This window comes from Luteimonas sp. 3794 (assembly GCF_031456825.1).
GTDB lineage: Bacteria > Pseudomonadota > Gammaproteobacteria > Xanthomonadales > Xanthomonadaceae > Luteimonas.
Genome location: NZ_JAVDVJ010000011.1, coordinates 56,969 through 109,852 on the forward strand (window position 1 = coordinate 56,969; position 52,884 = coordinate 109,852).

44 protein-coding genes, 2 tRNA genes and 2 pseudogenes (1 of these 48 running past the window's edge) are annotated in these 52,884 nt (G+C 68.2%); 32 read left to right on the forward strand and 16 right to left on the reverse strand.

Annotation, left to right across the window (positions count from 1 at the left end):
* The 3 genes and pseudogenes from uvrA to J2X52_RS13850 all read left to right on the forward strand — a co-directional run.
* Nucleotides 1-507: pseudogene (gene uvrA, locus J2X52_RS13840) on the forward strand (excinuclease ABC subunit UvrA); its annotated part reaches 2,373 nt to the left of the window's first position; the annotation flags it as partial.
* A gap of 191 nt (nucleotides 508-698) precedes the next feature.
* Nucleotides 699-1,109: a thioesterase family protein gene (locus J2X52_RS13845; RefSeq protein ID WP_310154431.1), complete on the forward strand. Its 411-nt coding sequence runs from the start codon at nucleotides 699-701 to the stop codon at nucleotides 1,107-1,109.
* A gap of 114 nt (nucleotides 1,110-1,223) precedes the next feature.
* Nucleotides 1,224-1,982, forward strand: a complete 759-nt coding sequence (locus tag J2X52_RS13850) for an enoyl-CoA hydratase/isomerase family protein (protein WP_310154437.1) — start codon at nucleotides 1,224-1,226, stop codon at nucleotides 1,980-1,982.
* Between the two features lie 310 nt (nucleotides 1,983-2,292).
* On the opposite strand, the gene J2X52_RS13855 is transcribed toward J2X52_RS13850, so the two are convergent.
* The 3 genes and pseudogenes from J2X52_RS13855 to J2X52_RS13865 all read right to left on the reverse strand — a co-directional run bounded on the left by J2X52_RS13855 (nucleotide 2,293) and on the right by J2X52_RS13865 (nucleotide 4,814).
* A complete protein-coding gene (locus J2X52_RS13855) occupies nucleotides 2,293-3,162 on the reverse strand; it encodes a sulfurtransferase (protein ID WP_310154442.1) in 870 nt (289 codons plus the stop codon).
* Nucleotides 3,159-3,979: pseudogene (locus tag J2X52_RS13860) on the reverse strand (NUDIX domain-containing protein). Before J2X52_RS13860 ends, J2X52_RS13855 begins: the two are co-directional and overlap by 4 nt.
* A 142-nt stretch (nucleotides 3,980-4,121) precedes the next feature.
* Nucleotides 4,122-4,814, reverse strand: a complete 693-nt coding sequence (locus J2X52_RS13865; protein WP_310154445.1) for an FKBP-type peptidyl-prolyl cis-trans isomerase N-terminal domain-containing protein — start codon at nucleotides 4,812-4,814, stop codon at nucleotides 4,122-4,124.
* A 181-nt stretch (nucleotides 4,815-4,995) separates the two neighbouring features.
* On the opposite strand from J2X52_RS13865, the gene J2X52_RS13870 reads away from it, so the two are divergent.
* From J2X52_RS13870 to nth, 3 genes are read left to right on the forward strand one after another with little or no spacing between them, the layout of a single operon-like run.
* Nucleotides 4,996-5,778 carry an enoyl-CoA hydratase-related protein gene (locus J2X52_RS13870; RefSeq protein WP_310154448.1) on the forward strand — a complete coding sequence of 261 codons (783 nt, stop codon included), beginning with the start codon at nucleotides 4,996-4,998 and terminating at the stop codon, nucleotides 5,776-5,778.
* A gap of 14 nt (nucleotides 5,779-5,792) precedes the next feature.
* Nucleotides 5,793-6,185 carry a hypothetical protein gene (locus J2X52_RS13875; protein WP_310154450.1) on the forward strand — a complete coding sequence of 131 codons (393 nt, stop codon included), beginning with the start codon at nucleotides 5,793-5,795 and terminating at the stop codon, nucleotides 6,183-6,185.
* Nucleotides 6,182-6,874 (forward strand): endonuclease III, encoded by a 693-nt coding sequence (nth, locus tag J2X52_RS13880; RefSeq protein WP_310154453.1) that lies wholly within the window; start codon nucleotides 6,182-6,184, stop codon nucleotides 6,872-6,874. The genes J2X52_RS13875 and nth overlap by 4 nt, the downstream gene beginning before the upstream one ends.
* A 382-nt stretch (nucleotides 6,875-7,256) precedes the next feature.
* Here the strand turns inward: nth and J2X52_RS13885 are convergent, their stop codons facing one another.
* Nucleotides 7,257-8,885 carry a M20/M25/M40 family metallo-hydrolase gene (locus J2X52_RS13885; RefSeq protein WP_310154457.1) on the reverse strand — a complete coding sequence of 543 codons (1,629 nt, stop codon included), beginning with the start codon at nucleotides 8,883-8,885 and terminating at the stop codon, nucleotides 7,257-7,259.
* A gap of 212 nt (nucleotides 8,886-9,097) precedes the next feature.
* Entirely contained in the window at nucleotides 9,098-9,895 is a 798-nt protein-coding gene (locus J2X52_RS13890; RefSeq protein ID WP_310154579.1) for a 2OG-Fe(II) oxygenase, read from the reverse strand.
* A gap of 308 nt (nucleotides 9,896-10,203) precedes the next feature.
* On the opposite strand from J2X52_RS13890, the gene J2X52_RS13895 reads away from it, so the two are divergent.
* The 19 genes from J2X52_RS13895 to rnt all read left to right on the forward strand — a co-directional run bounded on the left by J2X52_RS13895 (nucleotide 10,204) and on the right by rnt (nucleotide 30,635).
* Entirely contained in the window at nucleotides 10,204-11,682 is a 1,479-nt protein-coding gene (locus J2X52_RS13895; RefSeq protein WP_310154460.1) for a hypothetical protein, read from the forward strand.
* Between the two features lie 109 nt (nucleotides 11,683-11,791).
* Complete coding sequence (locus J2X52_RS13900; protein WP_310154464.1) at nucleotides 11,792-14,497, forward strand: TonB-dependent receptor; 2,706 nt, start codon at nucleotides 11,792-11,794, stop codon at nucleotides 14,495-14,497.
* Nucleotides 14,498-14,713: 216 nt separating this feature from the next.
* Complete coding sequence (locus tag J2X52_RS13905) at nucleotides 14,714-15,418, forward strand: type II secretion system protein N (RefSeq protein ID WP_310154467.1); 705 nt, start codon at nucleotides 14,714-14,716, stop codon at nucleotides 15,416-15,418.
* The gene (gene gspD / locus J2X52_RS13910; protein ID WP_310154470.1) at nucleotides 15,415-17,472 is read left to right on the forward strand and encodes a type II secretion system secretin GspD; all 2,058 of its coding nucleotides are present in this window, start codon (nucleotides 15,415-15,417) and stop codon (nucleotides 17,470-17,472) included. The genes J2X52_RS13905 and gspD overlap by 4 nt, the downstream gene beginning before the upstream one ends.
* The gene (gene gspE, locus J2X52_RS13915) at nucleotides 17,469-18,959 is read left to right on the forward strand and encodes a type II secretion system ATPase GspE (RefSeq protein ID WP_310154473.1); all 1,491 of its coding nucleotides are present in this window, start codon (nucleotides 17,469-17,471) and stop codon (nucleotides 18,957-18,959) included. The genes gspD and gspE overlap by 4 nt, the downstream gene beginning before the upstream one ends.
* On the forward strand, nucleotides 18,946-20,145 hold the full coding sequence (gene gspF, locus J2X52_RS13920) for a type II secretion system inner membrane protein GspF (RefSeq protein WP_310154476.1): 1,200 nt from the start codon (nucleotides 18,946-18,948) through the stop codon (nucleotides 20,143-20,145). The genes gspE and gspF overlap by 14 nt, the downstream gene beginning before the upstream one ends.
* Nucleotides 20,146-20,183: 38 nt before the next feature.
* On the forward strand, nucleotides 20,184-20,627 hold the full coding sequence (gene gspG, locus J2X52_RS13925; protein ID WP_310154479.1) for a type II secretion system major pseudopilin GspG: 444 nt from the start codon (nucleotides 20,184-20,186) through the stop codon (nucleotides 20,625-20,627).
* Between the two features lie 12 nt (nucleotides 20,628-20,639).
* Nucleotides 20,640-21,083, forward strand: coding sequence for a GspH/FimT family pseudopilin (locus J2X52_RS13930; RefSeq protein ID WP_310154484.1), 444 nt, complete (start codon nucleotides 20,640-20,642; stop codon nucleotides 21,081-21,083).
* Nucleotides 21,080-21,424 carry a type II secretion system minor pseudopilin GspI gene (gene gspI, locus J2X52_RS13935; RefSeq protein WP_310154487.1) on the forward strand — a complete coding sequence of 115 codons (345 nt, stop codon included), beginning with the start codon at nucleotides 21,080-21,082 and terminating at the stop codon, nucleotides 21,422-21,424. The genes J2X52_RS13930 and gspI overlap by 4 nt, the downstream gene beginning before the upstream one ends.
* Nucleotides 21,421-22,032 carry a type II secretion system minor pseudopilin GspJ gene (gene gspJ, locus J2X52_RS13940; RefSeq protein WP_310154490.1) on the forward strand — a complete coding sequence of 204 codons (612 nt, stop codon included), beginning with the start codon at nucleotides 21,421-21,423 and terminating at the stop codon, nucleotides 22,030-22,032. The genes gspI and gspJ overlap by 4 nt, the downstream gene beginning before the upstream one ends.
* Nucleotides 22,029-23,012, forward strand: a complete 984-nt coding sequence (gene gspK, locus J2X52_RS13945; protein WP_310154493.1) for a type II secretion system minor pseudopilin GspK — start codon at nucleotides 22,029-22,031, stop codon at nucleotides 23,010-23,012. Before gspJ ends, gspK begins: the two co-directional genes overlap by 4 nt.
* Nucleotides 23,009-24,109, forward strand: a complete 1,101-nt coding sequence (gspL, locus tag J2X52_RS13950; RefSeq protein WP_310154496.1) for a type II secretion system protein GspL — start codon at nucleotides 23,009-23,011, stop codon at nucleotides 24,107-24,109. The genes gspK and gspL overlap by 4 nt, the downstream gene beginning before the upstream one ends.
* Nucleotides 24,109-24,600 carry a type II secretion system protein GspM gene (gene gspM / locus J2X52_RS13955; RefSeq protein WP_310154499.1) on the forward strand — a complete coding sequence of 164 codons (492 nt, stop codon included), beginning with the start codon at nucleotides 24,109-24,111 and terminating at the stop codon, nucleotides 24,598-24,600. Before gspL ends, gspM begins: the two co-directional genes overlap by 1 nt.
* Nucleotides 24,601-25,077: 477 nt before the next feature.
* Entirely contained in the window at nucleotides 25,078-26,169 is a 1,092-nt protein-coding gene (gene pstS / locus J2X52_RS13960; RefSeq protein ID WP_310154502.1) for a phosphate ABC transporter substrate-binding protein PstS, read from the forward strand.
* A 109-nt stretch (nucleotides 26,170-26,278) separates the two neighbouring features.
* Entirely contained in the window at nucleotides 26,279-27,265 is a 987-nt protein-coding gene (pstC, locus tag J2X52_RS13965; protein WP_310154504.1) for a phosphate ABC transporter permease subunit PstC, read from the forward strand.
* Nucleotides 27,265-28,152, forward strand: coding sequence for a phosphate ABC transporter permease PstA (pstA, locus tag J2X52_RS13970; RefSeq protein ID WP_310154507.1), 888 nt, complete (start codon nucleotides 27,265-27,267; stop codon nucleotides 28,150-28,152). Before pstC ends, pstA begins: the two co-directional genes overlap by 1 nt.
* Nucleotides 28,153-28,182: 30 nt before the next feature.
* Nucleotides 28,183-29,013 carry a phosphate ABC transporter ATP-binding protein PstB gene (pstB, locus tag J2X52_RS13975; protein WP_310154510.1) on the forward strand — a complete coding sequence of 277 codons (831 nt, stop codon included), beginning with the start codon at nucleotides 28,183-28,185 and terminating at the stop codon, nucleotides 29,011-29,013.
* 157 nt (nucleotides 29,014-29,170) lie between these two features.
* Complete coding sequence (gene phoU / locus J2X52_RS13980; RefSeq protein ID WP_310154512.1) at nucleotides 29,171-29,875, forward strand: phosphate signaling complex protein PhoU; 705 nt, start codon at nucleotides 29,171-29,173, stop codon at nucleotides 29,873-29,875.
* 88 nt (nucleotides 29,876-29,963) lie between these two features.
* Complete coding sequence (rnt, locus tag J2X52_RS13985) at nucleotides 29,964-30,635, forward strand: ribonuclease T (RefSeq protein ID WP_310154515.1); 672 nt, start codon at nucleotides 29,964-29,966, stop codon at nucleotides 30,633-30,635.
* Between the two features lie 13 nt (nucleotides 30,636-30,648).
* Here the strand turns inward: rnt and J2X52_RS13990 are convergent, their stop codons facing one another.
* The 5 genes from J2X52_RS13990 to rnr all read right to left on the reverse strand — a co-directional run bounded on the left by J2X52_RS13990 (nucleotide 30,649) and on the right by rnr (nucleotide 38,770).
* Nucleotides 30,649-31,785 carry a metallophosphoesterase gene (locus J2X52_RS13990; RefSeq protein WP_310154518.1) on the reverse strand — a complete coding sequence of 379 codons (1,137 nt, stop codon included), beginning with the start codon at nucleotides 31,783-31,785 and terminating at the stop codon, nucleotides 30,649-30,651.
* A gap of 158 nt (nucleotides 31,786-31,943) precedes the next feature.
* The gene (gene sugE / locus J2X52_RS13995) at nucleotides 31,944-32,258 is read right to left on the reverse strand and encodes a quaternary ammonium compound efflux SMR transporter SugE (protein WP_310154521.1); all 315 of its coding nucleotides are present in this window, start codon (nucleotides 32,256-32,258) and stop codon (nucleotides 31,944-31,946) included.
* 119 nt (nucleotides 32,259-32,377) lie between these two features.
* Entirely contained in the window at nucleotides 32,378-35,383 is a 3,006-nt protein-coding gene (locus J2X52_RS14000; RefSeq protein WP_310154524.1) for a diguanylate cyclase, read from the reverse strand.
* A gap of 22 nt (nucleotides 35,384-35,405) precedes the next feature.
* Nucleotides 35,406-36,173: a 23S rRNA (guanosine(2251)-2'-O)-methyltransferase RlmB gene (rlmB, locus tag J2X52_RS14005; RefSeq protein ID WP_310154528.1), complete on the reverse strand. Its 768-nt coding sequence runs from the start codon at nucleotides 36,171-36,173 to the stop codon at nucleotides 35,406-35,408.
* A 104-nt stretch (nucleotides 36,174-36,277) separates the two neighbouring features.
* The gene (gene rnr / locus J2X52_RS14010; RefSeq protein ID WP_310154530.1) at nucleotides 36,278-38,770 is read right to left on the reverse strand and encodes a ribonuclease R; all 2,493 of its coding nucleotides are present in this window, start codon (nucleotides 38,768-38,770) and stop codon (nucleotides 36,278-36,280) included.
* Between the two features lie 111 nt (nucleotides 38,771-38,881).
* Between rnr and J2X52_RS14015 the strand changes: the two genes are divergently transcribed.
* The 3 genes from J2X52_RS14015 to J2X52_RS14025 all read left to right on the forward strand — a co-directional run bounded on the left by J2X52_RS14015 (nucleotide 38,882) and on the right by J2X52_RS14025 (nucleotide 39,749).
* A tRNA-Leu gene (locus tag J2X52_RS14015) sits at nucleotides 38,882-38,968 on the forward strand.
* 187 nt (nucleotides 38,969-39,155) lie between these two features.
* The gene (locus J2X52_RS14020; RefSeq protein ID WP_310154536.1) at nucleotides 39,156-39,578 is read left to right on the forward strand and encodes a CopD family protein; all 423 of its coding nucleotides are present in this window, start codon (nucleotides 39,156-39,158) and stop codon (nucleotides 39,576-39,578) included.
* 84 nt (nucleotides 39,579-39,662) lie between these two features.
* A tRNA-Leu gene (locus tag J2X52_RS14025) sits at nucleotides 39,663-39,749 on the forward strand.
* 314 nt (nucleotides 39,750-40,063) lie between these two features.
* On the opposite strand, the gene J2X52_RS14030 is transcribed toward J2X52_RS14025, so the two are convergent.
* From J2X52_RS14030 to J2X52_RS14050, 5 genes are all read right to left on the reverse strand, one after another.
* Entirely contained in the window at nucleotides 40,064-40,276 is a 213-nt protein-coding gene (locus J2X52_RS14030; RefSeq protein WP_310154539.1) for a hypothetical protein, read from the reverse strand.
* Nucleotides 40,277-40,383: 107 nt separating this feature from the next.
* Complete coding sequence (gene cydX / locus J2X52_RS14035; RefSeq protein ID WP_310154541.1) at nucleotides 40,384-40,497, reverse strand: cytochrome bd-I oxidase subunit CydX; 114 nt, start codon at nucleotides 40,495-40,497, stop codon at nucleotides 40,384-40,386.
* 24 nt (nucleotides 40,498-40,521) lie between these two features.
* Nucleotides 40,522-41,670: a cytochrome d ubiquinol oxidase subunit II gene (gene cydB / locus J2X52_RS14040; protein ID WP_310154546.1), complete on the reverse strand. Its 1,149-nt coding sequence runs from the start codon at nucleotides 41,668-41,670 to the stop codon at nucleotides 40,522-40,524.
* A 27-nt stretch (nucleotides 41,671-41,697) separates the two neighbouring features.
* Nucleotides 41,698-43,323 carry a cytochrome ubiquinol oxidase subunit I gene (locus J2X52_RS14045; RefSeq protein WP_310154549.1) on the reverse strand — a complete coding sequence of 542 codons (1,626 nt, stop codon included), beginning with the start codon at nucleotides 43,321-43,323 and terminating at the stop codon, nucleotides 41,698-41,700.
* A gap of 356 nt (nucleotides 43,324-43,679) precedes the next feature.
* Complete coding sequence (locus tag J2X52_RS14050) at nucleotides 43,680-44,450, reverse strand: helix-turn-helix domain-containing protein (RefSeq protein ID WP_310154553.1); 771 nt, start codon at nucleotides 44,448-44,450, stop codon at nucleotides 43,680-43,682.
* Between the two features lie 144 nt (nucleotides 44,451-44,594).
* Between J2X52_RS14050 and parC the strand changes: the two genes are divergently transcribed.
* Nucleotides 44,595-46,838 carry a DNA topoisomerase IV subunit A gene (gene parC, locus J2X52_RS14055; protein ID WP_310154555.1) on the forward strand — a complete coding sequence of 748 codons (2,244 nt, stop codon included), beginning with the start codon at nucleotides 44,595-44,597 and terminating at the stop codon, nucleotides 46,836-46,838.
* Nucleotides 46,839-46,974: 136 nt separating this feature from the next.
* Nucleotides 46,975-47,634, forward strand: coding sequence for a thiopurine S-methyltransferase (locus J2X52_RS14060; protein ID WP_310154560.1), 660 nt, complete (start codon nucleotides 46,975-46,977; stop codon nucleotides 47,632-47,634).
* Between the two features lie 256 nt (nucleotides 47,635-47,890).
* Here the strand turns inward: J2X52_RS14060 and bfr are convergent, their stop codons facing one another.
* Nucleotides 47,891-48,388, reverse strand: coding sequence for a bacterioferritin (gene bfr / locus J2X52_RS14065; RefSeq protein ID WP_310154562.1), 498 nt, complete (start codon nucleotides 48,386-48,388; stop codon nucleotides 47,891-47,893).
* Between the two features lie 189 nt (nucleotides 48,389-48,577).
* Here bfr and J2X52_RS14070 point away from each other — a divergent pair, with 189 nt between their 5' ends.
* Together J2X52_RS14070 and J2X52_RS14075 are read left to right on the forward strand one after the other, a co-directional pair.
* Nucleotides 48,578-49,936, forward strand: coding sequence for an Hsp70 family protein (locus J2X52_RS14070; protein ID WP_310154565.1), 1,359 nt, complete (start codon nucleotides 48,578-48,580; stop codon nucleotides 49,934-49,936).
* An 87-nt stretch (nucleotides 49,937-50,023) separates the two neighbouring features.
* The gene (locus J2X52_RS14075) at nucleotides 50,024-52,702 is read left to right on the forward strand and encodes a penicillin acylase family protein (RefSeq protein WP_310154570.1); all 2,679 of its coding nucleotides are present in this window, start codon (nucleotides 50,024-50,026) and stop codon (nucleotides 52,700-52,702) included.
* Nucleotides 52,703-52,884 lie beyond the last annotated feature (182 nt).

Sequence of the window (52,884 nt, forward strand, 5' to 3'; positions counted from 1 at the left end):
ATGACGGTCGAGGACGCGCTGGGCCTGTTCGAGAACCTGCCGCCGATCGCGCGCAAGCTCGAAACGCTGGTCGATGTGGGCCTGGCCTACGTCAAGCTCGGCCAGAGCGCGACCACGCTGTCAGGTGGCGAGGCACAGCGCGTCAAGCTGTCGAAGGAACTCTCGCGTCGCGATACCGGGCGCACGCTCTACATCCTCGACGAACCGACGACCGGCCTGCACTTCCACGACATCGAACATCTGCTCGCCGTGCTGCACAAGCTGCGCGACGACGGCAACACAGTGGTCGTGATCGAGCACAACCTCGACGTCATCAAGACCGCGGACTGGGTGATCGATCTCGGCCCGGAAGGCGGACATCGCGGTGGCCAGATCATCGCTGAGGGCACGCCCGAGCAGGTCGCGGCGATGCCGCAGTCGCACACCGGACATTTCCTCGCACGCCTGCTCGACGCCAAGTTGCCGGAGCCGGCGGCGTCGAAACCGGAACGCAAGATGGCCCGCAAGTCGACCACGCATCTGCCCAAGCCGTTGCCGCGCAAGGGCGCGTCCACGAAGGCCGCCGAGGCCGATGCGAAGGTTCGCGCCGAACTAATGAAGGCCGGCTCGAAGCACATCGAGCCGGACGCGGACGAGGCGACGTCGGCGACCGCGAAGAAGACTGCAACGAAGCAGGGAAAGAAGAAGGGAGCCAAGGCATGAGCGAGTCGAAGGTGCTGATCCGGATGCCGATCGAGCTGCGCTGGCGCGATCTCGATGCGTTCAACCACGTCAACAATTCCAACTTCATGACCTACCTCGAAGAGGCGCGCATCCGCTGGTTCGACACGGTGGGCGAGCCCTGGGTCACCGAGGAGACCGCGCCGCTGCTCGCCGCGGTACAGATGAACTACAAGGTGCCGATTCCGTATCCGTCGAAGATCGTCGTCGAACTGCTGGCCGATCGCCTCGGCAATTCCAGCGTGACGATCGGCCACCGCATCGTCTCCGACGACGGCGCCACGCTGCACGCCGACGGGCATGTGGTGATGGTGTGGATCGACCGCAAGACCGGACGGCCGGTCGCGCTGCCGGAATCGGTACGCGCCAAGGCGCTCGCGGCCGGCTGATTCACCGCGGCGCCTGCAGCGTGCAGGCACCGCGTTTCCAGCACTGGGCTGCGCTGCGGCCCGGACAACCCGCTGCCGCTACCATGCGGATTCCTTTCGCATGGACCCGACGCGATGACCGCATTGATCGAGACCCAGGATCACGGCCCGATCCGCGAGCTCAAGCTCGCCCGCCCACCGGCCAACGCACTCGACCCGGCGCTGTGCCTGGCGCTGCGCGATGCAATCGATACGGCGGCCGCGGATGGCATCGGCGGCGTCGTGCTCGCCGGCGGTCCGAAGGTGTTTTCCGGCGGCCTCGACGTGCCGCATCTGCTCGCGCTGCCCGACACCGCGTCATTGCGCGATGCCTGGGACGCGTTCTTCGCCGGCGCGCGTGCACTCGCCGGCGCACCCATGCCCGTCGTCGCCGCCATCGCCGGCCACGCGCCCGCGGGCGGCTGCGTGCTAGCGCTGTGCTGCGACTACCGCGTCATGGCCTCGGGCGCGTACCGCATCGGCCTCAACGAAACCCAGGTGGGCCTGGTGGCGCCGGACGGGATCCAGCGACTGATGCGCCGCACGATCGGTGCGCGCCAGGCGGAGCGCCTGCTGGTCGGCGGTGTACTGGTCGATGCCGACGAGGCACTGCGTCTGGGGCTGGTCGACGAGCTGGCCGGTATCGACGAAGTGCCGCTGCGCGCACGTCTCTGGCTCGAATCCCTGCTCGCCCTGCCCCGCGCCCCGATGCTGGAAACACGCGCGATCGCGCGTGCGGATCTGGTGGAGGCGTTGTCGGCGCAGAACATCGAACTGGACCGCTTCGTCGATGCGTGGAATGCGCCGGATACGCAGGCGGGATTGCGGGCGCTGGTGGCGCGGCTGGGGCGTTGAGATTCGGGCACCAGCCAGTTTCAAGACGAGCGGATTCCGACCGTCACCAGAGCAGGGTCGCTGGACCCCGGCGTTCGCCGGGGCGACGCAAAAAAATTCCCGTCATCCCGGCGAACGCCGGGATCCAGCGCCTTGCAGCAACGTCCAGAGCACAACTTGGGACACAAGCCGTCCGCTAGGGAAGGTCTGAACAATTCCGCTTTGGCCGTCATTCCCGCGAAGGCGGGAATCCAGCGTCTTTGGTTTTCAAAGGCTTGAAGTCACTGGATCCCCGCCTTCGCGGGGATGACGGCAGTTACTCAGACCTTCCCTAGGCTTCACCGACCGCAACCTCACGCCCAGGATCATCCACCCATCCGCTCCAAGATGGCGCATACAACTTCGCGCCATCGCGCCGGGCATGCGCCATCGCCAGCAGGTGATGACACGCGGTGACGCCCGAGCCGCACATCACCGCCACATCGCTCGGCGCATGCGCACCCAGCAGCGCGTCGAACTCCGATGCGAGCCTGTCGGCCGATTTGAAGCGTCCGCCGTCGAGGTTGTCGGCATACGGCCGGTTACGCGCGCCCGGCACGTGGCCGGCACGGGGATCCAGCGGTTCGACCTCACCGCGGAAACGTGCACCCGCGCGGGCATCGATCAGCAGACCACCGGCATCGAGATGGCGCTGCACGGCCTCGGCGTCGCGCAGCAGGTGCGTCGCATCGAAGTCGCCTGCAATCAGGGGTGCAGCTGCGACCTGCGACACCGTCGTCTCGACCGGCAGCTCCAACGCGCGCCACGCCGCCCAGCCGCCGTCGAGTACCGCGACGTTCTGGTGACCGAAACTGCGCAGCAGCCACCACAAGCGCGCGGCGAATGCGCCGTCGCTGTCGTCGTAGGCAACGACCTGCATGTCCGGTTCGATGCCCAGACGCGACAGCGTCGCGGCGAACGCATCGGCAGCCGGCCATGGATGACGGCCGAGGCCCGGCGCTCTGGGACCCGACAGATCACGCTCGAGATGGGCGTACACCGCGCCCGGAATATGGTGCGCGCGCCATGCCGATTCGCCATCGCCATCCGACGCGCCAGCCACTGCCAGCGTGAAGCGGCAATCGACGATGCGTAGATCGGGCGCGCCGAGCGATGCCGAGAGCGTCGACGCATCCACCAGCGTGGTCCAATGCGAACTCATGCGCGCTCCAGACGATTGCGCAGGTTGAGCAGGATCGACGCGGTCGCGCCCCAGATGCGATGGGTGGGCGCATGGGACAGGGTTTCGAACTCGAGCACCTGCCGGATTCGGCCACCGAACTCGATGTCGACGCGCCGCAGGCTGGTCGGCGCCATCAGAAACGCCAGCGGCGCCTCGAACACCTCGGCCACTTCGCCGGGTTCGGGCACCGGCTCGAAGCCGGGATCGAGCATCGCAACGACGGGGGTGACCCGGAAGCCGGTGATCGTCGCCAAGGGATCGAGATAGCCGAGCGGTCGCACCTGCGACGCGGCCAGGCCGATTTCCTCGCAGGCCTCGCGCAGTGCTGCCTGCAGGGGACTGCCATCCCCGGGCTCCTGTCGCCCACCGGGGAAACTCACTTGTCCGGCGTGATGCCGCAGCGTGTCGGTGCGGCGGGTCAACACCGCCTGCAGGCCCTCGGCGCGACGCACCAGACCTACCAGCACGGCGGCCTCGCGCAACGCGACCGTGCCGTCCAGCAGGCCATCGAGCTCCTCGAAATTCCAGCCGCGCGCAGGCGGCGGCGCATCCAGTGGATGCAGCGCGCGCGTGAGGCGTTCGCGATCGAAGGCGGGGTGGGCGGTGGCCTTCATCCGCGCGCGGCCTCGCGCGCGGGCAGTTCGACATCCATCAGCCACTGGCGCTGCGCCTCGCTCATCTGCAGCCAGCCACCAATCTCGGCCAGGCTGCGCAGACAGCCGTGGCAGGTGCCGTGTTCGTCGAGGGTGCAAACGCCGGTACAGGGCGTGAGCACGGCGCGTGGGCGTTCGTCCATGCGCTGATTCTACCGGCGCATCGTCGCAGGCGCCGCGCATGTGATCAGGCGCCTGCCTTCGCGTCGGCGCGAGCGGATGCCACATACGACGACGCCGACGTGCATGCACGTCGGCGTCGGGTAGCGCGTGTCGCTGTGCGGATCAGCGGCTGCTGAGCAGCTTCACCATCACGCCCACCGGCTGGCGGGCGATTTCCTGCGTGCCTTCACCGGTGACGAACTTGCCCGGCGGGAACACCACCTCGTACACCGCGTTGAGCGGCATCAGCGGCAGCACTTCACGCAGACCGGCGATCGGGGCTTCCGAGACGCGGAACGGGGGGCTCTTGTCTTCCTGGCTCAGACCGATGCCGGCCGGCACGATCAACGCCTGGTAGGCGATTTCGACGGTGCTGGCAGCGGTCGGCCTGGCACCGGCGCCAGCTTCGACGACGCGGTACATCACGCCGCTCGGCAGCGAGACCACACCTTCGCGTGCCTTGTACTCATTGATGAACGTGGTGGCCTGACCCTCGTTCTGGGTCAGTGCCGCGCGACGCTCAGCGACGATCTTTTCCTGCATGCGCTGCTGGAAGCCGTTGTAGGCGGTGCCCATCTGCTCGGGCGTGTAGGTCGGGTCCTTGCGACCGTGACCGTCCTGCAGACCCTTGATGATCGTGTTGACGTCGACCGACTCGCCGGTTTCCGCCAGGCGGTTGCCGAGGTCGAAACCCAACGCGTAGCTGAGCGTGGTGCGATCGTTCGCGTTAGCCGCGGGGGCTGCCGCCTGCTGCGCAAACGCCGCGCCGCTGAACGTGATGGCCGCGACTGCGGCAGCAATAAAACGCAACTTCATTCCGTGTATCTCCGCTAGGTCAGATTTCGATATCGCCTGTCGCGCGAAGGGGCGGTCGAACCGCCCCCTATGGACGCGCTAGGATAGCGGTCGAAGGGCTTAACCGCCACTGACGACCCCCAACTAGACCGCGGCCGCCCCGACAAGTTCCACGGGCGGCGCTTTTGCGCCTGGAGTCTCCATGTCCGAATCCCCGCTGTTGATCGAAGATCAGGACGCCGTACGCGTCATCACGGTAAACCGGCCCGACAAGCTGAACGCCTTGAACTCGGCGACGCTCGATGCGCTGCACCGCGCGTTCGACGACGCCGCCTCTGCCGATACCGTGCGCGTGGTGGTACTGACCGGCGCCGGCCCCAAGGCATTCGTCGCCGGCGCGGACATCGCCGAGATGGCCGATCTGCGCCCTGTCGAAGGCCGCGATTTCGCACTGCGCGGCCAGGCGATGATGCGCCGGGTCGAAACGCTGCCCAAGCCGGTGATCGCGATGGTCAACGGCTTCGCGCTGGGCGGCGGACTGGAACTGGCGATGTGCTGCCATCTGCGGATCGCCGCCGACACTGCCAAGGTCGGCCAGCCCGAGGTGAACCTCGGACTGATTCCAGGTTTCGGCGGCACTCAGCGCCTGCTGCGTCTGGCGGGCCGAGCGGCCACGCTGGAGCTGTGCCTGACCGGCGCGCCGATCAACGCCGAACGTGCGCTGGCGCTGGGCATCGTCAACCGCATCGCGCCGGCCGCCGAACTGCAGGCGCAGACGATGGCACTGGCCGAGCAACTGGCGAACGCCGCCCCGCTCGCCCTGCGCGGCGTGCTCGACTGCATCAACACAGGCGGCGAAAGCGCGATCGGCGAAGGGCTCGCGTTCGAGGCCGCGCAGTTCGGCCTGATGTTCGCCACCGAGGACATGCGCGAAGGCACGCGCGCGTTTCTCGAACGCCGCAAGCCCGAGTTCAAGAACCGCTGAGTCGCACGCACGCCATGCCGCAGCACCCGCCCGACGCCAGCACCCCCTCCCTCGATTCACTCGAACAGCTCGTCGCGCTGTTGCGCAACGACGATGTCGATGCCGCGATCGATGCCGGCCTGATGGCCGCCTGGCCGGACATGTGTGCCGACGTGCTGGATGCCGATGCGCGTGCCTTGCTGCTCGATGCGCGATCACGCCTGCGCACGGCGTGGGACGCACGCGCGCGCTTCGAGGCGCGCAATGCCCGGCTCGCCCGCCTCGCCGAGGAACGCGAGATCGCGCGTCGCATCCCGGCGCCAACACCTGCCGCGGCCGATGCGGCGCCGGCGCGGCCTGCCCTGCCGACGAACGCTGCGGCGATTCTCGCCCGCGCCAAGGCACGCGCGGCAGGCGGCACGTCATGAGCGCTGCAGGCAGCGCCGCTGCGCCGAAACGGCGCGGCCCGACGATGACGCGCGCGGAGATCCACGAATTCCTCGCCCGTCTGCGCGAGATCGATCCCGAGCCGACGACCGAACTCGAATACACCACGCCGTTCGAACTCTTGATCGCGGTGATCCTGTCGGCGCAGGCAACGGACGTCGGCGTCAACAAGGCGACGCGCCGGCTGTACCCGGTTGCCAATACGCCCCAGGCGATCCTCGATCTCGGCGAGGAGGCGCTCAAGCGCCATATCGCGACAATCGGCCTGTTCAACGCGAAGGCGAAGAACGTCATCGCCGCCTGCCGCATCCTCGTCGACCAGCACGGCGGCGTGGTGCCGAACGACCGCGCCGCGCTCGAAGCGTTGCCGGGCGTCGGCCGCAAGACCGCGAACGTCGTGCTCAACACCGTATTCGGCGAACCCGCGATCGCGGTCGACACGCATATCTTCCGCGTGTCCAACCGCACGGGGCTCGCGCCGGGCAAGGACGTGCGCGCGGTCGAGGATCGGCTGATGCGCGTGGTACCCGGGGAATTCCTGCTCGGCGCGCACCATTGGCTGATCCTGCACGGGCGCTACACCTGCAAGGCGCGCAAGCCCTTATGCCCGGAATGCGTGGTGCGGGATCTGTGCCGGTTCAAGGACAAGACGGTGGGGGTTGTGGGTTAGCCCCGACGCTCGCCAGCACCGCCTTTTTTCCTTTTTTCGTTAGTTCGTTAGACAAAAGTTCGCGGCTTTTTCTTGCCCGTCATTCCCGCGTAGGCGGGAATCCATGGACTTTCCTAACCGAACGCATGTGCTGCGAACGCCTGTGGCGCAGAACGTGCGGGATTTCCGCTCTCACGCACGGCTGTCTTGAAAATCGCACTCCCTCCCTCCCGAGGGAGCGGAAGTTCTCTTCTAGCGCCGAACGGCGGACTCCCACGGCGGCAATCACGCAGTCAGAGTGAAAGTCCTTGGATTCCCGCCTGCGCGGGAATGACGGTATCGAGAGTTCTGGCGGTCGATGGGGAAAGCGCGACAGCACAAGTGCCACCGCGCTTTGCGCGAATCACTCGTCCCGTTCCGTAAACGGCTTGCGCGGCAATCGGTCGTCGCGCATTGCGGCGTGATACGCGAACGAGGCGATGATTGCCGCGGCCTGCTTCAGGTCGTCCGGCACCACGTGGTCATAGGTGTCGAGATGCGTGTGATGCACGTGGCTGAAGTAGTCGGCCGGGTCCTGCACGAACTGGAAGCCCGGCAGGCCGACGCGGTCGAATGAGATGTGGTCCGTGCTGCCGGTGTTGCGCGTGGTCACGACCGTCGCGCCGAGATCGGCGAACGGCGCCAACCATGCCCGGAACACCGGCACGGCCGCGTGGTTTTCCTGCGCGTAGATGCCGCGGATGCGGCCGGTGCCATTGTCGAAGTTGAAGTAGGTCGAGAAGCGGTCGAACCCGGCGCGACGCTGCAGCGGGCCGGTCCCGCGCTGGAACGCGCGCGGCAGTGCGACCTGTTCGGGATCGGTCGGCGCCGGCCAGTCGGCCAGATATTTCGCGACGTAGCCGGCCGAGCCGTGCAAGCCCTGCTCTTCGCCACCCCATAAGGCGATGCGGATCGTGCGCTTCGGGCGCGCGTCGATCGCCTTGAGGATGCGCATGGCTTCCATCATCACGACCACGCCTGCGCCGTTGTCGGCCGCGCCGGTGCCGGTGTGCCAGGAATCGAGATGCGCGCCGATGATCACCGTCTCGTTGGCCTTCGAGCTGCCGCGCAGTTCGGCGAAGGTGTTGGTCGCCGGCAAGTCGGTGTCGCTGGTGAAACGTGCCTGCACGTCGACACGCAGGCGCGGCGCCTGCTTGCTGTCGACTGCGCGCACCAGCTGGTTGTAGTGCTCGGCGGCGACGACGAGATCCGGCACGCCTTCGGGATCGCCGGCCTTGCGGCCACCGCCGCCCATGACGCGGACGATGCCGTTGTCCCACGAGCTGATCGACAGTGTCGCCAGCACGCCTTCTTCGGCGAAGAAGGTGTTGAGCGCGCGCACCAGCGCCTGCCGTTTGCGGTACTCGTCGAGGCGCTTGTCCTGGGCGCCCGGCTCGGCGTCCTGCGGCATCGGGAAGGTCTGCAGTTCGCCCAGGTCTTCCTCGGTATGGCGGCGGAAATCCGGCCGATCGGAGGGCTTGTAGGCGCGCGCCTCGTCGAGCAGCACGATCTTGCCTGCGAGCTTGCCGCGCTGCGCTTCGATGTCCTCGATGGTCTTGAACGAGGCGCGCACCAGCTCGCCTTCGACCGGACCCGGAGTGCCCGGCGTCCAAGCCTTGGGCAGCGCATGGATCGGCAGCTCGCGCGGCGCGATGAGTTCGACGCGCGAGGCGCGGAATTCCCAGCCGCGGCCGAAAGCCTCGTCGTAGACCTCGTCGTGCACATTGCTCAACCCGTAGCCGCTGAGCTTGCCGCGCGCCCATTCGCTCGAGCGCACATAGGCCGGCGAATTGGTCAGGCGCGGACCAATGGTCTCGGTCAGTTCCTTGAGGTTGGCCGCGACCTGTGAGCGGTTGAATGCCTCGTGGCGGATCTGTGCGACGACGTCGAGATCGACCGGCTCGCTCGCCTGGGCGAATGCGAGACCTGGCAGCAGGACGGACAGGAACAGGGCCGCCGGGCGCAGGCGACGGACGATAGGCGATGCGGTCACTCAAAATCCCCGGACTGGCGTGTCGCGCCCCGATGGCGACACGGCCCGGCATGCTACCTGAAGCGAGCCCATTGCCGGCATCCGCATCACGTCAGGACGCAGATCGGCAGCCAGCCAGCAGTGGCGATGCGACGCGGCGGCGGCGGCGGCGGGGCAGGCTCGACGATCAAAACGTGCACGGTCCACGACACGCCGCTGCGTCGCCAATCGCGTCAGTCGTGTCGCCCCGCACGCAGCCACTTGGTGGCGATCCACTTCTCGCCCTCGATCACCGGCGCCCCTGCATGCAGGGTGCGGGTCATTGGATGGGCGCGGTCGTAGCTGAAGAACACCGCATTGCCCTTGACCGCGGCCACCTCGAAGTGGACGTCGGGAAACGTGGTCGCTCCGCCCCGCTTCGGCGTGTTGAGATACATCACCACCGACGCCACCCGCTGGCCGCCGCGCGCCAGATGGACCTGGCTGCCCGGCTCGGCCGGATCGAAATAGTCGTGATGGGGCCGGTACTCGGCGCCCGGACCGTAGTTAAGCACCTGCAGGCCTTCGCCGTGATCAAGTGGCCAATCGAGCAGGCGCGCAATGCGCGCGTCGATACGCGCGCACAGTGCATTTTGGCCACGGGTGAAATACGTGCCACGACTCGTGCGGTCGGCATGCACCTGATCGCCGCCCGATTCGGGATCGACCGTGGTCGAGCGGCGCAGACGCGCGCGGGCAAGCTCGATCAGTGCATCGCATTCGTCGTCGGCGAGCAGGCCGCCGAGGACCAGCACGCGCGGCAGCATCAGGCTCGCCAGGACCTGCACCTGCCGGTCGCCTGCGTCGAGCAGCGAAGCGCCATTGGGCTCCGCAGGCACCGGGACGCGGCCTGGGAGCGGCAGGCCGGTCTGCTGCGCATTGCGCTCGAGGAAGCCCGCCACCGCAGCCTGGATCGCATCTACTGCGGCCTGCTCGTCCCAGCCTTCGGCCAGCAGCGGCTCGAGCACGCTGGCGGGATCGGCGCCGGACATCGCCTGCGCCACTACCCAGTGTTCCCGTTCGGTACTCAACTCGCGTGCTGTCACGTTCTGCGGCTCCTGGGCGTTGTGACCGATGCAATCGCGACTGCCGGTGGGCCGTCGCATTTCCAACATATCCCTGACACATGACAAGCCGAATCTGTCGCCAGTCACGGCAGGCATGCGGCGCGACTGCGGGTGTCGTTCCCGCCAGCGGTAACCGGCCTGTCACCAAACCTGACTAGAACGTTCAGCCAGATCCACCACCCACGCCCCGCGCCGTCCACGCACGCACCTCATTCGACCGGAGATTCTTCACGATGTCTGTCCGCAACAACACCAAAACCCTGCTGATGGCGTTCGGCGCCGTCTTCGCACTTGCCGGTTGCGGCAACGGCGCCGATGAAGTCGCGTCGCCCGGCGTGCCGGCGAACCCGCCTGTCGCAGCCCCGCCTCCGACCAGCCCGCCGCCGACAACGCCGCCGCCGACCAGCCCGCCGCCGACCGCCGGCCCCGCTGCCAGCTGCCCGGACGGCACAGTCAACCAGGGCACCATCGTCAACAACACGCTGCGTGCCTGCCGTCTGCCGCAGACCATTCTCGGGGACCTGACCCTGCGCAAGATCGATGGTGTGGCCTATCAGATCCAGGGCCAGGTCAACGTTGGTCAGGATCAGCTCGGCGATGCAGCGGTCAACGACGCGTCCAAGCGCGGCCGGCTCTTCATCGAGCCCGGCGTGACCTTGTTCGGCCGCAACGGCCCGGATGTGCTTCTGGTCCAGCGCGGCTCGCAGATCAATGCGCTCGGCACCCGCGATGCCCCGATCGTCTTCACCTCTCTGGCCGACCTCGAAGGCAACGGCAAGAAGTTCGACTGGGCCGGCATCGTGCTGATGGGCCGCGCGCCGATCAATGCATGTATCGGCAACGCGACGCCCGGCACTGCGGCCTGCCAGGGCGCCGTGGAAGGCACCAGCAATGCCTTCGGTGGCGGTAACGCGCCGAACGACAACAGCGGCGAGATGAGCTATGTGCAGGTCCGGTATTCGGGCTACGTCATCGGTGAAGGCAACGAGCTGCAGTCGCTGACCATGGTCGGCGTCGGCGACGGCACCAAGATCAGCCACTTCCAGTCGCATGCCAGCGGCGACGACGGCATCGAGATCTTCGGTGGCACGGTCAACATGAGCCACGTGGTCATCACCGAGGCCGATGACGACTCGCTCGACACCGACTGGGGCTGGAGCGGTGGCATCCAGTTCGGCCTGATCGTGCGCAAGACCGAATCGGTCAAGGGCGTTGCCGACTCCGGCTCGATCTTCGAGTGGTCCGCCGTCGATCGCCAGCCGACCTCGACCCCGAAGATCTCCAACTTCACCGTCTACACCACCGATCGCACGCTCGACTCGCTGGTCAAGGTCAATCAGGGCACCAATGCCTCGATCTGGAACAGCATCTTCGTGACCGCCCCGGCCGGCCCCAACCTGAAGCAGTCCGACGTCTGCTTCGACATCTCGGGTGCCAACACCCGGATCGAGCTGCTGTCGAACTACTTCACCTGCGACAAGCGTGACCGCAACACGACGACCACGCCCTATGTCGACGCCGCCAACAAAGCCGGCACGGTGTTCGGCCCCTCGACGCTGACCGCCGCTTACATCCCCGGCGCCAACGAAACCGCAGTCGCACCCGTCGCAGTGCGGGCCAAGCACGCGTTCTTCCAGGACGTGAACTACATCGGCGCCGCGCGTGACGCCAACGACACTTGGTGGACCGGCTGGACCGTCGGCCTGAACTGACCGGCCCGACTCTCCACCCGTAGCACTCAAGGATGCGGCGGCCCAAAGCCGCCGCATCTTGTTTGTAAGCCCTTTTCAAGTCTGCCCGACGCAGCCAAGGCCCCTACACATGACGTCTTCCATTACCCGACTTTCCCCGCTGCGCGCACGATCGCCGCGCCACGGCCGGATCGCGCGCACGGGCATCTGCCTGGCGGTCGCCGCGGCGCTGGCCACGCCCGTTTTCGCCCAGGAAGCGCCTGACACGCCGGACGCCGCCGCTTCGGCGGACGTTGCGCCGTCGGCGGACGCGCCCCAGCGGACCTCCGAACTGGGCGCGGTCAGCGTGCGCGGCGAATACATCCCCGAGCCGATGGCCAATACCGCCGCGGTCTCCAGCTTCGTGACCCGCGAGGACTTCGAACGCACCGGCGACAGTGATGCCGCCGCCGCCCTGGTCCGGGTCAGCGGCCTCAGCGTCGTGGGTGAGAAATATGTCTACGTGCGCGGTCTCGGCGAGCGCTATTCCAGCGCCCTGTTCAACGGCTCACCGCTGCCGTCGCCCGAGCCGCTGCAACGTGTGGTGCCCCTGGATCTGTTCCCGGCCGAGGCCCTGGCCGGGGTCACCGTGCAGAAGACCTACTCGGTGAAATATCCGGGCGAGTTCGGCGGTGGCGTGATCGATCTGCAGGGCCTGACCGTGCCGGATGCGCCGTTTCTCAAGCTCAGCGTCGGCATGGGTGGCAACTCGGTCACCACCCGCTCGCCAGGGCTGACCTATTACGGCAGCAACCGCGACTGGACGGGTTACGACACCGGCCGCCGCGACCTCCCCGACGGAATCATCCACAGCGGTCAGCCGATCACCAGCGCGAACTACAGCCGCGAGTGGCTGGCTGCCTATGGCAGTGCGCTCAACAATCCCAACCTGTTCCTGTTGCAGGAAAAGCGCCGGATCGATCCGGACACCAAGATCGGCGTCAGCGCCGGCTCGGCGTTCGACATTGCCGAGGATCTGCGACTCGGCGTGATCGGCGTGGTCAGCTTCGACAACGAATGGCGCACGCGCACCGGCAAACAGCAGGACGGTGTGTTCACCAGCAACGGCGCGGACGTCTACAACGACTACGATTTCGCCACCACCCGGATGAACGCACGGGTCAACGGTCTGTTCGGCCTGGGCCTGGAAAGCGAGAACCACTCGGTGTCCTGGAACACGCTCTACGTCCACGACACGATCAAGGAAGCCAAGTCGCGCGCCGGCTACAACTTCAACGTGGGCGTCGACATCCGCGAAGACGGCACGCTGTGGCTGGAGCGCCAGTTGGTCAACAACCAGCTGGCGGGCAAGAGCAGCTTCGGCGAGTTCGGCGATCTGAAGCTCGGCTGGCGCCTGGCCTACTCCAAGGCCCGGCGCACGACGCCGTACGAGACCAGCGTCCGCTATGCCAAGGTCGATGGCACCTGGATCCACGGCAGCGGCAACAATGCGCTGCGCTTCGGCGCGGTCGACGACGAAGTGGCCAGCGGCGGTATCGACCTCGACTGGCGCCTGCCGACCGAGCGCGAGCTGACATTGAGCGCGGGCCTGGCGTATTCCGACAACGACCGCGCTGCCGTGCAACGCACGTTCCGCTTCGACGCGCTCGGTGGCGGCCTGCCGGTCTACAACCAGTATCAGCGCGTCGACTATCTGTTCTCGGACTACAACTTCCAAAACGGGACCTTGACGCTCAACGAGATCACCGCCAACAACAACGGCGAGTCCGCCTACGACGGCACGCTCACCAACAAGGCGGCCTACGTGCAGCTGGAGGGCGAACTCGCGCCGCAGTGGCGGGCGACCGTCGGCCTGCGCTACGAGGACGCCACCCAGGCGGTGCACCCGCTGGACATCTTCAGCGGCGCGCGTGTCGGCGGCATCTTCGCGGCGCCGCCGCTGGAGAATGATTACGTGCTGCCGGCGGCGACAGTCACCTGGAATCTGGCCGACAACCAGCAGGTGCGTTTCGGCGCGAGCAAGACTATCGCCCGCCCGCAGTTCCGCGAGCTGGCGCCGCAGCAGTACTCCGATCCGGACAACGATCGCCTGTTCTTCGGCAACCCGTATCTGGTGGACAGCGAACTGCTCAATCTCGACGCGCGCTACGAGTGGTTCTTCGACGCCGGTGAGTATTTCACCGCAGGCGTGTTCTACAAAACCATCGACAATCCGGTGGAAGCGGTGATCGGTGACTTCGGCGGCAACCAGCTGTTCCAGGGCTTTCTCAACGCGCCGGAAGCCACGCTTTACGGCGTCGAACTCGAGTTCAAGAAGTACTTCGATCCGAGCCTTCGCTGGCTGGGCGATGGGCGTTTGTATCTCGCCACCAACTACACCTGGTCGTCCTCTGAAGTGAATGCCGAGGAAGGCGATACGGTGATCCCGCCCGGGTTCAACGGCGTGCCGCAGGACGCGCGCAGCTTCGTTGCCGACGGCAGCCGGATGCAGGGTCAGAGCGACCACATCGCGAACGTGCAGTTCGGCATCGAGCATGCGGCCGCGGACCTACAGGCCACGCTGATCGCGAACTACGTCAGCGAGCGGATCAGTGTCCGCGGACGGGCCGGCCAGCCCGACTACATGGAAGACCCGGGGGCCACGCTGGACTTCGTGCTGCGCAAAGGCCTCGACCTCGGCGGCTGGGGGGGCTTCAAGCCCGCGCTGAGCTTCAGCGCGCGCAACATCCTCAACAAGTCGCACCAGGAGTACCAGGAACGCGATGGCGCCCGTATCGACCTGTACACCTATCGGCCGGGTATCAGCTGGGATGTGAGCCTGAGCCTCGCGTTCTGACCCACGCTGCGTCATAAAACTGAAAAGCCCGGCCTCGAAGGCCGGGCTTTTCTTTTGCACGGCGGGCAGGTGCAGAAACAGAAATGTCATCTATCTGACTCATGCTGTCACGAATCGGTTACCTGACCCGCTGCCTTGCCTACTTTCCACCCGTTCCGAGGTCTGTCGCGGTGGCCCTGGCCCAGGCTGGTCGAAGCCGGCCTCTGGCTCATCCTGATGATTCAACTGGCCCGTCTGGTGTGGCTGATTTTCGCGCCTGCCAGCGTGGCCGGCGCGCCGCAGCTGAGCAGCCTTCCTTCACAGATACCGGAGTTGGCGGGACATGATCCGTTTCTTGCTGGCGCGGCACCTGTCGCCGCCGTGGCGACCGATGGCTGGCGCCTGTTCGGCCTACGCACCGCCGCCGATGGCCGGGGAACGGCCATTCTCGGCCGCGACCGGGAGCCGCAATCGGTCTATGGCGTCGGCGATGCGTTGGCACCCGGTCTGGTCCTTGCAGCAGTGAGGGCCGATCACGTCGAGCTGGGCAACGGGCAGCGGCTGGCACTTGTGCAGGAAGCGCCGGCCAACGCGCCGCTTGCATCGATGCCATCTCCATCGCTTTCGCCGCCGTCTGCACCGGCTCCAGCCAGCAGCGCGGACGTCGATCCCGGGCAGTTGCTCGAAGCAGGACTGCAGGCACGCACCGTCGATGGCCGCCTCGCCGGCTACACCCTGCTGCCACGCGGCAACAGCGATCTGCTGCTGCGCGCTGCCGGCCTGCAGCCCGGCGACGTGCTGCTCTCCGTCAACGGCCAGGTCCTGTCGCCCAGCGTGATCACCGAACTGGCGAGCGAATTGAAAGCCAATCCCCAAGCTGTCGTGACCTTCGAGCGCGATGGCCAGACCCGCACCCTGAACCTCGGAGGCAGCGCGCCATGAGCACCCGCATCCCGGCGCGGCTGCTGCTGGCGACCGCCGTCCTGCTGGCCTGCCCCACCCCGCCGCTGTCGGCGCAGGCCCACACACAGGCCGAAACGCCGGCGCTGCGCATGCAGAACGTCGAGCTCACCGCCTTCATCCAGGACGTGGCGCGCGCCACCAGCACCACCTTCATCGTCGACCCGCGCGTGCAGGGCACGGTCAACGTCAGCCGCGACCGTCCGCTGACCGACGAAGACCTGATCGGCGTGCTGCTCACCGTGCTGCGCAGCAACGGCCTGATCGCCGTGCCGGCGGGCACCGCCACCTATCGCGTCGTGCCCGACGACCTGGCCGCACAGCAGCCGGGCTCGCCGCTCGGCTACGCCACCAGCGTGTTCCCGCTGCAGCGCATCGACGCGCGCGCCGCCGCGGAAACGCTCAAGCCCTTGATCGGCCGCGGCGGCGTGGTGATGGCGCTGCCCCAGGGCAACAGCCTGCTGGTCGCCGACTACGTCGACAACCTGCGCCGCATCCGCGGCCTGGTGTCGCAGATCGACCAGGACAGCGCCAGCATCGACACGGTCAGCCTGCGCAACACTTCGGCGCGCGAACTCGCCGCCACCCTGGTCGACCTGTTCGGCATCTCCGGGCAGAACGACGGCGCGCTGTCGGTGCTGCCGGTGGAGAGCAGCAATTCGCTGGTGATCCGCGGCAACCCGGCGATGGTGCAGCGGGTGGCGCGGATGGCGCTGGAACTCGACAGCCGCGCCGAGCGCAGCAGTGACGTCGCCGTGGTGAAGCTGCAGCACGCCAGCGCCGAACAACTGCTGCCGGTGCTGCAGCAACTGATCGGCCAATCGCCCGACGGCGGCGGCGGTGCGGGCGCCGCGATGGCCGCCGCCGTGCCCACGGCCGCCGACGCCGAGAACCTGCAGATCATTTCTCCGGCCGGCGGCAAGCGTCCGGTGATCGTCCGCTATCCGGGCGCGAACTCGCTGGTGATCAGCGCCGATCCCAGCACCCAGCGGATCCTGCTCGACGTGATCCGCCAGCTCGACGTGCGCCGCGAGCAGGTGCTGGTCGAGGCGCTGGTGGTCGAGATCTCCGACGCCGCCGCGAGCCGGCTCGGTGCCCAGTTGCTGCTGGCCGGCAAGGACGGTTCGATCCCGATCGGCCTCACCCAGTTCTCCAACGGCGGCCCCGGCATCGCCTCGCTGGCCGGCGGCGTGCTCGCCAGCCGCGGCCGTGGCGACGACGACAGCGACGACGCCGTGGGCGATGCCGCCCGCCAGGCGGCTGCGCAGGCGCTGCTCGGCCTCAGCGGCGGCCTGCTCGGCTTCGCCGCCGAACGCGACAACACCCTGTTCGGCCTGATCATCAATGCGGTCAAGACCGACGCCGGCTCCAGCCTGCTGTCCACGCCGTCGATCCTGACCCTCGACAACGAGGAAGCCCGGATCATGGTCGGTCAGGAAGTGCCGATCACCACCGGCGAGGTCCTCAGCGGCAACAACGACAATCCCTTCCGCACCATCGACCGCCAGGACGTGGGCATCCAGTTGACCGTGCGGCCGCAGATCAACAGCGGCGGTGGCATCACCCTGGGCATCAAGCAGGAAGTGTCGTCGGTCAACGGCACCGTCAGCTCGAACAACGACGAACTGGTGCTCAACAAGCGCGAGGTCGAGACCAACGTGGTCGTCGACGACGGCGCGATGGTGGTGCTCGGCGGCCTGCTCGACCAGAGCAACGAAGCGCGCCTGGAGAAGATCCCGCTGCTTGGCGACATCCCCGGCCTCGGTGCCTTGTTCCGCAGCCGCTCGCGCAACAGTTCCAAGACCAACCTGATGGTCTTCCTGCGACCGACGATCGTGCGCAACGGCGCCGATGCCCAGCGCCACACCGCGCAACGCTACGGCTACCTGCGCGACACCGGCCTGCGAGGCGATCCGGCGGCGCTGATCGAACTCGATGCGCTGGTGCGCGACTACCTCAGGGCCGATCCGTCGACCCTGCCCGCGCCTCTCGCCCCGATCGCCCCGATCGTGCCGGACGCTGTGCCCACGCCGTGACGAACACACCCGCGCCACCCCTGGCTTATGCCTTCGCCAAACGGCACGGCGTGTTGCTGCTCGGCAGCGACGAGCACGCGCATGTGGCGCTGCGCGACGGTGGCGATCCGCTGGCGTTGATCGAGGTCCGGCGCACGACGGGCCTGCCGCTTCGCGTGGAAACGCTGTCTGCCACGGCCTTCGACCGCCGCCTGTCGGAGATCTACGCCGATGTCGGAATGGGTAATGCCGTCGGCGTCGAGCAGCTGGACCTGCACGGCAATCTCGACTCGCTGGTCGAGGACATTCCGAGCACGGCCGATCTGCTGGAAAGCCAGGGCGATGCGCCGGTGATCCGCCTGATCAACGGCCTGATCGCCGAGGCCGCGCGCCTCGGCGCGTCCGACGTGCACATCGAATCCTTCGAATCCGCGCTGCGGGTGCGCTTCCGCGTCGACGGCGTGATGCGCGAGGCGGTGTCGCTGCCGGCGCGCATCGCGCCGCTGCTGGTGTCGCGCGTGAAAGTGATGGCGCGTCTGGACATCGCGGAACGGCGCGTGCCCCAGGACGGGCGCGTGTCGCTGGCGATGGGTGCCAAGGCGCTGGACGTGCGCGTAAGCACCTTGCCCACGCGCGGCGGCGAGCGCGTGGTGCTGCGTATCCTCGACAAGGAACAGGGCACGCTGTCGCTCGAGCAGCTCGGCATGTCGGCGCCCACGCTGGCGTCGCTGCGCAAGGCGCTGCAGGTGCCGAACGGCGTGATCCTGGTCACCGGCCCGACCGGCTCGGGCAAGACCACGACGCTGTATTCCGCGCTGACCGCGCTCAACGACGGCGAGCGCAACATCCTGACCGTCGAAGATCCGGTGGAGTACGCGGTCGAGGGCGTCGGCCAGACCCAGGTCAACGCACGCGTCGGCATGAGTTTCGCCGCCGGCCTCCGCGCGATCCTGCGTCAGGACCCGGACATCGTCATGGTCGGCGAGATCCGCGATGCCGAAACCGCGCAGATCGCGGTGCAGGCCAGCCTCACCGGCCACCTGGTGCTTTCCACCGTGCACACCAACGACGCCGCCGGCGCGATCACGCGACTGCGCGATGTCGGCATCGAACCGTTCCTGCTCGCGTCCAGCCTGCGCCTGGTGATGGCGCAGCGGCTGCTGCGCAAGCTCTGCGTCCACTGCCGCGCGCCGCGCACCCACAGCGGATTCGCCGGGATGCTCGGTGGCGATTTCGACGGCGTGCTGTACGACGCGGTGGGCTGCCCGCGCTGCAACCACACCGGTTACGCCGGGCGCATCGGCATCCATGAGGTCATCACCGTCGACGAGCGCATCCGCCGCCTGATCGCCAGCGACGCCGGCGAAGACGCCATCGCCGCGGTCGCCTTCGCCAGTGCGGGACGGCTGTCGGACGCCGCGCGCGATGCGGTGGCCACCGGATTGACCACGCTGGAAGAAGCCGTGCGCGTCACCCGTCAGGAGACCCGGGACGATGCCGGCGTTTGACTACTCGGCGCTGGACCTGCGCGGCCATACCCGTGCCGGCACGGTCAATGCCGCGACGCAACGCGACGCGCGTGCGCTGCTGGAGAAGCGTCAGCTAGTGCCGGTCACGGTCGAGCCCGCAATGCAGCAGCATCCTGGCGGACGCGGCGGCCGCTTCGGGCCCAAGGACCTCGCCCTGCTGACCCGCCAGCTGTCGACGCTCGTGGCAAGCGCACCGCTCGAGGAGGCCCTGCGCACGATCGGCAGCCAGAGCGACCGGCGCGGCGTGCGCCGGGTGGTGATGGCCACCCACACCCAGGTGCTCGAGGGCCGCCGGCTGGCCGATGCGATGGCCCAGCAGGGCAAGGCGTTTCCGCCGCTGTACCGGGCGATGGTGTCGGCCGGCGAACGCTCGGGCGCGCTGCCGCAGATTCTCGAACGTCTCGCCGATCTGCTCGAACGCCAGCAGCAGGTGCGCGGCAAGATGATCGGCACCCTGGTCTACCCCGCCGCGTTGTCGGTGACCGCGGTGGCGGTGGTGATCGCGCTGATGACCTTCGTGGTGCCGCGCGTGGTCGAGCAGTTCGACTCGATGGGCCGCGAACTGCCGCTGCTCACGCGCGCGGTCATCGGTGTGTCCGATTTCATCAATCAATGGGGCTGGCTCGTCGCAACGCTATTGGTCATCAGCGGCATCGTGTTCGCCCGGCTGCTGAAGCGGGAGCATTTTCGGCTGCGCTTCGACGGCTGGCTGCTGCGCCTGCCGCTGCTCGGCCGGGTGCTGCGCGACCTGCACGCCGCGCGCATGTCGCGCACGCTGGCGATCATGCTCGACAGCGGCCTGCCGCTGATCGAAGGGCTGGCGATCACCGCGCGCACCGTCGGCAACCGCGTGCTGCGCGCCGCCACCGACACCATGGTCACCGCGATCGATGAAGGCGGCAGCATGTCCTCGGCGATGAAGCGCGCCGGTGTGTTCCCGCCCACGCTGCTCTACATGACCGGCAGCGGCGAGAACAGCGGTCGTCTGGCGCCGATGCTCGACCGCGCCGCCGATTATCTCGAGCGCGAGATCGACACCTTTTCCAACGCCACGCTGAGCCTGCTCGAGCCGGGAATCATCATCGTGCTCGGCGGCGTGGTCGCCATGATCGTCCTGTCCATCCTGCTGCCGATCCTGCAGTTCAACTCGATGGCGCTGGGCTGATCCCCCCGTCCGCAACCGACCAGGAATTCTTCGCCATGATGCTTCGTCGTTCCCGTCCCGCCATCGCCAGGGCGCGCGGTTTCACCCTGATCGAACTGATGGTGGTCATCGTCATCCTGGGCCTACTGGCCACGGTGGTGGTGATCAACGTGCTGCCCAGCCAGGACCGCGCGATGGTCGAGAAGGCACGCGCCGACGTCGCGCTGCTGGAACAGGCGCTCGACAGCTATCGCCTGGACAACCTGACCTATCCGCGCACCGAGCAGGGCCTGCAGGCCCTGCAGCAACCGCCGGCGGGGCTGGCCCGTCCCGAGCGCTACCGCAAGGGCGGCTACGTGCGTCGCCTGCCGGCCGATCCCTGGGGCAATCCGTACCAGTACCGCATGCCGGGACAACGCGGCACGTTCGACGTCTTCTCGTTCGGCGCCGACGGCGTCGAGGGCGGCGAAGGCGAGAACGCCGACATCGGCAACTGGCAGTAACAAGCACCGCTCATGCCACGCGCGCAGGCCGGGTTCACGCTGATCGAACTGCTCGTGGTCATGGTCGTCATCGGCCTGGCCACGACGGCGGTGGCCTTGACCCTGCCCGACGGCAACGCCGGCTTCCATCGCCAGGCCGACCAGTTCGGCCTGCACCTCAAGCACGCGCGCGATGAAGCCATCCTCGGCGGCCGGGCGATGCAGGTCAGCGTCGACGCCGGCGGCTACCGCTTCAGCCGACGCGACTTCGGCCGGTGGCAGCGGCTGGACGAGGCGCCGTTCACCGCACGCCCCTGGGCCGATGGCGTGATCGCGGCGCTGCCGGAACGCCGGGAGCAGCTCAATTTCCGTTTCGACGCCACCGGCGCCGCCGAACCCCAGCGCCTGCGCCTGGCGCGCGACGGCATGCAGGCCGAGATCGTGGTCGACGCCGCCGGTACGGTGCGCGTGCAATGACCGGCGCGGCGCGCGGCTTCTCGCTGATCGAACTGCTGGTCGCGCTGGCGGTGTTCGCGCTGGTCGTCGTCGCCCTGCTCAACCTCAGCGGCGGCAGCACGCGCAGTGCGCTGCAGATCGAGACCCGGGCGCTGGCCGGCATCCTGGCCGAGAACCTGGCGGTCGAAGCGCAGATCGGCGAGGCGACGCCCGATGCGGCGCAGGGCGAAGAACGGCTCGGTGATCGCCAATGGCGGTGGCGGCGCGCAATCGAGCCCGCCGGCGCCGGGCTGACCCGCGTGCGCATCGCGGTGTTCGCCGACGACGGCCAGCAGGTGGCCAGTGCCGAGGTATTGCGATGAGCCGTGCGCCGCGCAACCGCGCACGCGGCTTCACCCTGATCGAGGTGCTGGTGTCGCTGGCGATCTTCGCGATGCTCGCGGCGGCCGCGGTCGGTGTGCTGGCGTGGACGGCCGACCAGCAGGGCGTGATCCGCGCGCGCATGGACCGCACCGCCGAACTGCAACGCGCGCATGCCCTGCTCAAGGCCGATCTCGGCCAGGCCGCCGTGCGCCGCACCCGGCGCAGTGATGGCGTGGCCGACCTGTCCGCCTTCACCGCCGCGCCGCCGGACGACCGCAGCCGTCCGCTGATGGGCTTCGTCCGCCGCGGCTGGGAGAACACCGACGACGCGCCGCGCGCGTCGATGCAGTACGTGGAATACCGCGTCGCAGACGGCAGCCTGCAGCGCAGCACGCGCGCCGCGCTCGACGGCACCGCGGCCGGCGCACCGCAGGTGCTGCTGGACGGCGTCGAGTCGGTGCGCGCGTTCTACTTCGCGCGCGGCTTCTGGAGCGACGGCTGGGGCGGCGGCCTCGACGCGCTGCCGCAGGCAGTCGCGCTGGAGATGGAGGTCCGCGACTTCGGCCACGTGCGCCAGGTGTTCCTGCTGCCGGGCGAAGCGGAATGAGCGCGCCGGTGCGACAGCGCGGCATGGCCCTGCTTTCGGTGCTGCTGCTCACCGCGGTGATGACCGTGCTGGCGGTGGCGATGCTCGACGACATCCGCTTCGGCCTGCGCCGCACGGGCAATGCGCATGCGATCGCGCAGGCGCAGCGCTATGCGCTCGGCAGCGAGGCGCTGGCCCGGCAGCGGCTGGGCGAGCTGCAACGCGGCGGTGTCGATGCCGCGCAATGGAACGGCAAACCGCTGCTGTTCCCGATCATCGAAGACGGCCAGAGCCTCGGCCTGGTGCGCGCACGGCTGGGCGACGGCAGCACCTGCTTCAACCTCAACAGCGTGGTCACCGGTGCACCGGAACAGTGGCAACGGCGCGAGCTCGGCGTCAGCCAGTACGTGGCGCTGCTGCAGGCGCTCGGATTCGCCGCCGCCCAGGCCCAGACCCTCGCCGACACGCTGGCCGACTGGATCGACAGCGATGCGCAGCGCGCGCCGCTGGGCGCCGAGGATTCCACCTACGCCGCGCTGCAGCCCGGCTACCGGACCAGCGGCGCCCTGCTCGCCGAACCGTCGGAACTGCGCGCGATCCGCGGCTACGACGGTGCGGCCTATGCGCGCCTGCGTCCCTACGTCTGCGCCCTGCCGAGCGCCGAACTGTCGCCGGTGAACGTCAACGCGCTGGACATCGACCAGGCCCCGGTGCTGAGCATGCTGAGCCTGGGTCGCCTGACGCCCGCCGAGGCGCGGCGCGTGATCGCCGCGCGCCCGGACGGCGGCTGGGTGGATGCCACCGCGTTCTGGGCGCATCCGGCGCTGCGCGACGCCGGACTGCCGAACGAGATCTACGAGCAGGTCCAGCTGCGCAGCCGCTGGTTCACCCTGCAGACCGAAGTCGAATACGCCGGCGCGCAGGCGGTGCTGAGCGCACTGCTGCATGCCGACGGCGACCGCGCCCGCCTGATCGTCCGCCGCTGGACTCCCGACGAATGAACCCCGCCTTCCCCATCCGCCTGCTGCAGCTGAGCTCCGATCCGACGCGCGCGGCGGTGTGCCTGTCCATCGACGCCGGCGGCCACGTCGTCGCGCGCCGGCCCTGCGACCCCACCCATCCGCTGCCGGCCGAACCCGGCACGCGCGACATCCTGGTCGTGCCGTCCGAAGCGCTGCGCCTGCACTGGTTCGACCTGCCGGCGCGCAGCGCCGCCCAGGCCGTGGCCGCGGCGCGCCTGATGCTGCAGGACCATGTCGCGCAGCCGGGTGCCGAGCTGCACGTGGCCGTCGGCGACCCCGAGGCCGGCGAGCCGCAGCGGCTGCTCGGTGTGGTCGATGACGCGCTAATGCGCGACTGGCTTGCGCAGGCGGCGCAACTGGGACTGCGCCCGATGGCCGTGGTGCCCGATTGCCTGCTGCTCGACGTGCCGACGGAAGACAGCGTGCAGGTCTGCGAACGCGACGGCCTGCTGCTGGCCCGCGGCCGCAGGCTCGCACTCGCCGCCGAACCGGATCTGGTGCAGCGGGTGATCGGGGCGCGGCAGGTGCAGCGGCTCGACGACAGCGTGCGCGATGTGCGCTTCGCGGCCAATGCGCTGGCCGCCCCTGCGCTCGACCTGCTGCAGGGCCCGTACGCGCGCCGCGACGAGACGCAGCCGCGCCGACGCCGGCGCCTGCGCTGGCTGGCGGCGCTGGCCCTGCTGTCTCCGCTGTTGCTGGTCGGCGCGCAGGCGCTGTATCACGGCCTGGCGGCGCGCTCGCTGGAAACACGTGCCGACACGCTGGCGGCGCAGTACCGGCCCCAGCTCACCGGAGCCGACCTCGGCCCGTATTACCGCCAGCGCCTGGCCCCCGACCTGCTGGCCGCGCACTCGGCCGCGCTGTTCGAAGCGCTGCGCGCGGTGCCGGGCGCCCGGCTCGACAGTTACGAGTTCACGCCCGACACCGGCGTCCGCGCCGGCCTGGTACATGCCGGCGAACAGGATCTCGACCTGCTGCGCCAACAACTGGCTGATGGGGGGCTGGCGCTGGTGCCGCTGGACAGCCAGCCCGTCGAAGCCGGCCTGCGCAGCCTCGTTGCCGTGGAGCCGCTGTAATGGATGCCTACCTGCAACGCGCTCGACTCTGGTGGCAGCAGCGCGAACCGCGCGAGCGCTGGATGCTGGGGCTGATGGCCGCCGCGATTACCGCGTTCGGGCTCTGGTACGGCCTGATGGTCCCGTTGCGCAAGGCCGCCGATGCCGCGCAGCTGCGCCACGAACGCGCCACGCTGGCACTGCTGCAGACCGAGCTGCAGCTGGCGCAGCTGCGCGCGCTGGACCAGCGCGACATCGCGCCACCGGTCGACGCCGCTGTGCTCAAAGCCGCCGTGCTGGCCTCGGCGCAGCAGGCCGGGCTGGCGGTGAGCCGCGAACGCGAGCACGGCGTCGGCGGCTTCGGAATCGAATCGGATGCCGCGACGTCGCAGCAGTTGTTCGGCTGGCTGGACGCGCTTCGGCTCCGGCACGGCCTGGCGCCGGCCACGCTCAGCGTGGCCAGGAGCGAGGGACAGCTGCGCGTCCAGGCCGAGTTCGACCTGGCACCTTAGGCGGCCTGCTGCACCGCTGCGCGTGGCACGGCATGACGGGTGCCGATTGTGACAGCCGTGCGTCAGGCCAGCGGGACTGCGCAGTGCGATGCCATGACACTGCAACACTGGCGCCATCGCCGCGTCACGGCGCCGGGATGCAATGAGGACATCGCGATGCGGGCGACCAGATCCGCGACGATGGCACCCGATCCAAGGACTCATTCCAGGGCGTGCGCCGCCGAAACGGCGTGCCGCCCGGGCTTCGCGACGGTTCTGTCCATCCGGTTTCCTAGAGGACCTCGCTCCCGGACCTCCATCGGCTCCCTTTCTCTCCTCGGGCCTGCGGGCCCGCTTTTTTTCATTGCATCCGGCCGGGCGTACGCTTGGAAGCCTCCCTGCGCCCGTCGGCCGCTGTCATATCCGTGCAACAAAAACATCATTAAATGCGCGGACCGGGCGATGCAGCGCGTTGCCGCCCCACTTCTGGAGTTAGACATGTCTCGTCAAGTGATCCGAATCGCTGCGCTCGCCCTGTCCACCGCGTTCTTTCTGGCGGCCTGCGGCGGCAACGCAGATGCACCCGCTGGACAGTCGCCAGACGGCGCGCCCGCCGCAGGCCAGTCGGCCGGCGACCGCGTCGCCACCGAAATCACCGGCGCCGGCGCCACATTCATCTATCCGCTGGTCTCGAAGTGGTCGGCCGACTACAACGCGGCGACCGGCAACCGCGTCAACTACCAGTCGATCGGTTCGGGCGGCGGTATCGCCCAGATCAAGTCCGGCACGGTCGACTTCGGTTCCTCCGACAAGCCGCTCGACAGCGCCGAATTGCAGGCCGCAGGCCTGGGTCAGTTCCCGTCGGCGATCGGCGGCGTGGTGCCGGTCGTCAATGTCGACGGCCTCGCGGCGGGGCAGCTGAAGCTGACCGGCGCGCTGCTGGCCGACATCTTCCAGGGCAAGGTCGCCACCTGGAACGACCCCGCCATCGTCGCGCTGAACCCGGGCGTCACCCTGCCCGCGGGCAAGATCAGCGTCGTCTACCGCTCGGACGGCTCGGGCACCACCTTCAACTTCTCGAACTACCTGTCCAAGGTCAGCCCGGACTGGAAGTCGGCTATCGGCGAAGGCACCTCGGTGCAGTGGCCGGGCGGCGTCGGCGGCAAGGGCAACGAAGGTGTCGCTTCGTACGTGCAGCAGATCAAGGGTTCGATCGGTTACGTCGAGCTGGCCTATGCGCTGCAGAACAACATGCCGTATGCGTCGCTGCAGAACGCGGCCGGCAACTGGGTGCAGCCGAGCGAGGAGAGCTTCGCCGCTGCAGCCGCGGGCGCCGACTGGGCCAGCGCGCAGGACTTCAATCTGGTCATCACCAACGCCCCAGGCGAAAACGCCTGGCCGATCACCGCGACCAACTTCATGCTGATGCACAAGCAGCCGAGGGACGCCGCGCGCAGCCGGGCTGCCCTCGCGTTCTTCAAGTGGGCGTTCGAAGAAGGCCAGCCGCAGGCCAGCGAACTGCACTACGTGCCGCTGCCGCCAGAGCTGGTGCAGCAGATCGAGGCCTACTGGGCGGCCGAGTTCCAGTGATGCAAGCCACCGTGCGCCCGAGGGGCGCACGGTCGTTACGGGGACGGCGTCGTGACGCCGTCCCCGCCTGCGATTTCTCCCATCACGCGCACCGGGCTCCCCTCTTCCGATGAACGCCACTGCTGTCCCCACGTCGACCGCGTCCATCACGTCCGCGCCGACGCGCCGCGACATCCGCGATGCACGCGCCGATCGTTTCTTCCGCATGCTGCTGACCGCCACCGTCGTCTTCGTGATGCTGGCGCTCGCCGGCGCTGCGCTTTCGATGCTGTGGGGTGGCCGCGACGCCCTGGCGACCCAGGGTCTGTCGTTTTTCACCACCGCCGACTGGAATCCGGTCCAGAACCGCTACGGCGCGCTCGCCCCGATCGTCGGCACCATCGTCACCGCGCTGATCGCGATGACCATCGCCGTGCCGGTCAGCTTCGGCATTGCCTTCTTCCTGACCGAGGTCGCGCCGCGCTGGCTGCGCGGCCCCGTCGGCACCGCGATCGAACTGCTCGCGGGCATCCCCTCGATCATCTACGGCATGTGGGGCCTGTTCGTGCTCGTGCCGGTGATGACCACCTACGTCACGCCGTGGCTCAACGACCACCTCGGCACGATCCCCGGCATCGGCATCCTGTTCCAGGGCCCGCCGCTGGGCATCGGCACGCTGACCGCCGGTTTCGTGCTGGCGATCATGGTGATCCCGTTCATCTCTTCGGTGATGCGCGAAGTGTTCCTCACCGTGCCGACGCGCCTGAAGGAATCGGCCTACGCGCTCGGTTCGACCAAGTGGGAAGTCAGCTGGGACATCGTGCTGCCCTACACCCGCTCGGCAGTGATCGGCGGCATCTTCCTCGGTCTCGGCCGCGCGCTGGGCGAGACGATGGCCGTGGCCTTCGTCATCGGCAATTCGGTGCGCCTGACGCCGTCGCTGCTCGAGCCGGGCACGACGATCGCCGCGCTGATCGCCAACGATTTCGGTGAAGCCACCGAGACCTACCGCTCGGCGCTGCTGCTGCTCGGCTTCGTGCTGTTCATCGTGACCTTCGTCGTGCTGGCGATCGCGCGCCTCATGCTGATGCAGCTGTCCCGCAAGGAGGGCAAGTGATGGCCAGTGTCGTCAGCGAACGTGAGCGCCGGGTCGCAGACCGCCTGCATGGACGGCGCCGGATCACCAACGCGGTCGCCGTTGCGCTGGGCTGTCTGGCTGCTGCCTTCGGCCTGTTCTTCCTCGGCTGGATCCTGTGGACACTGGTCTCCAAGGCGGCCGGCGGCATCAACCCGGCGCTGTTCACCCAGATGACGCCGCCGCCGATGCAGGAAGGCGGCCTGCTGAACGCATTCTTCGGCAGCGCGGTGATGTGCGGGCTGGCGATCGCGATCGGCACCCCGCTCGGGGTCGCCGCCGGCACCTGGCTGTCGGAGTACGGCCGGGCGCGCAAGTTCGGCACCGTCGTGCGATTCATCAACGACATCCTGCTGTCGGCGCCGTCGATCGTGCTGGGCCTGTTCGTCTACACCGCCTTCGTCATGCAGACCGGGGGGCGGTTCTCGGCACTCGCCGGCGCCATCGCGCTCGCGTTCATCGTGTTGCCAGTCGTCGTGCGCACGACCGACGAAATGCTGCAGCTGGTGCCCACGCAGATGCGTGAGGCCGCCCTCTCGCTCGGCGTGCCGCACTGGAAGGTCGTGGTGCAGGTGATGTACCGCAGCGCGTCAGCGGGCATCGTCACCGGCATTCTGCTGGCGCTTGCACGCATCAGCGGCGAAACCGCGCCCCTGCTCTTCACCGCATTCGGCAACCAGTACTGGAACAACAACATCATGCAGCCGATGGCGAGCGTGCCGGTGGTGATGTACCAGTACGCCGGCAGTCCCTACGAATCCTGGCAGCAGCTTGCCTGGGCCGGCGCCCTGGTACTCACATGCTTCGTGCTGATCGTCAGTCTCGTCGCCCGCGGGCTGCTGTTGCGCAACAAGATCGCGAACGACTGACCCCATGAACCTTCTGCATTGGATCCGGCCATGAACGACCTCCACACCGCCCCGCAGTCGCACCGTTTCTCCGTGGCGACGCAGCCGCGCGAGGTGCTGGCGCCCACACCGGTCAAGATCGCGGCCCGCGGTCTCAATTTCCACTACGGCGACTTCCATGCCCTGAAGAACATCAACATGGAGGTGCCGGAAAAGCGCGTGACCGCGCTGATCGGACCGTCGGGCTGCGGCAAGTCGACGCTGCTGCGCATCTTCAACCGCATCTATGCGCTGTATCCGAAGATGACCGCCAGCGGCGAACTGCTGCTCGACGGCGAGAACATCCTCGCGCCGAAATACCCGATGAACCGTCTGCGTTCGAAGGTCGGCATGGTGTTCCAGAAGCCGGTGCCGTTCCCGATGACGATCTTCGAGAACGTCGCCTACGCGATCCGCCACCACGAGAAGCTGTCCAAGGCCGAGATGGCCGTCCGCGTCGAGCAGGCGCTGACCCAGGCCGCGCTGTGGAACGAGGTCAAGGACAAGCTGGGCCAGAGCGCGCTGGGCCTGTCGGGCGGCCAGCAGCAGCGCCTGTGCATCGCCCGCGCCGTGGCGTTGCGTCCCGACGTGCTGCTGCTCGACGAGCCGACTTCGGCGCTGGATCCGATTTCCACCAGCCGCATCGAACAGCTGATCGAAGAGCTCAAGACGGAGTACACGATCGTCATCGTGACCCACAACATGCAGCAGGCCGCGCGCGTGTCGGACTACACCGCCTTCATGTATCTGGGTGATCTGATCGAGCACGACACCACCGAGACGATCTTCTCCAATCCCTCGAAGCAGCAGACCGAGGATTACATCACCGGGCGATTTGGGTAAGGGACGCGTCTGACCGAGGCCATCCGGCCTCGGTCGCGTCCCGAACGCCCGGCCATGGATGGCCGGGCCGGCCGATCCGAAGCCAACGCCGTCTCGCCATGGACGGCTGCGGGATCTCCCAGACATCCGCCGCCACCTCCTCTCCAGGTACACGACCATGCCCAATCAACTCAACGACCACATCGTCAAGAGCTACGACGACGAGCGCAGCCGTCTGACCAACGAAATCCTGCGCATGGGCGAGATGGCCGCCGCGCAGCTGGAGTCGGCGCTGGATGTCGTCGAGCGTCGCGACGACAAGGCCGCCGAGCGGATCATCGCCAACGATGAAGCCATCGATGCGCTCGAGCACGAGGTCAGCCAGGACGTGATGAAGCTGGCGCTGCGTGGCCCGATGGCGCGCGACCTGCGCGAGATCCTCGCCGCCCTGCGCATCGCCGCCGATATCGAGCGCATCGGCGACTACGCCGCGAACGTGGCCAAGCGCTCCAGGGCGCTGAACCTCGCGCCGCCGCTGCCCTATACGCGTGGCCTGACGGTCATCGGCCAGCTCGCCGCCAAGCAGGTCCGCGAAGTCCTGGTCGCGTTCCACAACGGCGACGCCGCCGCTGCGGAGCGCGTGCGCGCCCAGGACGCCGAGATCGATACGCTCTACACCGGCCTGTTCCGCGAGCTGCTGACCTACATGATGGAAGACCCGCGCGCGATCACGCCGTGCACCCATCTGTTGTTCATGGCCAAGAACATCGAGCGCATCGGCGACCACGCGACCAACATCGCCGAAAACGTCTGGTTCCTGGTCCACGGCGACGACGCGCTGCCGCCGCGCGACAAGCGCGACGAAACCAATACGGTCTCCTGAACGGTCTGCACTGCGGCACGCGCATCCGCGCGCGAGTGCCGCAAGGCCAAGGCCAAGTGTGTCCCCCGGCTCTGCTAGGCTTGCGCGCATGAGCGAAGCCGCAGCACCCGCGCCCGCATCCAACCACGATGCCGCGCCCCCCCACATTCCCATGTCCCGACGCTTCCGCGGCTTCCTGCCGGTGGTCGTCGACGTCGAAACCGGCGGTTTCGAATCGCGGCGTCACGCGTTGCTGGAAATCGCAGCGATCCCGCTCAATATCGATGCCGACGGCAATCTGGTGCCCGGCGCAGCCGCGCATACCCACGTCGAACCGGCGGACGGCACCCACATCGATCCGCAGTCTCTCGAAGTGACCGGCATCGACATCCACCATCCGTTCCGGTTCGCGAAGCCGGAGCGCGAAGCGCTGGAGCACATCTTCAATCACGTGCGCAACGCCGTGCGTCACCACGATTGCCAGCGCGCGATCCTGGTCGGCCACAACGCGCATTTCGACCTGGGCTTCCTCAACGCCGCGGTCGCGCGCACGCAGCACAAGCGCAATCCGTTCCACCCCTTCAGCGTTTTCGACACGGTCACGCTCGCCGGCGTCGCCTATGGGCAGACGGTGCTCGCCCGCGCGGTGCAGGCAGCCGGTCTGGAATGGGATCAGGCGCAGGCGCATTCCGCGCTCTACGACACCACGCTGACCGCGCATCTGTTCTGCCGCATGGCGAACGCCTGGCCGAAAATGGCGGCGGCCGCTGCCGTCGACTGACCGGGCGCGGCGCTCAGCCCTCGCTCTCGGAGCGGCGCAATGTGATCACCGCGATCTCCGACGGCACACCGATGCGGGTCGCAAAGCCCGGCCACAGACCCGCGCCGTTGCTGACATAGAGCTGCATGCCGTCGACCGGATACAGACCGGAGACGAAACCGCCGTTCGCGCGGGCGACCAGCCGGTCCATGCCGACGATGTGCCCGCCATGCGTGTGGCCCGACAGTTGCAGCGCCACCCCGCGTTTCGCGCTGTCGCGGGCAGCGACCGGACGGTGGTCGAGCAGCACGACCGGGGCCTGCGGGTCGGCCCCTGCCAGCGCGGCATCGAGATCGGGCAGCGCCTGCCCGTAGCGTTCGGCGACCGGATCGGTGACGCCCGCGATCGTCAAACCCGCGCCGTCACGCTCGATGCGGACGTGGGCGTTTTCAAGCACCTGCATGCCCAGCGCGCGAAACGCGTCCATCCACGCCTGGTACTGACCGTAGTACTCATGGTTGCCGGTGATGGCGATGACGCCATCGGGCGCCTGCAGATCTGCGAGCGGGCGCACGTCGTTCGCGCGCGCCGTCACGCTGCCGTCGACGAGATCACCGGTGATGACGATCAGATCCGGCTGTTGCGCGTTGGCCTCCGCGACCACACCCGCGACCCAGTCGCCGGTCAGCAGGCGGCTGGCGTGGATGTCGGTCAACTGCAGCACACGGTAGCCGTCGAAGGCCTGCGGCAGTCCGGCAATCGACACGTCGACCTGCCGCACCTGTGGCACCACCATCGCCTGCCACGTCCCGAAGGCCGACAGCACCAGCGCGAGCACGGCCGCGCCCGGGCGCAGCCACGGGCCACGCATGGCCGTCAGTGCGCTGCGCCGACGCAGGGCCCAGACCACCAGCGTTGCCGCGTCCAGCAGCAGCACGAACACCGCGGTCAGCAGCAGTGCGATGAATCCGGTCCCGAGCGCGGCGATGACCAGCTTCGGCAGCTCGGGCGAGGCCATGCTGCCGGCGAAGCGCGCGACGATGCGATGGTGCAGCGCCAGCCCGTAGACCAGCACCGCCAGTGCGGTCCGCAGCGGCCATGGCAGACGCAAGGGAAACACGACCCGCAAGACGAGATAGGACGCAAGGACAATCGCAACGACACTCAGCACAGGCTTTCCCGAAGACGTGGACGGGCAGTCCGTGCGCGACGGACCGACGTGGGGCGGCCATGGTCGGCGATGCCGAGAACCCGCGCCAGCGCTTGCTGAATCACTGTCCAGCTTCGGTGCTGGATTTACCGCGATGTCGTCACCGCATCCGCGCCGACTCAGCTCGCGAGCTTCAACCCGATGATGCCGGCGATGATCAAGCCGAGGCTGATCAGCCGCCCCGGACTCGCGGCATCACCCATCAGCACCATGCCGAGGATCACGGTCCCGACCGCGCCGATCCCGACCCAGATTGCGTACGCCGTGCCGACCGGCAGTTCGCGCATCGCGACGCCCAGCAGACCCACACTGATCGCCATCGCGGCGACCGTACCGACCGTCGGCCAGAGCCTGGTGAACCCTTCGGTGTATTTCAGGCCGATCGCCCAGCCGATTTCGAACAGACCGGCGAGCACGAGAATGATCCAGGACATGGGAACCCTCCATCCAGAAGATGGGGCCGTCCCCGCTTGCGGTGCGAACGGCGGGGTCGTCCCCGCCACCGTATCTGCGCCTGATGGTAAAGGCGCCGCAGTGAACGCCTGCGCGCCCGTCAACCGTCGCAGAGCCGGTCGCGGCCTTCGCTCTTGGCGCGGTACAAGGCCACGTCCGCGCGGCGCATCAGTTGAGCAGGCGCGGTGTCGAGCGGATCGAGCATCGCCGCCCCCGCACTGATCGTCACGTGCAACCCGTCCACCCCGCCCCAATCGTGCCTGCCGGCGAAGGTCTCGCGCAGTCGGGTGTACACGACATGCGCGTCCTCGCGACTGGCGTCGACGAGGATCATCGCGAACTCCTCGCCGCCGATCCGCGCCGCGATATCCGACACGCGACAGGCGCCGGCCAGCAGCATGCCCACTTGGCGCAGGACCGCGTCGCCCACCGCGTGACTGTGCACGTCGTTGATCGCCTTGAACCGGTCGACGTCGAGCACCATCAGGCACAGCGGCTGACGCCGACGTTGGGCACGGGCGAACTCGCGTGACAACGCGGCGTCGAAACTGCGCCGGTTGGGCAGTGCGGTCAGTGCATCCTCGTAGGCCTCGCGTTCGAACGTCTCGGCCTGCGTGCGCAGGCGTCCCAGAAGTTCGGTCTTCTCGCTGTCGGCCTCGATCAGCTGTTCGGTCTGGCGCTGCAGCGCGCGCGTGCGATCGTCCACCAACTGGCTCAGCCGGTCGTTCGCGGCGCGATAGCGACGGATGCGTCCGCGATAGGCCAGCGCCAACGCCAGCAGGACCAGGGCGCCGCCCAGCGCCTGCACGCTGCGGCGCTGCCACCACAGCGGCGCGACCGCGAAGCGCCACTCAACCTCGTCGGTGCTCCAGCCACCGTCGGGATGCGCAGCTGCGATCCGCAGCACGTAATCGCCCGGCGGCAGGCCGACGAAATCGACGCTGCGCTGGCGTCCGCGTTCGATCCAGTCCGCGTCCAGACCGTCGAGACGGGTGCGGAAGCGGATGCGCTCCGACATCAGGAAGCTCAGGCCGACATAGGACACCGACAGGCGGGTACCGCCCGGCAAGCGGTCGCCGTCGCGCCAAGGCGAGGCGACGCCGTCGATGCGAACCGATTCGATCCGCGGCTTCGGCGGACGCCGGGTACTGAAGGTCCGCCAGCGCTCGGGATCGACCGCGCTGACGCCGCGCGCAGTCGCCATCCACACCGAGCCGTCGCGACGCAGGATCGCCGACGGCGACGAACTGCCATTGCCCTGCGCGTTCGACATGCCGTCGATCTCGTCGTAACGCTCCAGCGCGATGCGTCCACGCCGGCCATTGGCCACCGCGTCGAGATCATCCATACGTGCGCGCAGCATGCCGCGGTTGCTGGTGATCCAGGCATTGCCCAGTCGATCGGGCACGATCTGGAACACGGTGTCGACCGGCATTCCCTGGTCCAGGCCCACGTGCGCGAGCACGCCGTCGCGTTCGCGGTAGAGCCCGCGGTCCGTAGCCAGCCAGACGGCGTCACCGATACCTCGGAACGCGAACACGGTGCGCGCGCCGTCCACGGGCGGCAGCGCGACGTGCCGCACGCGCCCGTCCTGCAGCACGCTGGCGCCCTCGACAGACCCGATCCACAAAGCGTCGTCGATCCACGCCAGTGAGGTGACGAGGCCGGTCGGCAGACCGGGGATACGCGGCGTCGACACGCGGCCGTCGACCAGCCGCTGCGGCCCGCTGTGGGTCGCGATCCAGACCGCGCCGTCGCCATCGGTCTCGATCGCGCGGATGTGCCCCGGGAAGCCCTCGAGACGCGCCACCACCCGGCCGTCGCGCAGCCGGAGCACACGCCCGCCGTAAGCGCCGACCCACAGATCGCCATCCGCGCCGAGCGCGAGGCTGAGCACCGACGGCGCGACGCCCGGCTGCAGCACGACCGGCTGCAAGCGCCCGTCCAGGCCCTGCCGGTCGAGTCCGCCGCTACCGCCGATCCACAGCCGGCCCGCGTCGTCCTCGATCAATGCGCGGACGTAATCGCCACTCAAGCCGTCGCGGGCCAGCAAGCGTGTGAACAGCGTTTCGCGGAAGCGGAACAGGCCACCGTTGGCGCCAGCCCAGACGCTGCCCTCGGCATCCTCGAGCAACTGCACGATGCGCCCAGAAGGACGCGCGGCATCGGCCGGCGGCGCTTCGATGCCGCGTGCGCCAATGCGCAGCAGGCCGCGACTCTCGCTGCCCAGCCATAGATCGCCCTGGCGGTCCTGCAGCATCGCGGTGAAATCGCCCTGCCCCGGAATCCGGTGCACCCGCGGTGCGCGCGTGCCCTCCACGCGATGCACGCTGTCGCCGGCCACGAGCCAGATCGTGCCGTCCGGCGCGCGATAAGGCCAGGCCAGACCGGAGGCGAGGCCCCATACAGATGACGCCGCGCGCAGCGTGCCGTCGGTGTCGCGCACCACAAGCCCGCCCATCCCGCCGATCCAGAGGCGGCCGTCGTCGCCGATCGCCATGTGCGGATAGCTCAACGGCAAGGGCACGCCGGCCGGCGCCTCGAAGAACTCGAACCGGCCATCGGGGTGCAGGCAGCCCAGGCCGCGCCCCTCGAACAACAGCCACAGGCTGCCCTGCGCATCCATCGCCATCGCGTGGATCAGGACCTGCGGCCAGCCCGCGTCTGCCGACGTCCAGAACCGGAACACGCCCTGTGGATCGCGGCGGCCCAGATTGCCGCGCGAGTCGCTGAGCCACAGTGCGCCCGCCGGATCGACATACAGCGAGCCGACGCCGTTGTCGGGCAGCGCCGGTGCGGGCGTACTGCGGTCGTAGACCACGAATTCCAGCCCGTCGTAGCGGACCAGGCCTTCCCAGGTCGCCAGCCACAAATAGCCGTCCGGGGTCTGCGCCAGATCGCGGATCGAGTTGTGCGGCAGCCCCTCGCGCGAGGTCCAGTGGTCCACCGCGTAATCGTGCAGCGGACCGGGCACCGCACGGGCTGGACTATCAGCCGCTGCGGCGGCGCTGCACATGCATACGGTCAGCAGGACGAATGCCCGCCATAGATCGCGGGCACGCGCGACCGGGCCACGCGGCCCTGCGATCGTGTCAACGGGCCGCATGCCCCGCCCCTCCCCGGCTGGTTTAGCCGGTGATCCGCTGGCGCACTGCTTCGAACAGCGTCACGCCGGCGGCAACCGAGACATTGAGGCTCTCGACGCCCCCCAGGGCGTCGCCACCCGGCATCGGAATCGTCACCAGGCCGTCGCAGTGTTCACGGGTCAGACGACGCAGGCCGTCAGCCTCGCCGCCCAGCACCAGCGCGACATTGCCGCGCAGGTCGGTTGCATAGAGCGTCGCGGTCGCCTCGCCGGCCAGACCGTAGATCCACACGCCCAGCTTCTGCAGGTCGCGCAGCGTGCGCGACAGATTGGTCACGCGTACCACCGGCACGCTGTCCGCGGCGCCGGCCGAGGTCTTGCGCACGGTCGCATTGACCTGCACCGCCTTGTCCTTGGGAATCACCACCGCCGTCACGCCGGCGGCGGCCGCGCTGCGCAGGCAGGCACCCAGGTTGTGCGGGTCCTGCACGCCGTCGAGCACCAGCAGCAGCGCCTTGCCTTCGGCCGCCTCGACCAGACCTTCGAGTTCGTTCTCGTCCCAGGTCTTCGCCGCGGCGTAGCGCGCGACCGCGCCCTGATGCCGCAGGCCACCGGCGACACCGTCGAGCGCCTGCTGGTTGACCCGGCGCACATCGATATCGCGGCGGCGCGCGGACGATTCGATCTCGACGATGCGCGGATTCTTCGCGCCCGCTTCCAGCAGCACCTCGCGCACGTTCTCGGCGTCGTGTTCGACGGCCGCGGCGACGGCATTGATGCCGACGATCCACTGGTTCTGCTTGCTGGTCATGGTGCTGGAGATTCGAAGAAAGAAAGACGGAAGACTGGGAACGTCGACGGGGCCGGCACCTGCGCGCCGGCCCCGTCGAAAGCCATTCTAGCGAAACCGCCCGCTCAGTACGGCTTCTTCTCGCGCTTGGCTGGCTGGCCACGGGGCGGCAGCGGCTTCGGACCGCCCTGCACTGTCGAGTCCGGATCGACCAGACGGAAGTCGATCTTGCGGTCTTCCAGACTGGCCTTGAGCACGATGATCCGCACGCGGTCGCCGAGGCGGTACTGGCGCCCGGCACGCTGGCCGTTGAGCATCCGCCGGATCGGATCGAAGCTGTAGAAATCGTTCGGCAGCTGGGTCACGTGGACCAGACCGTTGACCTTCGACTGGTCCAGTTCGACGAACAAGCCGAAGCTGGTCACGCCGCTGATCACACCGTCGAACTGGCCACCGACATGCTGCTCCATCCACGCGGCGCGATAGCGCTCGTCGACTTCGCGCTCGGCCTCGTCGGCGCGGCGCGAACGCTCCGAACACTGCAGCGACAGACTTTCCATCAAGCGCGGCGTGTACATGAACTTCGCCAGCGGCTGGCCCGACAGCACGTGCTTGATCGCGCGGTGCACCAGCAGGTCGGGATAGCGGCGGATCGGCGAGGTGAAATGTGCATACGAGGCCAGCGCCAGGCCGAAATGGCCGATGTTCTCGGGCGTGTAGACCGCCTGGCTCTGGCTGCGCAGCAGCACCGATTCGAGCAGCGTCGCATCCGGGCGCTCGCGGATCTTCTTCAGCAGCAGGGTGAAATCCTTGGGCTGCACCTTCGCCCACGGCGGCAGGCGCAGCGAGAATTCCTTGAGGAATTCCAGCAGGTCGGCGTACTTGGCCTCCGGCGGCTTGTCGTGCACGCGGTACGGCGCGGAGATGCCGGCGTCGAGCAGGAAGCGCGCGGCCTCCACGTTCGCCGCGATCATGCATTCCTCGATCAGCTTGTGCGCGTCGTTGCGCTGGAGCATGCCGGCCTGGGTGACTTCGCCGGTGTTGTCGAGCACGAAGCGCACTTCGGAGGATTCGAATTCGATCGCGCCACGCTTGGCGCGCGCCTTGGCGAGCACCGCGTAGAGCTGGTGCAGACGCTCGACCTGCGGCAGCACCGGCTTGATCGCGGCGCGCGTGTCTTCGTCGAGTTCGCCGACTGCCTTCCACACCTGGGTGTAGGTCAGGCGCGCGTGCGAATGCATCACCGCTTCGTAGAACTTCGACTCCGACACCGTGCCGTCGCGCATCACCTGCATGTCGCAGACGAAGCACATCCGGTCGACCTTGGGCTTCAGTGAGCAGATGCCGTTGGACAGGGTCTCGGGCAGCATCGGTACGACGAAACCCGGGAAATACACGCTGGTCGCGCGCAGCTGGGCTTCGTCGTCGAGCGGCGTGCCGGGACGCACGTAGTTCGACACGTCGGCGATCGCGACCACGAGCCGGAATCCGTCGCGGTTGGGCTCGCAGTAGACGGCGTCGTCGAAATCCTTGGCGTCCTCGCCATCGATCGTCACCAGCGGCAACGCGCGGATGTCGACGCGACCGCCGACCATGCGCTCTTCGACATCGACCGGCACCGCGGCGGCTTCGTCGAGCACTTCCTGCGAGAACTCGTGCGGCAGGTTGTGGCCGTGGATGGCAGCCTCGACCACCAGCGTCGGCTTGAGCACATCGCCCAACACGGTCAGCACGCGGCCGATCGGTGGACGGTGCGCATCGCCCGGCGCCGTGATCTCGCAGACCACCAACTGGCCGTGCGTCGCGTCCTGGCGCGCGTCCACCGGAATCTGGATGTTGCGCTGGATGCGCTTATCGTCCGGCACCACGTAGCTGATGCCGTGTTCGATCGAGAAACGCCCCATCAAGCGCGTCGTGCGGCGCTCGAGCACCTCGACGACGACACCGGCGCGACGGCCGCGCGCATCGACGTTGGTCAGGCTGGCCAGCACCCGGTCGCCGTGCATGACCTTGCGCATCTCGGCCGGCGGCAGGAACAGGTCCTCACCCGCGCCCGAATCCGGGCGCAGGAAACCGAAGCCCTCCGGGTTGGCGATCACCGTGCCCGGAATCAGATCCATGCGCTTGGCCGGCACGAGGCCGCCGCGGCGGTTCTGCAGCAGCTGGCCTTCGCGCAGCATCGCGCCCACGCGCTTGCCGAGTGCATCGGCGCGGTCGGGCTCGGTGAGCGCGAGCTTGATCGCGAGCTCGTCGGGTGTCATCGGGCCGTCGGCATCGACGAGCACCTGCAGGATCGCCTCACGACTCGCGATGGGGTTCGCGTAGCGCGCCGCCTCACGGTTGGCATGCGGGTCCTCGAAGCGGCCGCCGCGCGAAGCGGGCGGACGATCCTGCGACGCCGGTCGGCGATCGGCCGGCGCCGGTCCACCGGGCTTGGAGCCGCCGGAACGCAGCGCGCGCTGCAGGGCCGGATCGGGCATCCACGGCGGCAGGGCGTCCTTGCGGTCGCTGTGCGATTTCGGGCGGGCCGGAGCGGCGGTGCCGCGCTTGCCGGCCCCCTGCGTCTCGGGTCCGGGCGTACCGCGGCTGCTGCCGCGCTTGCTTGGAGGTTTAGCCATTGGGGGAATGGTACAGGCTCGCCCGCGAGGCCGGCGTCGATGCCCGGAGAACGGCGTGCACGAATCCGTTGACAAGCGCCGGGGGCATCGACAACATACGCGCCCTGACCTGCCCGGGTGGCGGAATTGGTAGACGCACTAGCTTCAGGTGCTAGCGGGGGCAACTCCGTGGAGGTTCGAGTCCTCTCCCGGGCACCAAGGTCATCACAGCCTTACCAGCCGTGAACATCAAACCCGCAATCGCGGGTTTTTTTGTGCCTGCGCTTCCGGCCGACGCCTTCACGGGCCACCTCACCGCGATCTCGCGAACGCGCCGTTCGATCGCGCATGTGCTTTCCGACTGCCTTGCGCCATTGTCGACGGGTCGCCGCCTGCGGAGCACTGCATGGATTACCTGACGCTCAAGATGCTCCACATCCTGGCTGCGGCCACGTGGCTCACAGGCATGGTCGGCAGTGGCATCGCGGTCGCGCTTCATGATGTGCTGGACTCGCCCACCGGCCGGTCGCTGCTGGCGAGCCTGCGCAGTTGGAACCGTTGGGTCACCTTGCCCGCGCTGCTGGTCATGCTGGGCGCCGGTCTGACCATCGCGCTGCAGGCCGGCTGGCTGGTGATGCCGTGGCTGCGGCTCAAGCTCGCACTGGTGTGCGCGCTGGTGTTCCTGCACGCATGGCTGAGCCGCACGCTACTGCAACTGGCGACCGTCGAAACCTCGCCCAGGCCACGCGCTCTGCTGCGTTTTGCCGCCCCCGTAACGTTCCTGATTGGCCTGTGCATCGGCATGCTCGGCTTGACCAAGCCGTTTTAACGCGCGCAACGCCCACGGTGCGGAAAATCGCCGTTCTCGCATTGACAGCCGACAGGTCGCACCCCAGAATTGTCGGCCTGACCTGCCCGGGTGGCGGAATTGGTAGACGCACTAGCTTCAGGTGCTAGCGGGGGCAACTCCGTGGAGGTTCGAGTCCTCTCCCGGGCACCAAGGTCATCACAGCCTTACCAGCCGTGAACATCAAACCCGCAATCGCGGGTTTTTTTGTGCCCGCAGTTTTCTAGGCCCGTCCTGCGGGCCGTCGCTTTGCGAGATCGCCCGGCGATACAGTGCGCCGTCGAAAGCAGTTGTCTCTATGCTGCAGGCGATGTCGCGCCGCGCGATGCGCAGCGCGGACCAGCCCGCTGAAAACAGCGTCCAGCTGACAGTAAGTGCCGCCCCATGGGCGCGCGAGTGCTATGCAGACCTCGTCTGCCGACACGACAACGTGCCTTGTTCGCCGACGCATAGGCAACCGGCACCCGCTAATCGCGGTTGCGATGACCCGGGTTGCCGGGCGTGCCTTCGCCACTCTGCCGCGTCGGATTGCCTTCGAGCGCGCCCGGCATCGATTCCGGATCGTTGCGCTGGTCCTGATCGCGCTTCTCGGACGATTCGCCCGGCGCTTTCGGACCATCGGGCGTGCGCGCCTGTTCCAGCGGGCCGCGCGTGGTGTCGGGGGTGTGCTTGTCGGACATGGTCATGGCTCCTGGGGTCATGGCCACAGTGTGCGCAGCCCGTGCACGCACCCGCGTGATGTCGATGCGTCCGTAGCCACGCCGCCCGCCCGCGCGGCGCTGCGGGATCAGTCCCCGTGCGCCGCATCCCGGCGCTGCTCGCGCACTTCGAACCACATGCCGTTGAGGATCGCGAACGTCGCCGCGAGACCGATGCCGAGAATCCAGGCGAAATACCACATGGTGTTGCTCCTAGGAGTGCGCGCTCAGTACGCGTTGGGGGTGTCGGCGATGCTGGCGTCAGTGACCTTGCCGCGCAGCACTCGGTAGACCCACGTGGTGTAGAGCAGCACCAGCGGCAGGAACACGATGGTCGCCAGCAGCATGATCCACAGCGTCAGCCGGCTGCTCGACGCGTCCCACAGCGTGAGCCCGGCGCCCGGGACGCTCGACGAAGGCAGCAGAAACGGGAAGATCGCGAAGCCCACCGTCAGGATCACGCTGGCGATCGAGACGCCCGAGGCGACAAACGCGAGACCACCGCGGCGCAGCCGCAGCAAGACTGCCGACGCAAGCGCGCCCAGCACGCCCAGCAGCGGCGCGGCCATCGTCCACGGCATGTGACGGTAGTTGTCCATCCACAAACCCGGCGCCGTGCTGACGGTCTTGTGCAGCGGGTTCGAGGCGAGCGCGGTGTCGACCACGGAATCCACGCGGAAGCCCGCGATACCCGTCGCGATCCAGACGCCGGCGGCCACGAACAGCGCAGCGGCCAGCACGCCTGCAACGCTGCCGTAACGCGCCGCGCGCGTCGCGATGGGGCCGTCGGTCTTCATCACCAGCATCGCCGCACCGTGCGCGACCAGCAGGCTCACGCTGACCAGGCCGGCCAGCAACGCGAACGGCGTCAGCAGGTCGAAAAAGCCGCCGGTATAGACCGCGCGCAGTTCGGGGGTGAAATGGAACGGCGCGCCCAGCAGCACGTTGCCGACCGCGACGCCGAAGATCAGCGCCGGCACCGCGCCGCCCACGAACAGCGCCCAGTCCCAGGTCTCACGCCAGCGCGGATCTTCCACCTTGCCGCGGAACTTGAAGCCGACCGGCCGCAGGATCAGCGCGAACAGGATCAGGAACATCGCCAGATAGAAGCCCGAGAAACTCACCGCATACAGCGGCGGAAACGCGGCGAAGATCGCGCCGCCGCCGAGGATCAACCACACCTGGTTGCCCTCCCAGACGGGGCCGATGGTGTTGACGACGATGCGACGCTCGGCATCGGTCTTCGCGACGAACGGCAGCAATGTGCCGACACCGAGGTCGAAGCCGTCCATCACCGCGAAGCCGATCAGCAACACGCCCAGCAGCAGCCACCAGATCAGGCGCAGCGTGGCGTAGTCGAATGGAATGAAGTCCATGGGAAATCCTCGAAAAACGTGGGTGCGTCAGGCGCGCGCGGCGGGTGCGGGATCGAGCGCGTCGAGCGCGCGACCGTCGGACTCGGGCGCGTCGTCGTCCACCGCTGCCGGCGCGTCGTCGCCAGCCGGCGGTGCCAGCACATCAGGCCCCTTCTCGATGGCCTTGAGCATCAGCTTCGCGGCGACGATCGCCAGGCCCGTGTAGATGATCACGAAGCCCGCCAGCGAGATCAGGATGTCCTTGAGCGCAATGCCCGACGCGGCATAGAACGTCGGCAGCACGCCTTCCACCGCCCAGGGCTGACGACCGTATTCGGCGACGAACCAGCCGCACTCGATCGCGATCCACGGCAGCGGCAGACTCCACAGCGCGATCCACAGGAAACGCCGGCTCTCCTCGATACGGTTGCGCGTGACCACCCAGAACGCAAAGGCAAAGAACGCGATCAGGTAGAAGCCGATGCCGGCCATGATCCGGAACGTCCAGAACAGCGGCGCCACACGCGGCACGGTATCGAGCGCAGCCTGGGAAATCTCCTGCTCGGTGGCGTGGAGGATGTCGTCGCGATAGCGCTTGAGCAGCAGCGCATGGCCGAGGTCGCTCCAGTGCGCATCGAACGCGGCGCGCGCGGCGGTGTCGGTGCGGTCCTCGCGCAGGCGCTCGAGCGCGGCATAGGCCAGCTGGCCGCCGCGGATGCGGTGCTCGGCGCGCTCGACCAGCTCGAGGATGCCGGGGATCTCGCCGTCGAGCGAGCGCGTCGCGATCAGGCCCATCAGCCACGGAATCTTGATCTCGAAGCGGTTGGACTGGCCGGACTGGTCCGGCAGCCCGACCACGGTGAAACCGGCCGGCGCAGGCTCGGTGTGCCACATCGCCTCGATCGCGGCGAGCTTCATCTTCTGGTGTTCGGTGGCCGCGTAGCCGCTCTCGTCGCCGAGCACCACGACGCTCAGCGCCGACGCCAGACCGAAGCTTGCGGCAACCGCAATCGAGCGCCGGGCGATGTCCTTGTGCTTCCCACGCAGCAGATAGAACGCGCTGACCGACATCACGAAGATCGCGCCGGTCACATAGCCGGCCGACACCGTGTGCACGAACTTGGCCTGGGCGACCGGGTTGAAGATCACCGCCATGAAGTCGGTGATTTCCATGCGCATGGTGTCCGGATTGAACACCGCGCCGACCGGGTTCTGCATCCAGCCGTTGGCGACCAGGATCCACAGCGCCGAGAAGTTCGCGCCCAGCGCGACCAGCCATGTGATCGCCAGATGCTGCAGCTTCGACAGGCGGTTCCAGCCGAAGAAGAACAACCCGATGAAAGTCGCCTCGAGGAAGAACGCCATCAGCCCTTCGATCGCCAGCGGCGCGCCGAAGATGTCGCCGACGTAGTGGCTGTAGTAGGCCCAGTTCATGCCGAACTGGAATTCCATGACGATGCCGGTCGCCACGCCCATCGCAAAGTTGATACCGAACAGCACGCCCCAGAACAGCGTCATCCGCCGCCAGACATCGCGCCCGGTCATGACGTAGACGCTCTCCATGATCGCCATGAGGAACGACAGTCCCAAGGTCAGCGGGACGAACAGGAAGTGGTACATCGCGGTGAGCGCGAACTGCAGGCGGGACAGTTCGACGACGGTCATGTCGATCATGGGAGGCAGCCGGAGCGGGTTATGCGCGCAGGTTGCGCCGCGCCCGGCCGGCGGGCATTGATCTGGATCAATGCGGAGTCGGGGGCGTGGCGCATGCCACAGGGAGGCGGATGGCCGCGCAACCATCGGCGGCTCTCCAGCTCTCGTGCCGGACAGCGGCGCCAGGTTAGGCGCTTCGCTTCTGGAGCCCCTCTCCCTCAGGGAGAGGGGTTGGGGTGAGGGCGCGTTTCGAGGCGGTCCGCGAGACCTTCGCCCTCACCCGACACGCTTCGCATGTCAACCCCGGATCAAGTCCGGGGCAGGCTCTCTCCCGGAGGGAGAGGTGCTCAGATCGAGCAGAACTGCGTCTGCACCTGCTACAGCCCCGCCGCACCCCGCAACGCCGCCACATCCACCAGATCGATCCGCCGTGGATCCTCGAACGCAATCGCCCCGCTCTGCCGCAGCTTGGTGAAACTGCGACTGACCGTCTCGATCGTCAGACCCAGATGGTCAGCAATATCGGCGCGGGTCATCGGCAGATCGACGTGGTGGGCAGCCCCGCCGCGTTGCTGCTGGCGCTCGCCCAGTTCGACGAGAAATCCGGCAAGCCGTTCGCCCGGCCCCAGCCGTGCCAGCATCATCAGGCTGCCGCGGGTGGCGTCGAGTTCGCTGCAGGCCTGAGCCAGCATGCCGGATTCGAGATCGGGATAGCGCTGGCACAGGCTGCGCATTGACTGCAGCGGAAACGCGCACAGCACGCAGTCGGTCACGGCTTCCAACGTATGCCGGTACTGCGGCGCGCCGCTGAAGCCGATGAAATCGCCCACCATCAGAAAGCCCGCGACCAGACGTCGGCCGTCGGGCAACAAACGCACGCGGCGCAGCATCCCGCGGGTGACGGTGTAGACCTCGCGTCGCGGATCGCCCTGGCTGGCCAGCGTCGCGCCGACGGGCAACAGCACTTCACCGGCGACCGCTTCGAGCGCGTGCGTCTCTGCTGCGGGAATCGATGCGCAGATCGCCAGCGGCCGCGCCAGACAGCCCTCGCAGCCGCCGTGCTGCGCGCGCTTCGGGCTGCCGGCCGCCGCGTGGCGGGCCGAACCGGTGGGTTCGGCGGAACTGGGTAGCCTCGGCTTCGTCTCCATACCGGCCCGATGATACGCGCGCCGCCGGATATCCGGCTGGCCGTGTGCCGCTGGAACGACATTGCGACGCCTGTCGACCTTGCCGACGCAACACCTGCGACCCCCAACCGCTAAAATCCCGGTTCCGCCGTAGATGCTGTCCCGATGACCGAGTCCGTCCGCACCCCCTTCCATGGCTTCGAGCAGCTGCCGCTGCGCGAATTCGCCGAGCGCGCCTACCTCGACTATTCGATGTACGTGGTGCTCGACCGCGCGCTGCCGTTCATCGGCGATGGCCTCAAGCCGGTGCAGCGCCGCATCATCTACGCGATGAGCGAGCTGGGCCTGGGCGCGGCGGCGAAGCCGAAGAAGTCCGCGCGCACCGTCGGCGACGTGATCGGCAAGTACCATCCGCATGGCGACAGCGCGTGCTACGAGGCGCTGGTGCTGATGGCGCAGCCGTTCTCCTACCGGTACCCGCTGATCGACGGACAGGGCAACTTCGGCTCCAGCGACGATCCGAAATCCTTCGCGGCGATGCGTTACACCGAATCGAAGATGACGCCGATCGCGGAGATGCTGCTGAGCGAGCTCGGCCACGGCACCGTCGACTGGACCGATAATTTCGACGGCACGATGCAGGAGCCCTCCTGGCTGCCGGCGCGCCTGCCGCACCTGCTGCTCAACGGCACCACCGGCATCGCGGTCGGCATGGCCACCGACGTGCCGCCGCACAACGTCAACGAAATCGTCAGCGCCTGCCTGCGCCTGCTCGACGATCCCGACGCGACGGTGCGCGATCTGTGCGAACACGTGCGCGGCCCGGACTATCCGACCAGCGCCGAGATCATCACGCCGGTTGCCGACCTGCTGCACATGTACGAGACCGGCCACGGCAGCGTGCGCGCACGCGCGACGTTCCAGAAAGAGAACACCAACATCGTCATCACCGCGCTGCCGCACCAGGTCAGCCCGAGCAAGGTGATCGAGCAGATCGCCGCGCAGATGCGCGCCAAGAAGCTGCCGTGGCTGGAAGACATCCGCGACGAGTCCGACCATGCCAATCCGGTGCGCGTGGTGCTGATGCCGCGCTCGAACCGCGTGGATGCCGAGCAGTTGATGGGCCACCTGTTCGCGACGACCGATCTGGAAAAGAGCTTCCGCATCAATCTCAATGTCATCGGGCTCGACGGCCGCCCGCAGGTCAAGAACCTGAAGATGCTGCTGTCGGAATGGCTGCAGTTCCGCACCAACACCGTGACCCGTCGCCTGACCCATCGCCTGGAGAAGGTCGAGCGTCGCCTGCATCTGCTCGATGGTCTGCTGGTCGCGTTCCTCAATCTCGACGAGGTGATCCACATCATCCGCACCGAGGACGAGCCGCGCGCCGTGCTGCAGACGCGGTTCGAACTCAGCGACGAGCAGGTCGACTACATTCTGGAGACGCGCCTGCGCCAGCTCGCGCGCCTCGAAGAGATGAAGATCCGCGGCGAACAGGCCGAGCTGGAAAGCGAGCGCGATCGCCTGATCACCACGCTCGAGAGCAAGACCAAGCTGAAGAAGCTGATCAAGGACGAGCTGCAGGCCGATGCGAAGAAGTACGGCGATGCGCGTCGCTCGCCGCTGGTCGCACGCGGCGCCGCGCAGGCGCTCGACGAAAGCGATCTGGTGCCGAGCGAACCGGTGACCATCGTCGTCAGCGAGAAGGGCTGGGTGCGCGCGGCCAAGGGCCACGACGTGGACCCGGCCGGCATGAACTACCGCGACGGCGATAGCCTGCTCGCGTTCGCACGCGGGCGCACCACGCAACAGGTCGCGTTCCTCGATTCGACCGGCCGCAGCTATTCCACCATCGCGCATTCGCTGCCCTCGGCGCGCGGCAACGGCGAACCGCTGACCGGCCGCTTCTCGCCTGCCGCGGGTGCGTCGTTCCAGGCCGTGGTCGCCGGTGAATCGGACGCGCGCTTCGTCGTCGCGTCTTCGCACGGCTACGGCTTCGTGACCCGCTTCGAGAACCTCACCGGCCGGCAGAAGGCGGGCAAGGCGATGCTGTCGCTGTCGCCGGGTTCGACCGTGCTGCAGCCCGCCGCCGTGCGCGCCGTCGATGCCGACCGTCTGGTGGTGGTGACCAGCGCCGGCCATCTGCTGGCGTTCCCGGTCGCCGAGCTGCCGGAACTCGACAAGGGCAAAGGCAACAAGATCATCGAGATTCCGAAGGCCAAGCGTGGCACCGAACAGGTGGTCGCCGTGGCCGTTGTCGCGCCGGGCACTTCGCTGCTGGTGCGTTCGGGTGCGCGCACGATGACGCTGTCGTTCAAGGAACTCGACGCCTACATCGGCGCGCGCGCATCGCGTGGCGGTCTGCTGCCGCGCGGCTGGCAGAAGGTCGAAGGGCTCGACGTCGAATGATGCCGGCACGGGTACGCGGCGATCCGTCGCGTGCCCGGTCCGGAAGCATCATGAAACCGTAGAGCGCGCTCGCGCGCGATGACGCGTTCCAGGGACACCCCATCGCGCGCAAGCGCGCTCCTACATCAGGTGGCCGATGCAACCCGAGTTCTGGCACGAACGCTGGTCGAGCAACCGCATCGGCTTCCACCGCGATGCGCCGCTACCGCTGCTGGTGGCGCATTGGCCGGCGCTCGACCTTGCACCGGATGCCCGCGTGTTCGTGCCGCTGTGCGGCAAATCGCTGGACATGGTGTGGCTGGCCGAACGCGGCCATCGCGTCCTCGGCGTCGAACTGTCGGAATTGGCCGTGCGCCAGTTCTTCGAGACACGCGGGCTGGTGCCGGCGATCCATGAGACGGCTGCCGGTGCGCATTTCGTCGCCGGTGCGTACGAGCTGATCGTCGGCGATGCGTTCGCGCTGGAAGCGGATGTGCTCGCGGATTGCGCCGCCGTGTACGACCGCGCGGCGCTGATTGCCCTACCGCCGGACCTACGTCGCACGTACGCGGCTACTGCGTGGCGACGCCTGCCAGCGGGATGCCGCGGGCTGCTGGTCACGCTGGAGTATCCGCAGGCGGAGAAATCCGGGCCGCCGTTTTCGGTGCCAGCGGACGAAGTGCATGCGTTGCTCGATCGCGACTGGCGGATCGATGCGGTCGAACGGCGAGACATTCTTGCGAACGAGCCGGGGTTCGTTGCGGATGGGGTGACCGCGTTATCGACCGTCGTGTATCGGATGGCGCGGCGGGGGTGATTCGGGTTGGCGCGCGGATCGAGATTTCTTCGACCGCTGCCCTCACCCCAACCCCTCTCCCGGAGGGAGAGGGGCTTCAAAGCAAAAGCTCGCGAGCTTCTAGCCCCTCTCCCCTGGGAGAGGGGTTGGGGTGAGGGCAGGCGCGTCATTCAAATCGAATCGAGCGGCGGCTTCCGCCCGATAAAAACAGAAACGCCCACGACAAGCGCAGGCGTTTCCAGACTCCCGACAACGCGGCGAACACGCCGCGCTTCTGTCACCCCACGCCAGCGTGTGTGCCTTCCGCCTCGCCCATCCGGCTCTGCTGGTAGCGCTCCAGGCCGATCATCTGGATCAGGCGCAGCTGCTTCTCCAGCCAGTAAGTGTGGTCTTCCTCGGTATCGGCGAGCTGGGTCACCAGCACTTCGCGGGTGACGAAGTCGCTGTGCTGTTCGCACAGCACGATGCCCTTGGCGAGGTTGTCGCGCACCAGATATTCGAGGTCGAGATCCTTGCGCAGCATCTCTTCGACGGTGACACCCGGCTCGAACGCATCGGGGCGCATGTCCGGTGTGCCTTCCAGAAACAGGATGCGCTTGAGCAACGCGTCGGCGTGCTGGGTTTCCTCTTCCATCTCGTGATTGATGCGCGCGTAGAGCTGGTGCAGGCCCAGATCCTCGTAGCGGCGCGAATGCAGGAAGTACTGGTCGCGCGCCGCCAGCTCACCGCGGAGCAGGAACTTCAGGTAATCGACGACTTCGGGATGTCCTTTCATGGCAGCGCTCGCAACACGTGGAATGCGCGCAGTATGCCGGGCCGCCGTGAAGCATGATCGGATGGGAATGCATGCATTTCGCATTCTCAGGCGCGTCCGGGCCGTGTCGCGCGGAACGCTCGGGTGCTTGCAAGCGGCGTGACGCGCATCAGCGTAGACTCGCGCGCCTTCCGCCTGTCGCACCCCCCAATGAAGATCGGCATCGACTTCGGTACCAGCTACTCGGCCGCCGCTGCGCGCATCGGCGACCGGCTGGTGCATATCCAGTTCGACGGACAGCCACAGTTCCGCACGGCGGTGTTCTTTCCGACCACCCTGCCCGATCTTGATGCCTTCGAGCTGGACGGAGCGATGGAAGCGGAGGTGGAATCGCTGATGCGCGGCCTGCGCAGCGACCAGGCCCGCGCCGGCGCTGCGCCACGTCCATCCGCGCTGCTGCGCCGCGACGCGATCCGCATCGTGCGCCGGCAATGGCTGGAGGCGCGCATGCGCGATGCGGAATCCTCGGCTGCAGATCTGCAGCACGCGGTGTTCGGCGAAGCGGCGATCGAAAGCTATCTGCTCGAAGGCAGCGGCAATCTGGTCCAGTCGCCGAAGTCGATGCTCGGCTTCAATCTGCACCCACGCGCCAAGGAGACCATCACCGGCATCGCCGCACACATCCTTGAGCACATTCGCCTGACCGCGAGCCAGCAGCTCGGCACCACCGTGCGCGCAGCGACGCTGGGCCGGCCTGTGCGTTTCCGCAGCTCGCTCGGCGAGGCAGGCGGCGAACAGGCGCTGGCCCTGCTGCGTGACGCCGCGGCGCAGGCTGGCTTCGATGCGATCGAATTCCTCGAAGAACCTGCGGCCGCCGCGTTGCACTACCACGCCGAAAGTCCGCAGCGGCACACCACGCTGGTCGTCGACATCGGCGGCGGCACCACCGACATCGCGCTGGCGGAAGTCGGCGGCGATGGCGCGCCGCGCGTGCACCGTGCCTGGGGCGTCGCCAACGGCGGCACCGATGTCGATCTCGCGCTGAGCATGGCCCAGGTCATGCCGGTGTTCGGCAAGGGCGCCAGCCGCATCCCGGTGCACCACTTCGTCGAAGCAGCTACGGTGCAGGACATGCCGCGGCAACGCGATTTCCACAAGCGCGACTTCAGCCATGTCGATACCCCGTTCGGCGCGCGCCTGCAGGCGCTGCAGCGCGACGGCGGCACCACGCGCCTGTACCGCGGCGTCGAGGGCATGAAGGTGCGCCTGAGCGCGCACGACGAAGCCGGTCACGCGCTGGACTACATCGAACCCGGCCTGCGCGTCGATGCGACGCGGGCTGCGCTGGAAGCCGCCAGCGCGCGGTTCCTCGACACGATCGGCGCCCTGCTCGACGAGGTGGGCGGCGATCTCGATACGCCGCCCGACAGCCTGTTCCTGACCGGCGGCATGTCCGGCGCGCCCTACGTGCAGGCGGCTGCGCAGGCGCGCTTCCCGGATGCGCGCATCGTGCGCGGCGATCCCTCGCTGGGTGTGGTCTCGGGACTGGCCGAGCACGCACGCAACTGAGGCGCTTGGCCGGCCTGCGCGCCGACCCGCAACATGCCCGTGGAATAATCGGACCGCGCCGCATCTGCAGCGGCCGGGGAATCGTGCATGCGCAAATGGATCCTGCGAGCGCTGCTCGCACTCGTCGTGCTGCTGGTCGCGGCCGGTCTCTTCGTCTGGCTGTCGTTGCGCGCGAGCCTGCCGGCGCTCGACGGCGACCAGTCGCTGGCCGGCCTCGGCGCGCCCGCGACCATCGAACGCGATGCCGCGGGCGTGGTCACGATCACCGCCGCCAACGAGACCGACGCGATGCGCGCACTCGGGTTCGTGCACGCGCAGGAACGCTATTTCGAGATGGACCTGATGCGGCGCGTGCCGTCGGGCGAACTCTCGGCGTTGTTCGGCGAGCGCGCGCTCGAGACCGACCGCCGCAACCGCGTGCACCGCATGCGCGCGCGGGTGGAGGCCGATCTGGCTGCGGTCGCCGGCGATCGCATGCCGCAGCTGCAGGCCTATGCCGACGGTGCCAATGCCGGCCTCGCGTCGTTGCGCGCGCGACCCTGGGCCTACCTTCTGCTGCAGCAGACGCCGCAACCGTGGACGCCGGCGGATTCCGCACTGACCGGCTTCGCGATGTATTTCGATCTGCAGGACGCGACCAATGCGCGCGAGCTGGCGATGCACCGCTTGCAGCCGGCTCTGCCGCCGGCACTGTTCGATCTGTTCGCGCATGACGGCAGCCGTTGGGATGCGCCGCTGTTCGGGGAGGCGCGTGGCGATGCGGTGTTGCCGGGGGCGGAGGTTGTGGATCTGCGGCGACTTGACGTCGTGGAGGTTGATGGCGGTCTTCGGGAACGTTCGCCGTTTGCGTCCACGGGTGCCGCACGAGACGCAGCTTCATACGGAATATCTCCGCTGGCCCTCACTCCACCGTTTGTTTCACAAACGGTCCCCCTCTCTCCCGCGGCACGGGAGAGAGGCCAAGGTGGGCCGCCGGTGGCTTGGAAGGTTGCCCTCACTCCACCACCTGCTCCGCAGGTGGTCCCCCTCTCTCCCACGGCGCGGGAGAGAGGCGTTGGTGCGCCGCCTGCGGCGGCGGATCTTTCGCGGGGCAGCAACAACTTCGCCGTCTCCGGCGCCTTGACGGCCGACGGCCGCGCCCTCGTCGCCGACGACATGCATCTAGGCCTGCGCGCACCCAGCATATGGTTCCGCGCGCGCCTGCGCTATCCCGACCCGCGCGCACCGGGCGGCCAGGTCGACGTCACCGGCTTCACACTGCCCGGCCTGCCGGCGGTGATCGTCGGCAGCAACACGCACGTCGCCTGGGGCTTCACCAACAGCTACGGCGATTACCTCGACTGGCAGCGCCTCGTGCCCTGTGCCGACGGCGCGCCTGCGGGTTGCACGCCGGTCGTGCGCCATGAGGAGCGCATCGACGTCGCCGGCGGCGCACCGGTCACGCTGATCGTGGAAGACAGCGACTGGGGCCCGCTCGTCCACCGCGACGACGACGGCAGCGCACTCGCCCTGCGCTGGACCGCCCACCAGCCTGGCGCATTGAATTTCGGCCTCGCCGACTTCGCCCACGCGCGCGATCTCGATGATGCGCTGGCCATCGCCGACCGCACCGCCACGCCGACGCAGAATCTCGTGATCGGCGATCGCGCCGGCCGCATCGCCTGGCGCCTGCTCGGTCCGATTCCCGTGCGCGGCGCCGGCTGCGACGGCCATACGGTTTCGGTGCCACTGACGGCGGGCGCAGCGACGGACAGCAACCGCTGCGCACCCTGGCCCATCGCGACCGGTGTCTCGCCGCTACTGCGCTCGCCCGACACCGACCGTCTGTGGACCGCGAACAGCCGCGTCGTCGATGGCGAAGATTTCGCACGTATCGGCGACGGCGGCGCTACGCTCGGCATCCGCGCCTGGCAGATCCGCGAAGGTCTCGAAGCGCGCACGCAGTTCACGGAGGCCGATCTACTCGCGATCCAGCTCGACGATCGCGCCCTGTTGCTGTCGCGCTGGCACGCGTTGCTGGATGCAGTCGCGAACGCAGCGAGCGATGACAGCGCGGTACGTGCCCTGGCCGATGCCTCGCGCGAGTGGAGCGGTCATGCGAGCGTCGACTCGGCCGGTTACCGCCTGGTCCGCGCATGGCGGCTGGCGATCCACGCGCGCCTCGCCGACGGCCTCGCCGCGCCTGCGCGCGTCGCGCTCGGTGATGCGTTCGAAGCACCCGATCCGCCGAATTTCGAAGGCGTCGTCTGGCCGCTGGTCGAGCAGCGCCCCGCGCATCTGCTGCCGCGCCGTTTCGCCTGCACGCCAGACACCCAGCGCGGCGTCTGCACGCCGGTCGAAAACGACTGGCAGGCTCTGTTCGAGGACGCCGCCCGCGAGGTCCGCGACAGCCTGGCCGGCGACGGCCCGCTCGCCGAACGTAACTGGGGCGAACGCAACACCGCTGCAATCTGCCATCCGCTCGCAGCGGCAATTCCGCTGCTCGGCAAACGTGCGCTGTGCATGCCGGCCGAAGCGCTTCCCGGCGACGGCACCGTGCCACGCGTACAGGGTCCGTCATTCGGCGCCTCGCAGCGCATGGTCGTCGCCCCCGGGCACGAGGCCGACGGTATCACCCACATGCCCGGCGGCCAGAGCGGGCATCCGCTTTCGCCCTACTGGGGCGCCGGACACGACGACTGGGCGCAAGGGCGCGCTTCGCCGTTTCTGCCGCAGGCGACTGCGCATACGCTGAAGCTCGTGCCGGAAACGCAGGAGACTCGCTGACGCGCCCGGTCCGCGTTGCTTTGGCTTCGGCTTTGGCTTCGGCTTTGGCTTTGGCTTTGGCTTTGGCTTTGGCTTTCAGCTTTTGACTTGAATCGAGCCGTAAAGCGAGCCGAGCATCGCAGGGCGGCGGGGTCGAAGAGCAGCCCATGTCTGAGCGCAGCGAGTTTGGGCTGCGTGCCCCG

Coding starts and splice junctions, on each gene's coding strand:
- phoU (WP_310154512.1), top strand. CDS start 29,171: ATGCCCAATCAACTCAACGACCACATCGTCAAGAGCTACGACGACGAG.
- cydB (WP_310154546.1), bottom strand. CDS start 41,670: ATGGACTTCATTCCATTCGACTACGCCACGCTGCGCCTGATCTGGTGG.
- J2X52_RS13855 (WP_310154442.1), bottom strand. CDS start 3,162: ATGAGTTCGCATTGGACCACGCTGGTGGATGCGTCGACGCTCTCGGCA.
- J2X52_RS13895 (WP_310154460.1), top strand. CDS start 10,204: ATGTCTGTCCGCAACAACACCAAAACCCTGCTGATGGCGTTCGGCGCC.
- J2X52_RS13905 (WP_310154467.1), top strand. CDS start 14,714: ATGATTCAACTGGCCCGTCTGGTGTGGCTGATTTTCGCGCCTGCCAGC.
- gspJ (WP_310154490.1), top strand. CDS start 21,421: ATGAGCCGTGCGCCGCGCAACCGCGCACGCGGCTTCACCCTGATCGAG.
- nth (WP_310154453.1), top strand. CDS start 6,182: ATGAGCGCTGCAGGCAGCGCCGCTGCGCCGAAACGGCGCGGCCCGACG.
- parC (WP_310154555.1), top strand. CDS start 44,595: ATGACCGAGTCCGTCCGCACCCCCTTCCATGGCTTCGAGCAGCTGCCG.
- J2X52_RS13900 (WP_310154464.1), top strand. CDS start 11,792: ATGACGTCTTCCATTACCCGACTTTCCCCGCTGCGCGCACGATCGCCG.
- gspM (WP_310154499.1), top strand. CDS start 24,109: ATGGATGCCTACCTGCAACGCGCTCGACTCTGGTGGCAGCAGCGCGAA.
- sugE (WP_310154521.1), bottom strand. CDS start 32,258: ATGTCCTGGATCATTCTCGTGCTCGCCGGTCTGTTCGAAATCGGCTGG.
- J2X52_RS14060 (WP_310154560.1), top strand. CDS start 46,975: ATGCAACCCGAGTTCTGGCACGAACGCTGGTCGAGCAACCGCATCGGC.
- J2X52_RS14075 (WP_310154570.1), top strand. CDS start 50,024: ATGCGCAAATGGATCCTGCGAGCGCTGCTCGCACTCGTCGTGCTGCTG.
- gspF (WP_310154476.1), top strand. CDS start 18,946: ATGCCGGCGTTTGACTACTCGGCGCTGGACCTGCGCGGCCATACCCGT.
- gspI (WP_310154487.1), top strand. CDS start 21,080: ATGACCGGCGCGGCGCGCGGCTTCTCGCTGATCGAACTGCTGGTCGCG.
- rnr (WP_310154530.1), bottom strand. CDS start 38,770: ATGGCTAAACCTCCAAGCAAGCGCGGCAGCAGCCGCGGTACGCCCGGA.
- cydX (WP_310154541.1), bottom strand. CDS start 40,497: ATGTGGTATTTCGCCTGGATTCTCGGCATCGGTCTCGCGGCGACGTTC.
- pstA (WP_310154507.1), top strand. CDS start 27,265: ATGGCCAGTGTCGTCAGCGAACGTGAGCGCCGGGTCGCAGACCGCCTG.
- gspG (WP_310154479.1), top strand. CDS start 20,184: ATGCTTCGTCGTTCCCGTCCCGCCATCGCCAGGGCGCGCGGTTTCACC.
- J2X52_RS13870 (WP_310154448.1), top strand. CDS start 4,996: ATGTCCGAATCCCCGCTGTTGATCGAAGATCAGGACGCCGTACGCGTC.
- J2X52_RS14020 (WP_310154536.1), top strand. CDS start 39,156: ATGGATTACCTGACGCTCAAGATGCTCCACATCCTGGCTGCGGCCACG.
- J2X52_RS13850 (WP_310154437.1), top strand. CDS start 1,224: ATGACCGCATTGATCGAGACCCAGGATCACGGCCCGATCCGCGAGCTC.
- pstC (WP_310154504.1), top strand. CDS start 26,279: ATGAACGCCACTGCTGTCCCCACGTCGACCGCGTCCATCACGTCCGCG.
- gspL (WP_310154496.1), top strand. CDS start 23,009: ATGAACCCCGCCTTCCCCATCCGCCTGCTGCAGCTGAGCTCCGATCCG.
- J2X52_RS14070 (WP_310154565.1), top strand. CDS start 48,578: ATGAAGATCGGCATCGACTTCGGTACCAGCTACTCGGCCGCCGCTGCG.
- pstS (WP_310154502.1), top strand. CDS start 25,078: ATGTCTCGTCAAGTGATCCGAATCGCTGCGCTCGCCCTGTCCACCGCG.
- J2X52_RS13930 (WP_310154484.1), top strand. CDS start 20,640: ATGCCACGCGCGCAGGCCGGGTTCACGCTGATCGAACTGCTCGTGGTC.
- J2X52_RS13875 (WP_310154450.1), top strand. CDS start 5,793: ATGCCGCAGCACCCGCCCGACGCCAGCACCCCCTCCCTCGATTCACTC.
- rlmB (WP_310154528.1), bottom strand. CDS start 36,173: ATGACCAGCAAGCAGAACCAGTGGATCGTCGGCATCAATGCCGTCGCC.
- J2X52_RS14045 (WP_310154549.1), bottom strand. CDS start 43,323: ATGATCGACATGACCGTCGTCGAACTGTCCCGCCTGCAGTTCGCGCTC.
- J2X52_RS13845 (WP_310154431.1), top strand. CDS start 699: ATGAGCGAGTCGAAGGTGCTGATCCGGATGCCGATCGAGCTGCGCTGG.
- J2X52_RS13890 (WP_310154579.1), bottom strand. CDS start 9,895: ATGTCCGGCGCCGATCCCGCCAGCGTGCTCGAGCCGCTGCTGGCCGAA.
- bfr (WP_310154562.1), bottom strand. CDS start 48,388: ATGAAAGGACATCCCGAAGTCGTCGATTACCTGAAGTTCCTGCTCCGC.
- J2X52_RS14030 (WP_310154539.1), bottom strand. CDS start 40,276: ATGTCCGACAAGCACACCCCCGACACCACGCGCGGCCCGCTGGAACAG.
- J2X52_RS14050 (WP_310154553.1), bottom strand. CDS start 44,450: ATGGAGACGAAGCCGAGGCTACCCAGTTCCGCCGAACCCACCGGTTCG.
- gspK (WP_310154493.1), top strand. CDS start 22,029: ATGAGCGCGCCGGTGCGACAGCGCGGCATGGCCCTGCTTTCGGTGCTG.
- gspD (WP_310154470.1), top strand. CDS start 15,415: ATGAGCACCCGCATCCCGGCGCGGCTGCTGCTGGCGACCGCCGTCCTG.
- pstB (WP_310154510.1), top strand. CDS start 28,183: ATGAACGACCTCCACACCGCCCCGCAGTCGCACCGTTTCTCCGTGGCG.
- rnt (WP_310154515.1), top strand. CDS start 29,964: ATGAGCGAAGCCGCAGCACCCGCGCCCGCATCCAACCACGATGCCGCG.
- J2X52_RS14000 (WP_310154524.1), bottom strand. CDS start 35,383: ATGCGGCCCGTTGACACGATCGCAGGGCCGCGTGGCCCGGTCGCGCGT.
- J2X52_RS13865 (WP_310154445.1), bottom strand. CDS start 4,814: ATGAAGTTGCGTTTTATTGCTGCCGCAGTCGCGGCCATCACGTTCAGC.